Raw genomic sequence first — 51782 nt, 5'->3', positions numbered from 1 at the left:
GGCGGTCATCTCCTCCATGGCGGCCGAGGCTTCCTCCGAGGCCGCCGCCTGCTGCGTGGCGCCGGCCGAAAGGCGAACGGCGGTCTCGGCCGAGCGCGAGGAACCCGTGGCGACGCGCGCGGAGGAAACGCGCACCCCGTGCACGATCCGGCGGAACTCGCCGGTCATCGCGTTCACGGCACGCTGGAGGTCGGCGATCTCGTCGCTCCCGCGCACCTCGCCGATGTCGCTGAGGTCGCCGCCCGCGATGCGGCCGACGGTCTCGCGCAGCGATTTGAGCGGACGCAGCATCCAGCCGGATGCCAGAAGGGCGAGCGTCGCGACGACGAACAGCACCACGAGGTTCGTGATCGCCATCTGCACGACGAGCGTGTCGACGGCGGTGAGATAGGTGCTCTCCGGCATGCCGACGAAGAGGACGCCGATCGTGCGGTTGGCCGCGTCCTTGATCGGGTCGTAGGCGACGAGATGGCGCTGGCCGAGAATGTCGGCCTCGCCGCGATAAGGCTGCCCCTTGGCGAGAACCGCGTCGAGAACGGCGGGCGCGGTCAGCTTGGTGCCCACCGCCCGCGAGCCGTCCGGCTTCAGGACGTTGGTGGCGATGCGCGTGCCGTCGGCAAAGATCGTCGCGACGCCGCCGACCAGTTCCTTGATGCGGTCCACCGGCTCGGCGAAGTCGTTGAGCTTGCGAACGCCCAGGCTCAGCGTGCCGTCCACGAGGCGGAACTGGTTGCCGTACTTGCCCATCACCTCCCAGGCGGTGCGCATGTTGGCGTCCTGCTGCGCCATGCCCTTCTCGAGCGCGTCGGCGCGCATGGTCTGGCGGACCTGCCAGAGATTGACGGCCGAAAGGGCGACCAGACTGAACAGCGCCAGAAGCGTGATCTTGAGACGGAGCGACAGGCGCGGGCGCGGGAGCATGGCGTAAATCCCCTGGAGAACACGGCCGCAACTCGGGTCGTCGAAGCCGGCGGGCCGTTCGACCCGCGGGCGAAGTTTCGCCGTGCCGCCCTTGCTGATTGGTTCAGCCGGTTCCCTCGACGGGGGCGATTCGTCGGGAATGGTGAGTCCACCGTAAATCCGCGCGATCGCTTGGCGCCCGGGCCGGCGCGTCGTATGGAGCCCCGCATGGCGGTTGATGCCGCTTCTCCATGCGCCCGGATGGCCCGATGACAGATCCCTCCGCCGCCGAGGCGGCGCTGCGCCAGCGTCTCGTCGCGATCGAGACCTACCGGACCTATGTCGACGGGGAGCCCTTCGTGTCGGACTGGCTGACCGTCGACCAGCCGATGATCGACATGTTCGCAAGCGCCACGCGCGACCACCAGTTCATCCATGTCGACCCCGAGCGCGCCCGCGCGGAGACGCCCTTCGGCGGCACGATCGCGCACGGCTTCCTGACGCTCTCGCTCCTGTCGCCGCTCGCCTTCGACGCGCTGCCGGGCGTGGAGCGCACGCGCATGGGCATCAACTACGGCTTCGAGGAGGTTCGCTTCCTCACCCCCGTGCGCTCGGGGGCGCGCGTGCGGGGACGCTTCACGCTGCGGGGCATCACGGAGCGCGCCGTCAGCCTCCAGTCGAGCTGGGAGGCGGCGGTCGAGATCGAGGGCGCGCCCAAGCCGGCGCTCACCGCGCGCTGGATCACGCTCGCCGTGCTCGAGCCGCCCGCCGCCTGAAAGAAGGACAAGCCGACGCCCATGACCGACACCGCCGCGCCCGCCTGGCCCCGAGCCGTCCTCTTCGACCTCGACGGCACGCTGATCGACTCGCTGCCCGACATCCACGCCGCGCTGAACGAGACGCTGGCGAGCCTCGGCGAGCCGCCCTTCACACCCGAGGCCGTCGCGCGCATGGTGGGCGGGGGCGTCGAGGTGCTGATCCGCCGGGCCTTCGAGGCGCTGGACAAGGAGATCGACCCCGCCAGCGCCGGCAAGATCGCCGAGCGCTACCTCGCGATCTACTCAGCCCGCTCGACCGAGCTGACGACGCTCAACGCGGGGGCGAGCCTGACGGTGCGCGAACTCCAGGCGAGAGGGGTGCGGCTCGGCGTCGTCACCAACAAGCCGGAGGCCGAGACGCACGCCGTGCTCAGCCATTTCGGCCTGGACGGTCTGATGGACGTGGTGGTGGGCGGCGACGCCGGCCCGCGCAAGAAGCCCGAGCCCGATCTCCTGATCCTCGCCTGCACCCGGCTCGGTATGGAGCCGGGGGAGGCGCTGTTCGTGGGCGACTCAGAGAACGACGTCGAGGCGGCGCTTGCCGCTGCCATGCCGGTGGTGGCGGTGCGCGGCGGTTACTCGCGCGTGCCGGTCGACGCCATGGGCGCAGGCCACGTGATCGATCGCCTCGACCAGATCGGCGAGGCGATCGACGCATTGATGCCGGCGCGCTGAGGCCGGCGCCTCAGATCTCCTCGAAGTCGCCGCCGCCGGCGTCGTAGTCGTCGTAGGAGGCGTCCTGGACCCCGCCGTCCTCGTAGGCGGCACGGTCGTAGTCGCCGCCCGAATCCACGGCCGGCTCGGCGCCCTCGTTGTTCACCGTCTCGTTGACGGTCTCGTTGGTGATGTTCTCGGTCACCTGCTCGCCCCCGAACGGATGGCCGCCCGTGAAGAGGTTGCCGAGCATGGAGCCGAGCATCACGCCGCCCGCGACGCCGACGGCGGTCTGAGCGGCACCCGCCAGGAAGCCGCCGCCGCCACGCCCGCCCATCATGTCGCCGCCCATCGGGGCGCCGTATCCGCCGGGCGCCCCTCCGTAGGGCGCGGCCTGCTGCGCTCCGCCCCAGGGTCCGCCGCGCGGCGGCTGCCCGTAGCCGCCGCCCTGCGCGTAGCCGGGCTGCTGGTCGATGCCGCCTTGCGGCGGCCGTGCGGGCTCGCGCGACGAGGAGCCGCCGCCGAACAGGCCGCCGAGGAAGCCGCCCGGCGAGCCGGAGGGGCGCTCGCGCACCTGCGCTTCCAGCTGCTCGATGCGGGCGTTGGCGGCCTTCAGCGCCTCCTCCTGCACGATCATGGTCTGGGCCATGTAGTAGGGCGCGGCCGGCTGGGACTCGACGGCCCGGCGGATGAACTGCTCCGCCTCGGGATCGCGCGGGGGCGCACTGCGCTCGGCCTCGCCCAGGCGGCCGAACAGGCCGCGGATCATCTGCTGTTCGTTGGAGTCCATGACGGTTCCTTCCAGGACCTTCGCGTTGCCGTGCGCCGGCCGGAAGCTTGTGGCCTCGATTCCGGCGCGCCGTCCGGAGATGTGCGACCTCGGGTCGCCCCGTTCCAGCGGCGCGCCTTCGAAATCATCGTGAGGCCTCCCGCGTTCCCGCTCACGCGTGCGTGAGGGCGTCCATCAGTACTGGATCTTGCGCGGAACGTAGCCGCCGCGCCGCAGGATCGAGGCGATCGCGACCTGGTCGCGCAACGGCTTGGCGAGGATCGGAAGCACCAGGCGCTCGAAGATGTCGCGCTGGCGCGCGTCGAGAGCACCCTGGCCTTTGAGGGCGACAAGGCGGGCGACGTCGAGCTCGGGGGAGTTGGGCTTCAGGAGATCGGCCTCGATCACTTCGCCGATCAGGGCGCTGATCTCGGGATCCACAGGGGCAGTCATCGTCTCGGTGGCTTTCGGGTCTTCGCGGCGCGTGAGTTAGCGGGACAATGGGGCGGTGTCGAGAAGGGCGGGCGGGGAGGTGCGTCACTTATCCGGTCGCGGGATCGCATCGGCGCGACGCGCGTTTCACGAGCCCTTGAGAGACGATCCCGAAAAGGTTTCCCGCCCCATGTCCCAGACCGCGCTCAGCGACAAGGCCCTGTCGATCCTCACCTTCGCCGCCTACCACTCGCTCGTCAGCGGCGAGACCGTGACGCGCGTCGTGCTGGACGACGGCAAGGGCCACAAGGCCGACAGCCAGGGCGTGAGCGAGATGGAAGAGGCCGGTCTCCTGTCGCCCGACGGCGAGCGCGGCACGCTCACCGACGAGGGACTGGAGGCGCTGGGCAAGGTGATCGAGGCGATCCGCTCGGCCGCGCGCTGACGGATCGGAGCGGATCACCCCGCCAGGGCGGCGGTGATCCGGTCGGGGCGCAGCGGCAGGTCGCGGATGCGCGCGCCGCAGGCGTCCGCCACAGCGTTCGCGATCGCGGCGGCGGCCGGCCCCTGCGAGGCCTCGCCGGTTCCCAGGAACGGCTCGCCCGGCCGCTCCAGCACATGCACCGCGATCGAGCGCGGCGCCTGGCCGAATCGCAGGATCGGGTAGGTGGCCCAGTCCCGCGAGGCGAGCCCGCTCTCGCCGAAGCGGACCGACTCGAACAAGGTCCAGCTCGCCGACTGGACGATGCCGCCCTCGATCTGGTTGCGGATACCGTCCGGGTTCACCGGCTGGCCGGAATCCACCGCCGCCACGACCCGGCCGATCCGCACCACGCCGGTGTCGCGCTCGACCTCGACCTCCAACGCCACCGCGCAATAGGCTTCGAGCAGCTTGTAGCGCGCATAGGCGAAGCCGCGCCCCTTGGAAGGAGCGTCCGCCCGCCAGTCCGCCCAGCCGAACTCGGCCGCGGCCCGCTCCACCACGGCGCGCGCGCGCGGGTCGTCGAGATGGGCGAGGCGGAAGGCGACGGGATCGACCTTCGCCCGCAGCGCCAGCTCGTCCATGAAGCTCTCGGTCGAGAACACGTTGTGGAAGGCGCCGAGACCGCGCATCGCCGAGACGCGCAGCGGCATCTGCGGCACGAAATGCTTGACCACATGCATGTGGGGCACGGCGTAGCCGGGAATGGCGTTGCGGTCGCCGCCGCCCGTCGGTTGCGGGATGTTGGCCGGCGGCTCGGGCTCGCGCGGCGGCTCCATCAGCATGCCGGCCAGAAGGTTGCCGGCCCGGCCGGGGCGCGTGGAATGGGGCGTCGACCAGACGTCGTAGCGCCATTGCGTGATCCGGCCCTCGCCCGAAAGCCGCGCGCCGGCCTGGGTCACCATGGCCGAGCCGTAGGGCTCGAAGACGTGTTCGTCCTCGCGCATCCACTGCACGCGCACCGGCCGGCCGGGCAGGCGCGTCGCGATCAGCGCGGCGTCGCCGCCCGCGTCGTCCGCCCCGTTGTGCCCGTAGCAGCCCGAGCCTTCCTGATGAATGACGCGCACGCGCGCCGGGTCGAGGCCGACGAGCTCGGCGATGGCGTCGCGGTCGGGCGAGACGCCCTGCGTGTGGCTCCAGACGGTGAGCGAGCCGTTCTCCAGATGGGCGACGGCGCAGGAGGGGCCGATCGAGCCGTGCATCTGGTAGGGGCGGCGGAAGGTCGCCGCGATCCATTCGCCCTCCGGCGGCGTGGGACCGGTCTGGTCGCGGATTACCGAGACGTCGGCATCGGCTTGGCGCAGCCAGTCGTGGACGCCGCCGGGATCGGGAAGGCGCGGCGGCTCGCTCCAGCGCGCGTCGCGCATGAGCTGCTCGCGCCCGCGGATCGCCTCGTATTCGCCGCGCGCGACGACCGCCAGGAACGAGCCCTCGCGGATCACGGCCTCGATCCCCGGCAGCGCTTGCGTCGCGGCGGTGTCGACGCCGAGGAGGCGGCATCCCGGCTCCGGCGGGCGCACGAGGCGCGCGTGCAGCATGCCGGGCAGGCGCAGGTCCTGCACGTAGCTGGCGACGCCGGTGAGCTTGGCCGGCAGGTCGCGGCGCGGAATGCTTCGGCCCATCACGCGGAAGGCGGTGGGCTCGGTGAGCCGGGACCGGGGCGCCGCGTCGCTTGCCGTGTCCGCCTCGCCCGCGACCTCGCCATAACCGAGGCTCCGCCCGTCGGGCGCGAGCACGCGTCCGTTCTCGGCCCGAAGCGTGCCGGCGTCGAGCCCGAGGCGGCGCGCGGCGGCCGCCACCAGGAGCTCGCGCACCTGCGCGCCGGCATGGCGGATCGCGGTGCCGCTTTCCGTCATGGAATGGCTGCCTGCCGTATAGCCCTCGTCGGGCGTCAGGCCCGTGTCGGCGGTCTGGAGCGTGACGCTCGCGGGATCGGCGCGCAGCTCCTCCACCGCCACCTGCCAGAGCGCCGTGCGGATGCCCTGGCCGAGTTCGGCCTTGCCGGTGAAGACCGTGATCCGCCCGTCCGCCTCCACCTTGATCCAGCTGTCGAGGCGCGGGGTTTTGCTCAGGCTTCCCGGCAGGTCGCCGCCCGCCGCCTGGCCCTCGCCGCCGAGGCTCTCCTGCGCGCCCGCCCGGCGGGGCGCGATCGCGAAGGCGAAGAGGAGGGTGCCGCCCTTCAGGACCTCGCGGCGGCGCATCACGGCGTCTCCTCCAGGGCTGCGGTGCGCTCCGGGCGGCCGGCGGCGCGGCGGGCCGCACGCAGGATACGCTCGTGCGTGCCGCATCGGCACAGGTGAGGCTCCAGCGCCTCCCGGATCGCGGTCTCGCCCGGCGCGGGGTCGGCGCGCAACAGCGCCTCCACCGCCACGATCATGCCGGGAATGCAGTAGCCGCACTGGGCGGCCTGCTCCTCCAGGAAGGCCGCCTGGACGCGGCCGGGCGCCTCCGCCGTGCCGAGACCTTCGAGGGTCGTGACGTTGCGTCCCGCGATCGCGGCGATCGGCAGGAGGCAGGAAAAGACGCGGCGTCCCTCGACGAGCACGGCGCAGGAGCCGCACTGGCCGACGCCGCAGCCGTATTTCGCGCCGTTCAGCTCCAGCTCTCCGCGCAAGAAGTAGAGAAGCGGCATGGCCGGGTCCGCCTCGGTCTCGTGCGTGCGGCCGTTGACGGTGATGCGCAGCATGGGACGCTCCTTCTACGGCGCGCTGGCGCGGCGGGCCGCGCGCACGGCCTCGGCCGTGTCGGGAAAGGGCGGCAGGCCGGAATAGCGCGCCCGGACATAGGCGACGAGCGCTTCCGCCTGATCGTTGGTCAGGGCCGCCGCAAAGCCCGGCATATGGCTTCCGGCAGAGCCTGCCGCCGGCTGCCGGCCGTGGAAGAGGAAGTTGACAAGGTTGGTGGCGTCCTCGGCCTGGACCGCCGTGCTCCTGTCGAGCGTGACGCCCCGCGCGCCTCCGCTCGCCGCGCCGTCATGGCAGAACAGACAGGCGCCCTCGAAGAGCGCGATGGTGGCGGGGTCCGCGGCAGGATCTGCCAAGGGCGGCGGGAGCGCGGGACGCGGCTGCAGGACCGTCATCAGGTAGGCGGCCACGGCGCGCGCGTCCTCGCTCGGGGTGCGCGCGAGATTGACGCCGACCGGCTGCATCGGGCCCGCTCCCGCGCCGTGGTCGGGGTCGAACCCGTCGCTGAGGTAGGTCTCGAGCGAGGCTTGCGTCCAGGGCACCGCCGCCGCCGCCTCGCCGGCGATGGCCGGCGCCGTCCAGCCGGCCGAGACGCCGCCGCGAAGCGCCGCGTCGCGGCGCTCGGCCTGGATCAGGTTGCGCGGCGTGTGGCAGGCGCCGCAATGGCCGAGCCCCTCCACGAGGTAGCGGCCGTAGTCGACCTCGGCATCGGCGGCGGCGTCCGGCTCGAAACGCCCCTCGCGGAAGGCGAGGAGCTTCCAGCCGGCGAGCAGCGGGCGGAAACGCAAGGGGAAAGGCAGATCGTTCGCACGCGCCGCCTCGCGCACGGGCTCGCGCGTCATCAGGAAGGCGTAGAGCGCGGCGACGTCGCCGTCGGAGATCTTCGTGAAATGGTCGTAGGGGAAGGCGGGATAAAGGTGTCGCCCCTCGCGGTCGATGCCCTCTCGCATGGAGCGGTCGAACGCCTCGAGGCTCCATGCGCCGATGCCGGTCTCGGGCTCGGGCGTGATGTTGGTGCCGTAGATCGTGCCGAACGGCGTCTCGACGCCGTAGCCGCCGCTATAGGGCCGCCCGCCCTCCGCCGTGTGGCAGACGTTGCAGTTTCCCAGAAGCGCCAAGCGCTGCCCTCGCTCGATGGCGACCGGCGAGAAGCTCACGCGGGCGGGCGGCGCGATCGCCTCGATCTCGCGCGGCGAAAGCGCGTAGGCGAGGAAGCCGGCGACGAGGACAAGGGGAACGAGGATCGCGGCGAGGAGGAAACGCATGAAAGGCCGAACTAGAACTCTTGATCAGGCAACATGCCCTTTTGCAGCGGGAACGCCAGGGGAGCGCGGCTGCGACGGTTTCGGCCGCCGCCGGCTGCATAGTTCAAGGCATGATTAAAAAACGTTCAACCCGCTTTCGTGCTGAGCGTTTTCCGCCCGTTCTTTGCGTTCGAACCCTTTGCCAGCGCGGGTTTTCGAAACTGGCACGGAGCTTGCCATGACGGGAATGTGACGCCGTCAGGGGGACGGCCGAGCCTGCAGGGGAAACTCGTTCATGACAGCTGCCTCCCGGTTCCTTTCCGTGCTCGCCGCGTTCGGCATCGCCGGCGCCGCCGGTTCGGCCGCCTTCGCGCAAGCCGCGCCGCCGACCGGCGAGCCCATCAAGGTCGGCATCCTCCACTCGCTGTCGGGCACGATGGCGATCTCGGAGACGACCCTGAAGGACGCCATGCTCATGCTCATCGACGAGCAGAACAAGAAGGGCGGCCTCCTCGGCCGGCCGCTGGAGGCCGTGGTGGTGGACCCCGCTTCCGACTGGCCGCTCTTCGCCGAGCGTGCGCGCGGCCTCATCGCGCAGGACAAGGTCGCCGCCGTCTTCGGCTGCTGGACCTCCGTGTCGCGCAAGTCCGTGCTCCCGGTCTTCAAGGAGCTGAACTCGATCCTCTTCTACCCCGTGCAGTACGAGGGAGAGGAGTCCGAGCGCAACGTCTTCTACACCGGCGCCGCGCCCAACCAGCAGGCCATTCCCGCCGTCGACTACCTGATGAACGAGGGCGTCGAGCGCTGGGTGCTGGAGGGAACGGACTACGTCTACCCCCGCACAACCAACAAGATCCTCGAGGCCTACCTCAAGTCCAAGGGCGTCGCCGCCGAGGACATCAAGATCAACTACACGCCCTTCGGCTTCTCCGACTGGCAGACCGAGGTCGCCGCGATCAAGGAGTTCGGCTCGGGCGGCAAGAAGACGGCCGTGGTCTCCACCGTGAACGGCGACGCCAACGTGCCGTTCTACAAGGAGCTCGCCAACCAGGGCGTCTCGGCCGGCGACATCCCGGTCATGGCCTTTTCGGTGGGCGAGGAGGAGCTGGCCGGCATCGACACCGGGCCGCTCGTCGGGCACCTGGCCGCCTGGAACTACTTCCAGAGCGTCGACACGCCCGAGAACGCCGAGTTCATCAAGGCTTGGCACGCGTTCACCAAGAACGACAAGCGCGTCACCAACGACCCGATGGAAGCCCACTACATCGGCTTCAACATGTGGGTGAAGGCGGTGGAAGCCGCCGGCACGACCGACACCGACAAGGTGGTCGACGCCATGGTCGGCGTCGCGGTGCCGAACCTCACCGGCGGCGTCTCCTCGATGGGCCCCAACCACCACATCACCAAGCCCGTGCTGATCGGCGAGATCCAGGGCGACGGCCAGTTCGAGGTGGTCGACGAGACCCCCGGCCTCGTGCTCGGCGACGAGTGGTCCGATTATCTGCCGGAGTCGAAGCCCCTCATCTCCGACTGGCGCAAGCCGATGAACTGCGGAAACTTCAACACCGAAACCGGCAAGTGCGGCGGCGCGGGCCAGCAGGCCGCCGCGAACTGACGCTCGTCCCCGAAGCCGGCCGCTCTCCCGGGCCGGCTTCAAGGAGCCGGGACGGCACCTTCGCCGCCGTCCCGGCGACCCCTTCCTTCCGAGGATCCGACGCCCATGGCCCGACCGTTCGAACGGTTCGCCCTTCTCCTGTCGCTCGCGCTCGTCGCGGGTTTCCTCCTCGCAGGCCTCGCGCCGCGGCCGGCCGGGGCGCAGGAGCCGGTATCGGTGGCGTCGCTGATCCAGTCGCTGGGCGGCAAGCGCTCATTCGACGAGACCGAGGCGAGCGTGCGCGCGATCGGCGCGCTGGGCGATCCGTCCGCCGAGCCGGCGCTGCGGGCGCTGGCCGACGGCAACCTCTTCTACGGCAAGGCCGACGGTCGGGTCGTGATCGGATCCGCGCAGGGAGCCGAGATCGCGGCCGCCGATCCCGTGACCGGCGAGGCGCTCGGCGTCCTTCCGAAGGCGGCGCTGGAAAAGGTGCGCGTCAAGAATTCGATCCGCACGCTCGTTGCCGAGGCTCTCGGCGCGCTGACGCTCGGATCGAGCGACCCCGCGCAGCGGCTCAGCGCCGCGCGCGGCCTGTTCGAGCGCGCGGCGCCCGGCGACGCCGCGACGCTCAACGCCGCGCTGTCGCGCGAGAGCGAGGCCGGCGTGCGCGCCGCGCTGGAGGAGGCGCGCGCCGTCGCCACCTTGCGCGATCCCGCCGCCAGCGCTTCCTCCCGCCTCGAGGCCGTCGCGACCGTCGAGCGTCGGGCCGATCGCCCGGCCCTTAACGTCCTGTCCGCGCTCGAGGGCGACCGAGACCCGGCCGTGGCGACGGCGGCCGGACGGGCGGCGGATGCGATCCGCGCCGAGATCGCCTTCTGGGCGCAGCTCCAGAACGTCTGGTACGGCCTGTCGCTCGGCTCGGTCCTGCTTCTGGCCGCGATCGGCCTTGCGATCACCTTCGGCGTCATGGGCGTCATCAACATGGCGCATGGCGAGATGGTGATGATCGGCGCCTACACGACCTTCGTCGTGCAGCAGGCGCTGCGCGCCAGCGCGCCCTCTTTGAGCGACTGGTCGCTGGCGATCGCCCTGCCGCTCGCCTTTCTCGCGGCGGGCCTCGTCGGCTTCCTGATGGAGCGCTGCCTCATCCGCTTTCTCTACGGACGCCCGCTGGAAACGCTGCTCGCCACCTTCGGCGTCTCGCTCATGCTCCAGCAACTCGTGCGCACGATCTTCGGGCCGACCAACCGCGAGGTCGCCAACCCCTCCTGGATGTCGGGCTCCTTCGAGGTCGGGCTGATGGCGGTGACGTGGAACCGGCTCTGGATCATCGTCTTTGCCGTCGTGGTCTTCGCCGCGCTTCTGGTCGCGCTGAACCGCACGGCGGCCGGCCTCAAGATGCGCGCGGTCACCCAGAACCGGCGCATGGCGGCCGCCATGGGCATCCGCACCCCCATGGTGGACGCGCTGACCTTCGCGCTCGGCTCCGGCATCGCCGGCATGGCGGGCGTGGCGCTCAGCCAGATCGACAACGTGTCGCCGGACCTCGGCCAGGGCTACATCATCGACAGCTTCATGGTGGTCGTCTTCGGCGGGGTGGGCAACCTTTGGGGGACCCTCGTCGGCGCCGTCACGCTCGGCGTCCTCAACAAGTTCCTGGAGCCCTATGCCGGCGCCGTGCTCGGCAAGGTGGCCGTCCTCGTCCTCATCATCCTCTTCATCCAGAAGCGGCCGCGCGGTCTCTTCGCCCTCAAGGGACGCTTCGTCGACGCATGATCGCCGCTCGCCTCGGACATCGCGCGATCTGGCTGGCGGTCGCGCTCCTCCTCGCCGCCATCCTGGTTCCCGCGCTGAACCTCCTCGTCTCCGCAGGGGGCGCCTTCCACGTGCCGGACCATCTCGTGCCGCTCCTCGGCAAGTACCTCGCCTACGCGATGCTCGCCCTCGCGCTCGACCTCGTCTGGGGCTATTGCGGCATCCTCTCGCTCGGCCACGGCGCCTTCTTCGCGATCGGCGGCTATGCGATGGGCATGTACCTCATGCGCCAGATCGGCAGCCGGGGCGTCTACGGCCATCCCGTCCTGCCGGACTTCATGGTCTTCCTGCAGTATCGCGAGCTGCCCTGGTTCTGGCTGGGCTTCGACAGCTTTCCCTTCGCCATGCTGATCGCGTTCTTCGCGCCCGCGCTTCTCGCCTTCCTGTTCGGCTTCCTCGCCTTCCGCTCGCGCGTCACCGGCGTCTACCTCTCGATCATCACGCAGGCGCTCACCTACGCGCTGATGCTGGCCTTCTTCCGGAACGACATGGGGTTCGGCGGCAATAACGGCCTCACCGACTTCAAGGACATCCGCGGCTATCCCGTGCAGGCCGGCACGACGCGAGCGGCGCTGTTCGCGGCCACCGCGTTGCTCCTCGCGCTCTCGGTGCTGCTCGTCGGGTGGATCACCCGCTCCAAGCTCGGCCTTCTCATGGTGGCCGTACGCGACGCCGAGAGCCGCACGCGCTTCCTCGGCTGGCGACCGGAATACGTGAAGCTCTTCGCCTTCACGCTCTCGGCCATGATCGCAGGCGTCGCCGGCGCGCTCTACGTGCCGCAGGTCGGCATCATCAATCCCGGCGAGTTCGCGCCGCTCAACTCGATCGAGCTCGTGGTCTGGGCCGCGGTCGGCGGGCGCGGCACGATCCTCGGGCCGGTGGTCGGGGCCGTGCTCGTCAACGGGGCGAAAAGCGTCTTCACGGCCGCCGCGCCCGAGTTCTGGCTCTTCATCCTCGGCGGCCTCTTCGTCGGCGTCACGCTCTTCCTGCCGCGCGGGATCGTCGGCACGATCGACCATAACTGGCGGGCGCTGCGGGCGCGGCGTCGCTCGGCCGAGGCCGAGCGTGGCGTCGCCGTGCCGCTCGCGAACCCGGCGGAGTAGGGCGCATGGACAGCTTCGAAGCGCCCGGGCGCCCGCGCGTCTCGCCTCACCCCTACGCCACGCAGCGCGCGCTGGATGCCGCGAACCTCGGTCCCCGCGGCGGCGACACGCTTCTCTATCTCGATGGGGTCAACAAGAGCTTCGACGGCTTCCGGGCGATCAACGACCTGTCGCTGGTCGTCGCGCGCGGCGAGATGCGCGCGATCATCGGCCCGAACGGCGCCGGCAAGACCACGATGATGGACATCGTCACCGGCAAGACGCGGCCCGATTCCGGCGCCGTCTTCTTTCGCGGCGACATCGACCTGACGCGCCACGACGAGGCCGCGATCGCGCGGCTCGGCATCGGCCGCAAGTTCCAGAAGCCGACCGTCTTCGAGAGCCATATGGTGGAGGACAACCTGCGCCTTGCTCTCTCAGGCGCACGCGGCGTCTTTCGCGCGCTATTCGACCCGTTCGCGCCGTCCGAGCGCCGGCGCATCGACGAGGTCTTCGCGCTGACGCGGCTCGGCGACCATCGCGCGCGCCTCGCCGCCGACCTCAGCCACGGGCAGAAGCAGTGGCTGGAGATCGGCATGCTGATCGCGCAGGACCCCGAACTGCTTCTCGTCGACGAGCCGGTGGCCGGCATGACCGACGCCGAGACCGAGGAAACGGCGCTCCTGCTCAAGGAGATCGCCCGGACGCGCTCGGTGATCGTGGTCGAGCATGACATGCACTTCGTGCGCGCGCTCGGCGTGAAGGTCACTTGCCTGCACGAGGGCCACGTCCTGGCGGAGGGGCCGCTCGATCAGGTCTCGGCCGATCCGCGCGTCGTCGAAGTGTATCTGGGGCGCTGAACGATGCTGAAAGTCACCGACGTCGACCTGTTTTACGGTGCCGCGCAGGCGCTGCGCGGCGTGTCGCTGGAGGCCAAGGCCGGCGAGATCACCTGCGTCCTCGGGCGAAACGGCGTCGGCAAGACGAGCCTGATGCGCGCGGTGGTCGGCCAGCAGCCCGTGCGGCGCGGTCGGATCGCGTTGGAGGGGCGCGACCTCGGCGGCACCGCGCCCTACCGGCGCGCGCGCCTGGGGCTGGGCTTCGTGCCGCAGGGGCGCGAGGTGTTTCCGCTTCTCACCGTGCGCGAGAACCTCGAGACCGGCTACGCGCCGTTGAAGCGCTCCGAGCGCTCGGTGCCGCCGCATGTCTTCGAGCTCTTCCCGATCCTCCAATCGATGCTCGGACGGCGCGGCGGCGACCTGTCGGGCGGCCAGCAGCAGCAGCTCGCCATCGGCCGGGCGCTCGTGACGCGCCCCAAGCTTCTCGTGCTCGACGAGCCGACGGAGGGCATCCAGCCCTCGATCATCAAGGATATCGGCCGCGCCATCCGCTTCCTGCGGGGGGAGGGGATCGCGGTGCTCCTGGTCGAGCAGTATCTCGACTTCTGCCGCGAACTGGCCGACCGGGTCTATGTGATGGATCGCGGCCAGATCGTCTTTTCGGGCGTCGGCGCCGATCTCGACGACCCGGCCGTACGGGCGCACCTCACCGTCTGACGGCCCTCAACCGCCGACCGCGTAGTAGCGCCCGGCGATGCGTTCGCGCTCGATGCCGACGATCTCCTCGGCGAGCGCGGTGACGGTCAGGCCGAGTTCGGCCCCCTTCGCCCAGGCGATGCGCACGCGCGTGCGCCGCGCCTCCACCTCTTCGTAGAGAAACAGGTTTTCCGGCAGCATCGTCTCGACCGGTGCGAAGGCGCGGATGCGCGCGCCCGTCTCGGAGCGCTCCACCACGGCGCAGTCGCACAGGAACTGGCCGCCTTCCGTCAAGAGCTTGCCCGGCCGCAGCCGCGTGGAGCGCCGGGGCTCCTGACGTCGCTCGAAGATCACGCCCCGGGTCCTTTCGCTGACGCATGGCCACCTCGGCCATAGCGCGGAACGTGGCCGGGCGGCAAACCGGGACGTGGCCTTCACCAACCGGAAACCATGTTGAAAGGGAGCGCGCGGGCGTCTCCGCAAAAGCACGGTTTCCTTAACGCGCCGGGCCGACCATCGCGGGCGATCGCACAGTCGAACCCTCGCTCCCGGAGTTGACGACGCCCATGACCCTTGCTGTTTCAGACGACGACCTGCCGCCCGCGCCCGCCTTCTGGCGCCCCCGTACCGAGAACTGGTCAGGCGCCGACTGGGTCGTGGGCACGCTGTCCGTGATCCTCGCCATGGGCTCGCTCGGCTTCTTCACCGTGTCCTACGTCATCTCGGTGCGCTCGCCCGGCTACTTCCAGGAGGCGGCGCTCGCCTCCATGCCGCCCAAGCTCGACCCGACGCTGACGGGCTCGGTGGACACGGCCGGCGCCATGCCGGCGCAGACCGTGGTGCGCGTGCGCCAGCCGGTGCCGAGCGACTACCAGATCGTGATGGTGTTCGAGGGCGAGGCGCTGCTCGCCACGCGCGACGAGCTGGTTCGCGTGCGCGTCGGCACCGTCGTGCCGGGCCTGGGCGAGATCCTCTCCATCGAGGGAACCTCGACGGGCGGCACCGTCAAGGCCGCGGAGGCGACGCTGACCAGCGCCGCCACGGCCTCGAAATAGCGCTCAGGCCTTCTTGTTCTCCAGAAGGACCTGACCTTCACGCTGGATCTTGCCGGTGAGCTTGCCGGCGAGCGAGGCGAGGAAGCCTGGCAGGTCGAGCTCGACATGGACGTGGTCGTCCAGGATGTCGAGCCGCCCGACGATGGACTGGCCCATCATGCGGGCCCGGAAGTCGAGGTGATCGCCGGTCCAGTGGTCCTCGAACTTCAGCATGCCGCCGGTCGCGTCCGAGCGGATGCGGCCGAACCCCTCGTCGATTCGCTGGCGCGCCGCCTCGCGCGTCAGCTTGTGGGGAATGTCGATCCGCACGGTCTCGGCCATCGGGCTCGGGTCCTTTTCTCGAGTGTCGGCCGCGATATGGCGAGCCGGCCCAAGGATCGCAACCGCCGAACGCCCGCCGACCCGTCCGGAACGAAAAAGGGCGCCCCGTGGGCGCCCTCTCGTTTCGTATCAGCTGCTGGCCTGTCGCGACCGACCGCCGCCGCCATTGCCGCCGCGCCGCGCGCCGCCCGGGCGACCGCCGCCGCGATGCTCCTCGCGGGCGGGTGCGCCGGAGCCGCCGCCGGCCGGCTTGCCGCGACGCTCGCCGGGCTTGCCGCCGCGTGGGCTGTGCCGCGCACCCTCGGAGCGCCCGCCGCCGTTGCCGCCGGGACGCCCGCCGCGTCCCTGACGGGGACCGCGCGGCTCGCGAGCCGGCTCGTCGGCAAAGCCCGACGCGTCGGTGAACTCGGTGGTCTGCACGTCGAAGCGCAGGCCCGTGAGCTTCTCGACCTGGCGCAGCTTCGGCTTCTCGGACGGGTCGCACAGCGTCATGGCGACGCCGGACTTGCCGGCGCGCGCCGTGCGGCCGATGCGGTGGACATAGCTTTCCGGCTCTTCCGGCAGGTCGAAGTTCACGACATGGGTGATGTCGTCGACATGGATGCCGCGCGCCACGATGTCGGTGGCGACCAGCACCCGCAGCTTGCCGGAATGGAACTCGCCGAGCGCCTTCTGGCGCGCGCCCTGGGACTTGTTGCCGTGGATGGCGAGCGCCTCGATGCCGGCCTTGCCGAGATCTTCCGACAAACGGTTCGCGCCGTGCTTGGTGCGGGTGAAGATCACCGTCTTGTCGAAGCCCGGCAGGTGCTTGATCAGCCAGTGCTTCTTGGCCTTCTGCGGGACCAGGAAGACGCTCTGCTCGATCTTCTCGACCGTCACGACCTCGGGCGTCACCTCGACGCGCACGGGATCCTTGAGGATCTTGGCCGCGAGCGAGGCGATGTTCTGCGGCATGGTGGCCGAGAACAGGAGCGACTGGCGCTTCTCCGGCACCATCTTCACGATGCGGTTGATGTCGCGGATGAAGCCCATGTCGAGCATCCGGTCCGCCTCGTCGAGCACGAGGTGCTTGACGTCGGCGAGCGTCAGCGCGCGCTGCTCGATGAGATCGAGGAGACGGCCCGGCGTCGCGATCACGATGTCGACGCCGCGCTTGGCGCTCTCGATCTGCGGACGGATCGACACGCCGCCGAACACCGTCATGTGGCGGATCGGGGTGCCGGCGGTGAAGCCCTTCACGTTCTCGGCGATCTGCAGCGCGAGCTCGCGCGTGGGCGCCAGAACCAGGACGCGCGCCGAGCCGGACTTCGGGCGCTGGGGGTTCTCGAGAAGCTGGTGGAGGATGGGAAGCGAGAAGGCGGCGGTCTTGCCGGTGCCGGTCTGCGCGATGCCGAGAACGTCGCGGCCCGTCATGACGGGCTTGATGGCCTGGGCCTGGATCGGGGTCGGAATGCTGATGTCCATCGCGGACAGGGCGGCGAGAAGCGCGTCGGCAAGGCCGAGCGCCTGGAAAGTCGTCTGGGTCAAGGAGAACCTTGTGAACGGAACGGGCGTGGGAGCGCCCGAGGCGGCCGCGACGTCCTTGCGCGGGACGCCACCGGCACGGGCCGCGGCCGGACAAGGAAGTCCGGCGGGCGCTCGTCAGATCTCCGGCAAAGGTGCGGGACAAAAAGCGGGCGCAGCGCAGTCGCGGCGTGACCCCCCTTGTATGGGCGTTCTTGTGCGGTGCGTCAAGGCGAGGCGGGCCAGTACCCGCCTCCACCCTTGCGCTGAGGTCATGGCTGAATGTTGGGCGCGGGCGGAGGCTCGGGCTGGGGGGCAGGGGGAACCGCGACGTTGTCGTCGGTGCCCACCGGCTGCGGGCTGACGGTGCCGTCGGCGGAGGCGACGCGCCACACCGTTCCCCCCGCGTCGTCCGCCACGAGCAGCGCGCCCGTGCCGTCGATCCCCACGCCCACGGGGCGCCCGTGCGCCTTGTCGCCCTCGATGAAGCCGGTCACGAAGTCCTGCGTCTTGCCCGAGGGCTTGCCGTTCCCAAACGGCACGAAGGCGACCTTGTAGCCGTTGAAGGCCGTGCGGTTCCAGGAGCCGTGCTCGCCGATGAAGGCGCCGTTGCGAAACGCCTGGGGCAGCGCCGAGCCGTTGCCGAAGGTGAGGCCGAGGGCCGCCACATGGCTCGACAGCGCGTAGTCGGGCGCGATCGCCTTTTCGGCCATGTCGGGCCGGGGCGGGTGAACGCGGGCGTCCACATGGTTGCCGTAGTAGCTCCACGGCCAGCCGTAGAAGGCGCCTTCCTGCACCGAGGTCATGTAGTCGGGCACGAGGTTGGGGCCGAGCTCGTCGCGCTCGTTGGCGACCGCCCAGAGCATGCCGGTCTCGGGATGGAAGGTGAGGCCGTTCGGGTTGCGCAGGCCCGTGGCGTAGAGCTTCGAGGCGCCGGTCTGACGGTCGATCTGCCAGATCGCGGCGCGGTCCTTCTCGGCCTCGAGCCCGTTCTCAGTGATGTTGGAGTTGGAGCCGACCGAGGCGTAGAGGAAGCGCTTGTCGGGGCTGAGCGCGAGATCCTTGGTCCAGTGGTGGTTGATCGGGCCGCCCGGCAACTCGGTGACGACGCGCGGGGCCGTCGTGATCGCCTCGGTGGAGCCCAGCTTGTAGGGATAGGCCAGCACGGCGTCGGTCGCCGCGACGTAGAGCGTGTCGTCCGCCCAGGCGACGCCGAAGGGCGAGGCGAGCCCGGTCAGGATGTCGTGCCGCTCGTCCACCACGCCGTCGCGGTTGGTGTCGCGCAGAAGCGTGATGAGGTTGCTGGGCTTGCCCGAGCCCCCGCCACTGCCGTGCGCGATCGCCATGATCCAGCCGCGAATCGCGTCCTTGGGCCGGGTCAGCGGCTCGGTGTTCGGGCCGGTGGACTGGATCACCAGCACGTCGCCGTTGGGCAGGGTGTGGACCGTGCGCGGGTTGGCGAGATCCTTGGCATAGGCCGTGATCTTCAGGCCGTCCGGCACGGTGGGCGTCTGGTTGTCGCCCCAGCCGATCACCTCGGCGACCTTCAGGTCGGGAACGAGCTTCGGGTTCGGGTCGGGCAGCACGGGGTTGGGCCCGATCTGGGAGGAGACGTCGAAGTCGCTCCCGGAATCGCTGCAGCCGCCAAGGGCCATCAGAAGCGCGGAGGCACCGAGCAGCAGGAGGGAACGGGTCTTACGCATAGCGGCTCACTCCCGGACGAAGGGTGCCCGGCCGGTCGAAGACCGGCACGATCATAAGAACGACGACCGTGAGGGCGGAGAGCGCCAGGCCCCAGGGCACCACCGCCGTCCAGCCGTCGCCGGCGTGAACGAAGCTGTTCAGGACGGCGAGCAGCATCGCCACGAGGCCGAGGATCACGGGTATCCAGCGGACGGGCTCGCGGCCGCGCCGGCGCATGAAGCGGCCGACCACGGCGAACAGGATCGCGAGGCCCCCGAACACGAGGCCGGCGAACAGCAGCCAGGCCGAGAAGTTCTGCCACAGGATGTTGCCGCCCGACCGCCAGTAGGCGACGTCCGTGAACAGCGCCAGCGTGAAGCACACGGCCGGGAAGGGCGTGAACAGCGAGTGGAGCGGACGACCCCGCCGCACCGGATACAGAGGGCTGTCGTCGTCGACCGACGGATAGGCGGCTGCCATGGGCGCAACTCCTGCTGTCCGATCCGAAAGGCGGACTGATCAAGGGAACGTGTAGCGCCGCTTCAGGCTTGCAAGACGCTCCGCCGCCCGGCCGCACGTCTTCTCCGGTTCCAGCCAAAGAGAAAGGGCGCGAAACCGTCCGGTTTCGCGCCCTCGCGTTCGTCTGTCGCTGCGGGCCTTGCCGCGTCAGGCGACCTTGCGGCTCTTCTCGAAGCGCTTGCGCTCGTTGGAGTCGAGATAGAGCTTGCGCAGACGGATGGTCTTCGGCGTCACCTCGACCAGCTCGTCGTCCTGGATCCAGGAGAGCGCCCGGTCGAGCGTCATGCGGATCGGAGGCGTGAGCTTCACGGCCTCGTCCTTGCCCGACGCGCGCATGTTGGTCAGCTTCTTGCCCTTGAGGACGTTCACCTCGAGGTCGTTGTCGCGGCTGTGGATGCCGATGATCATGCCCGCATAGACCTTCACGCCGGGATCGATGATCATCGGCCCGCGGTCTTCCAGGTTGAACATGGCGTAGGCCACCGACTCGCCGTCCTCCATCGAAATGAGGACGCCGTTGGTGCGGCCCGCCAGCTGTCCCTTGAACGGCTGGTAGGAGTGGAACAGGCGGTTCATGATCGCCGTGCCGCGCGTGTCGGTGAGGAGCTCCGACTGGTAGCCGATCAGGCCGCGCGTCGGGGCGTGGAAGACGAGGCGCTGGCGACCGCCGCCCGACGGGCGCAGCTCGACCATCTCGCCCTTGCGCTCGCTCATCTTCTGCACGACGACGCCCGAGTGCTCCTCGTCGACGTCGATCACGACCTCCTCGATGGGCTCCAGCGTGTTGCCCTCGTCATCCTTCGTCATCACAACGCGCGGGCGCGAGACGCCGATCTCGAAGCCCTCGCGGCGCATGGTCTCGATGAGCACGGCAAGCTGCAGTTCGCCGCGGCCCGAGACGTAATAGGAGTCCTTGTCCTCGGACTCCTCGATCTTCAGCGCGACGTTGCCCTCGGCCTCCTTCAGGAGACGGTCGCGGATCACGCGGCTCGTCACCTTGTCGCCCTCGGTGCCCGCGAGCGGGCTATCGTTGACGATGAAGCTCATGGTGACGGTGGGCGGGTCGATCGGCTGCGCCTTGAGGGGCTCGCTCACGGCCGGGTCGCAGAACGTGTCGGCGACCGTGCCCTTCTGGAGGCCGGCGATGGCGACGATGTCGCCCGCTTCCGCGTAGTCGATCGGCGTGCGCTCCAGGCCCCGGAAGGCGAGGATCTTGCTGATGCGCCCGGTCTCGAGCTGCTGGCCGTCGGCGTTCAGCACCTTGACCGTCTGGTTCGGGCGCACCGAACCCGACTGGATGCGGCCGGTGATGAGGCGGCCGAGGAAGGGGTTCGCCTCGAGGATCGTGCCGATCATCTTGAAGGGCTCGTCCTTGCTGGCCGTGTCGGGCTCGGGAACGTGCTTCAGGATGAGGTCGAACAGCGGCTCCAGGCCCTTGTCCTGCGGGCCGTCCGGCGCTTCGGCCATCCAGCCGCCACGACCCGAGCCGTAGAGAACCGGAAAGTCGAGCTGCTCCTCGGTCGCGTCGAGGTTCACGAACAGGTCGAAGATCTCGTTGAGCACCTCCTGGTGGCGCTCGTCGGGACGGTCGATCTTGTTGATCGCGACGATGGGCTTGAGGCCGACCTTGAGCGCCTTGCCGAGCACGAACTTGGTCTGCGGCATCGGCCCTTCCGAGGCGTCGACGAGGATCACCGCGCCGTCCACCATGTTGAGGATGCGCTCCACCTCGCCGCCGAAGTCGGCGTGGCCGGGGGTGTCGACGATGTTGATGCGCGTGTCCTTCCACTCCACCGAGGTGGCCTTGGCGAGGATCGTGATGCCGCGCTCCTTTTCCAGGTCGTTGGAGTCCATCGCACGCTCCTCGGTGCGCTGGTTCTCGCGGAACGAGCCGGACTGCGCGAGCAGCTTGTCGACGAGGGTCGTCTTGCCATGGTCGACGTGCGCGATGATCGCGATGTTGCGGAGCTTCATGTCGTGTCACCGGAAGAGGAGGGAACGCAAAGGAAGGCACGCCCCGATCCAACGGGACGGCCTTCGATGGCATGCGGTCGTTCGCGCGCTATAGCGCAAGTTCCGCCGATGGGAAAGGCTCCAGCGCCCTCAGGCCGCCAGGCCCCGCTTGCGCATGAGCGCGTCGGGGTCCGGCGCGCGGCCCCGGAAACGCTCGTAGAGAAGCGCGGGATCGTCGGAGTTGCCGGCCGCGTAGACGTTGCGGCGCAGGCGCTCGGCCGTGTCTTGGTCGAACACGTCGCCGGTCTCCTCGAAGGCCTCGAAGGCGTCGGCGTCGAGCACCTCCGACCACATGTAGCTGTAGTAGCCCGAGGAATAGCCGTCGCCCGAGAAGATATGGGCGAAGTGCGGCGAGCGGTGGCGCATGACGATCTCGGCGGGCATGCCGATCTGCGCCAGGATCTCGCGCTCGCGTTCCATCGGGTCGGCCGGGGCCTCGCCGTCCGTGTGGAGAAGAAGGTCGACCAGCGCCGACGAGGTGAACTCCACCGTGTCGAAGCCGGCGTCGAAGGTCCGTGCGGCGTGGAGCTTGTCGGCCAGCGCCTGCGGCAGCGGCTCGCCGGTCTCGGCGTGGCGCGCGTGTGCGGCCAGGACGTCCGGCGTCATCAGCCAGTGCTCGTAGAGCTGGGAAGGCAGCTCCACGAAGTCGCGGCTGACGGCGGTCCCGGCGAGCGAGGGGTAGGTGACGTCCGACAGGAGGCCGTGCAGGGCGTGGCCGAACTCGTGGAAGAGCGTTCGCGCGTCGTCCACCGAGAGCAGCGCGGGCTGGCCCCTGGCGGGCTTGGCGAAGTTGCAGACGTTGTAGATCACCGGCCGTTCGCCGCCGTCGATGCCGCTCTGGGAGCGCAGCGCGCTCATCCAGGCGCCCGAGCGCTTGGAGGCACGGGCGAAATAATCGCCGAGGAAGGTGCCGCGCTCGGTGCCGTCCGGGTCGAGGACGCGCCAGGCGCGCACGTCCGGGTGCCAGGCCTGCGGATCGGGGATCGGCTCGAAGCGAAGGCCGAAGAGGCGGCCCGCCACGTCGAAGGCGGCCTCGATCATCGGCTCCAGCTGGAAGTAGCTCTTCAGCGCCGTCTCGTCGATCGCGAACTCGGCGCGTCGCCGCGCTTCCGCCCGGAAGCGCCAGTCCGCCGGGGCGAAGGGCGCGTTGTCGCCGTCCTCGCGCGCAAAGCGCGACAGGACGGCGGCGTCGGCCACGGCCCGCTCGCGCGCCCGCTCCCAGACCCGCGTGAGTAGCGCGCGCACGGCGTCCGGCGTCTTGGCCATCGTGTCGTCGAGCTTGTAGCTCGCGAAGTTCGGGTAGCCGAGAAAGCGCGCCTTCTCGGCGCGCAGCTGAAGGATCTCGGCGATCACGGGGCGGTTGTCGTGCGCGCCCTCGTTCTCGCCGCGCCGCGTCCAGGCGGCGAAGACCTCCGCGCGCAGCTCGCGCCTCGGGCTGTAGGTCAGGAAGGGCACGACGATCGAGCGCGACAACGTGACGACGTGGCCGGACAGGCCACGCTCGGTGGCCGCATCCTCCATGGCCGATACGAGGAAGGCCGGCAGGCCCACCATCTCGTCGGCCGTGACGGCGCGCGCATAGGCGCGCTCGTCGGCCAGAACGTTCTGCGAGAAGCGCGTGCCGAGCTCGGCAAGGCGCGCGTTGAGGTCGGCGAAGCGCTCGCGCGCCGCCCCTTCCAGCCGCGCGCCAGAGCGCAGGAAGCCGCGATGGAGCTTCTCCAGAAGCCGCAGCGCCTGCGGCTCGAGGTCGAGACCATGCCGATCCTCGTGAAGCGCGTCGATCCGTGCGAAGAGGCGCGGGTCGAGCGAGATCGCCGAGCCGTGGCGCGACAGGAGAGGGGAGACCTCGCGCTCCACGGCCTGCAGATCGTCGTTCGTATGGGCGCCCGACAGCGTGAAGAAGGCGGAGGCGACGTCGCCGAGAAGCCGGCCGGCGCGCTCCAGGGCGATGACTGTGTTCTCGAAGGTCGGCTCGGCCGGATCGGCGGTGATCGCGTCGATCTCGGCGCGGTGCTCCGCCATCGCCTCGGTAAAGGCCGGTCGGAAATCGGCCGGCGAAATCTCTGCGAAGCGCGGGAGGCGCGCCGGACCCGAGGGGGCGAACAGCTCGTTCCAAGATTGTATTTTCTTTGGATTCACGACAAACCTCGTTCCCTCGCTCTCGCTTCGGTGAGCGAACATGCGTTAAAGCTGGCACGCGATCGAATGGGAGCCGACCCCGCGCCATGACCGATGCCGTCCCCGGCATGGGTCACCGGATTTGGAACCCGATATCATTTCGGCCCTTTGAAGGGCCACGGTGTTTTAGGCGTGGAGCGTACGTGGCAGAACATTCGACCGGGAACATGTTCGGGTTCCTGCTGACCGACACGTCCCGTCTCTTTCGGCAGTTCTTCGAGCGCACCGTGCAGGAAAACGGCCTCGGCCTGACGCCCGGCGAGATCCGCACGCTCGGCTTCACGATCCGCTTCCGCGGATCGCGCCAGGCGGTGCTGGCCGAGCGCATGGGCGTCGAGCCGATGACGCTCTCGGCCTATCTCGACCGCCTGGAGGCGCGCGGCCTGATCGTTCGCACGGTGGATGCCGCCGACCGGCGCGCCAAGCTGATCGAGCCGACCGAGGAAGCGGCTCGCGTGATGCGCGAGCTCGACCCCCTGTTCGTCGATATCTACCGCCGCGCCACGCGCGGCATGAGCGACGACGAGGTTTCGCTCATGTCCGAGGCTCTGCAGAAGCTGCGCTCCAACCTGACCACCGAGCCGCCGATCAGCACGGCCAACGACTTCGGCATGGTGCCTCCGCCGGGCTCGGCCAGCGCCCTGGAGAAGGGCGCCGACTGAGCGCCTGCCTATTCGGCCGCCTCGCGACGCGTTTCGCCCAGCGAGGCCATCGCCCCGGCGGCGATCTCGAACGAGCGCAGCCGCGCCGCGTGATCGTGGATCTGGCCGGTCAGGATGACCTCGTCCGGCCGGTAGCGCGACACGAGCGCGGCCAATCCCTCGCGAACCTCCGTCGGATCGCCCGTCACCGAAACGCGCAGGGCTTCGTCGACCATGGCTCTGGCGCCAGCCGGCAGCACGGCATCGACGTCGTCGACCGCGCGCGGCAGCGGGCCGGGATGGCCGGTGCGCAGGTTCGCGAAGGCCTGTTCCATCGACGAGCGCAGGCGCACGGCCTCGCGATGGGTGTCCGCCGCGAACACGTTCGCCGCCAGCATGAAATAGGGCTCGGGCCAGCGCTCCGAGGGCCGGAAGGTCTGGCGGTAGACCTCCACTGCGTCGTCGAGGGCGCCGGGCGCGAAGTGCGAGGCGAAGGCGTAGGGCAGGCCGAGATGGGCCGCGAGCTGCGCTCCGTAGAGCGACGAGCCGAGGATCCAGACCGGCACGCGCGTGCCTTCGCCGGGCACCGCGCGCAGGCGCTGCTGGGGCGCCGCCGGCTCGAAGTAGCTCATGAGCTCGACGACGTCGGCGGGGAAGTTGTCGGAGTTCTCGAGGCTGCGGCGCAGCGCGCGCGCGGTCATCATGTCGGTGCCGGGCGCGCGCCCGAGGCCGAGGTCGATGCGATCGGGGTGGAGCGTCGCCAGCGTGCCGAAGGCCTCGGCGATCACGAGCGGGGCGTGGTTCGGCAGCATGATGCCGCCCGAGCCCACGCGGATGCGGCTGGTGCCGGCCACGACATGGGCGATCACCACCGGCGTCGCGGCCGAGGCGATGCCGGTCATGTTGTGGTGCTCGGCCAGCCAGTAGCGATTGTAGCCGAGCGCCTCGGCGTGGCGCGCGAGGTCCAGCGTGTTGCGAAGTGCGTCGGCGGCCGTGGACCCCTCGGGGATCGGCGACAGGTCGAGGACGGAATAGGGAATCATAAGGCAGCCCTTTCGATCGTCCTTCCCACATGGGAGCGGGCCGGCCCGGTTTGAAGGGCGGATCGTCCCTCAATCCTCGAACGGAGCGATCTCCCCGAAGGCGCGCGCGATCTCGCCCGGCCGCGTCAGCCAGATCTCGTCGCGCCGCGCGGCGATCTCGTGCAGCGCCTCGCGCAAGGGGCGCAGGCGGTGCGGCTGGCCGACGAGATAGGGATGGAGCGCGATGCTCATGACGAGCGGCGCCCGGCGCGAGGCCGCCAGCATCTCGTGGAACTGATCGCTCACCATGCGCGCGAAGTCCGGCCCCGATACGAGGCGGGTCGTGACCGCGGGAATGTCGTTGATCTCGTGGCTGTAGGGCACGGACAGGATGGGCTTGCCGCCGCGCGTCCGCATCCAGACGGGCTGGTCGTCGTGCATCCAGTCGAGAAGGTAGCCGTAGCCCTCCTCCGCCAGAAGGTCGGGCGTCGTCGCGCTTTCCGAGATCCAGGGGCCGAGCCAGCCGGCGGGGAGCGACCCCTCGTGCCGGCGGTAGAGGTCGCTCGCCTCGCGGATCAGCGCGCGCTCCGCCGCCTCGCCGAGCGTGCCCTGCCGCTCGGCATTGGTTCGGCCGTGGCCGACGATCTCGTCGCCGCGCGCGCGAAAGGCCTCGGCAAGCCCCGGACAGTCGCGGTAGGCGGCGGAGTTGAGGAGGACGGCGAGCGGCAGCTCCAGCTCGTCGGCGAGATCGCGCAGGCGCCAGACCCCGACGCGGTTGCCCCATTCGCGCCAGCTGGCGTTGAGGACGTCGGGCTCGCCGCCCTTGGGCGCGAGCTGCGCCCCGTCGCCCTCGCCGAAGGAGAAGCACTCGACGTTGAGCGCGACGTAGACCGCAAGGCGCTTGCCGTCCGGCCAGTCGAAGACCGGCCGGTCGGGCAGGGCGCTGTAGGGAAAGCGCCCGTGCGAGCGGGTCGGGTGGGCGGCGTCGGTCATCGCGGCGAGGGTCCGGAACGAGGAAGGGGAGCGGCGAAAATGTCGCCGCTCCCCTTCACGTCAATCGAGACGCGCCAGCCGCGGCACCTGGCGAGCGTTCGCGCCTGGCTAGCGCCCGCGCTTGGCGAGCGTGCGCAGGCGCAGGGCGTTGAGCTTGATGAAGCCGGCCGCGTCCTTCTGGTCGTAGGCGCCCTGGTCGTCCTCGAAGGTGACGAGCTTGTCGGAGTAGAGGGACTTCGGCGAGGAGCGGCCGGTCACCATCACGTTGCCCTTGTAGAGCTTCAGCGTGACCTCGCCCTCGACATGCTCCTGGCTCCGGTCGATCAGCGCCTGGAGCATCTCGCGCTCCGGCGAGAACCAGAAGCCGAAATAGATGAGCTCGGCATAGCGCGGCATCAGCTCGTCCTTGAGGTGCGCCGCGCCGCGATCCAGCGTGATGCTCTCGATCGCGCGGTGCGCGGCGAGCAGGATCGTGCCGCCCGGGGTCTCGTAGACGCCGCGCGACTTCATGCCGACGAAGCGGTTCTCGACGAGATCGAGGCGGCCGATGCCGTTGTCGCGTCCGTACTCGTTGAGCTTGGCCAGAAGGGTCGCCGGCGAGAGGCGCTCCCCGTTGATCGACACCGCGTCGCCGCGCTCGAAGCCGACCGTGATCGTGGTCGCCTTGTCGGGCGCGTCCTCGGGCGAGATCGTGCGCATGTGGACGTATTCGGGCGCGGGCACGCTCGGGTCCTCCAGCACCTTTCCCTCGGACGACGAATGCAGCAAGTTCGCGTCCACCGAGAAGGGCGCCTCGCCCTGCTTGTCCTTGGCGACCGGGATCTGGTTCTTCTCGGCGAAGTCGAGCAGGTCGGTGCGCGACTTGAAGCTCCAGTCGCGCCAGGGCGCGATGATCTTGATGTCGGGGTTCAGCGCGTAGGCCGAGAGCTCGAAGCGGACCTGGTCGTTGCCCTTGCCGGTGGCGCCGTGGGCGATCGCGTCGGCGCCGGTCCTTTTGGCGATCTCGATGAGGTGCTTGGAGATCAGCGGGCGGGCGATCGAGGTGCCGAGCAGATAGACGCCCTCGTAGACCGCGTTGGCGCGGAACATCGGAAACACGAAGTCGCGCACGAACTCCTCGCGCACATCCTCGATGAAGATCTCTTTGATGCCCAGCATCTCGGCCTTGCGGCGCGCGGGCTCGAGCTCCTCGCCCTGGCCAAGATCGGCCGTGAAGGTGACGACCTCCGCGCCGAGCTCGGTCTGGAGCCACTTCAGGATGATCGAGGTGTCGAGGCCGCCGGAATAGGCGAGGACGACCTTCTTGACGTCGCGCGGCAGGGCCATGGGTGCTTGCGATCCGGTCTGATGGGTTGATGACGCATTGCGTCATAGACCCAATCCGCGCGCAGGCAAGCGGCGTCGAGGCGAAAGTCGCCGCGCGCCGGCCCCTTAGGGCGGCGGCGCGCGGCGGAACCGGCTACTTGTTGGTGCGGGCGTGGACGTTCGGCATGACGCCGCCGTTGGCGTTGGTGCCGTTGTCGACGTCGCCCTCGAAGGTCGATGCGCCCTCGATATCCTCCGGGTCGGCGCCGGCCGCGGTCATGCCGCGCGACATGCCGATGCCCGGATTGCGCTCGAGATCGTCGGTGGGCTTGATGGCGCCGGGCGAGCCGGCCGCAAGATGCTTGCTCATGGAACGTGTCCCTGTTCGAGGTTCGAGGGGCCAATGCGCGGCGTCGCCGATCGGTTGCGCGGCACGGCCATCCTGTCGCAACCCTTGCCGCCGCCGGGCCTGCCGCGTTACGCAAGGGGACAACTCCCGCCCGAGGCTCGCCCTGCCATGGATTTCCTGCCCGACGCCCCCGCGATCCTCGCCTTCACGGTGGCGGCGGTGATCCTGACGATCACGCCGGGGCCGGACATGACGCTGTTTCTCGGCCGCACGCTGTCGCACGGGCGGGCGGCGGGCTTTGCCGCCTATGCCGGCGCCTGCACGGGCTCGCTCATCCACACGACGCTCGCAGCTCTCGGCCTGTCGGCGCTGCTGCATGCCTCGCCGGACGCCTTTCTCGCACTGAAGCTCGCGGGCGCGATCTATCTCGTCTGGCTCGCGATCGGCGCGATCCGGCACGGGTCGAGCTTTTCGGTCGAGCGCACGCAGGCCGCACCCATGCCGATGCGGCGCCACTGGATGACGGGGATCGGCATCAACCTCCTCAACCCGAAGATCATCCTGTTCTTCGTGACCTTCCTGCCGCAGTTCGTGGCGGCCGGCGACCCGCACGCCGCCGCGAAGCTCTTCTTCTTCGGCGTCTACTTCCTGGTCGTCGCGACGCCGATCACGATCGCGCTGATCCTGGCGGCGGACCGCATCGCGGCCGTTCTGAAGCGGCAGCCGCGCGTGATGCGGATGATCGACTACGTGTTTGCCAGCGTCTTCTCGGGCTTTGCCGCCCACATCCTTCTCTCGCGCGCCTGACATCCGATGGGCTGGCTCGGCTGGGCCCTCCTGTCGGCGAGCTTCGCGGCGCTCACCGCGATCTTCGGCAAGCTCGGCGTCGCCGGCATCCCGTCGGACTACGCGACCTTCCTGCGAACGATCGTCATCCTCGCCTTCGCGGGCGCGATCGTCGCGGCTACCGGCCAATGGCGCCCGCCCGGTTCGCTGCCGGGCCGCACGCTTCTGTTCCTGGGGCTCTCGGGCTTGGCGACGGGCGCGTCGTGGCTCTGCTACTACCGCGCCCTGCAGATCGGGCAGGCGGCCCAGGTGGCTCCGGTCGACAAGCTCTCGGTCGTCCTTGTCGCCCTGTTCGGCGTCCTGTTCCTGTCGGAGCGCCTCAGCGCGGCGAACTGGGCGGGCGTCGCCCTGATCGCGGCGGGCGCCGTGCTCGTCGCCTGGCGCTGACGGCTCAGGCGTAGGCGTAGGGCCCGCCGCGCTCGACCGCCCGGCGGTAGGCGGGGCGCGCATGGATGCGCGCCAGGAAGTCCGGGATGTGCGCTCGCAAGCCGACGCCGACACGCGACACGGCCGCCTCCACCGGAAAGCTCATCATGATGTCGGCCGCCGTGAACTCGGGTCCGGCGAACCAGCCGCTCTCGGCCAGCGAGGCGTCCCAGTAGTCGAAGTGCCGCTCAAGGCGTGGTTTCGTCAGGCGCTGGTCGACCGCCGCCATCGCCGCCCGCAGGACGGGTCGCACGAGGACCGGCGCGCCCTCCGGAATGCGCGAGAGCACGAGCTTCAGGAAGAGCGGGGGCATGGCCGAGCCTTCCGCGTAATGCAGGAAGTGCTGGTAGCGCCAGCCGTCCGGCGATCCGTCGGCCGGTACGAGCCGTCCGCGCCCGTGGGTCTGAAGGATGTAGGTGACGATCGCGCCTGTCTCGGCCAGCACCAGCCCGCCTTCCTCCAGCACGGGGGAGGTGCCGAGCGGATGGACGGCGCGAAGTTCGGGCGGGGCCGTCAGGTCGGGCCGGCGCTCGTAGCGCTTCACCTCGTAGGGCAGGCCCAGCTCCTCCAGGAGCCAGAGGACGCGCTGCGAGCGCGAGTTCTCGAGATGATGGATCGTCAGCATGGGCGCCAAGCTATGGCGCCACGCAGGCGCGGCGAGGGGCGCTCAAGCCTTGCCGGCCGCCCGTGCCAGCGCTTCGGCCATGCGGTCCTGCCAACCGGGACCCTCTTCCTGGAACCACTCGATCACGGCGGAATCGACGCGCAGGGTCACCTGCTCGCGCCGTCCCGGCACGGCAGGCGCCTCCTTCGCGCGCTCGGGCTTGGCGGTGGCTGCCTTGAACGCTGCCTCGGCGGCGTCGCGCGGGTTGGTGGGGCGCCGGGTCATGGCCGATCCTTCCGGGTTCGAACGGGTGCGCGAGGTGGTAGCGGGCGCCCCCTCGCTCCCGCAAGGGCGCCGCTCATTATTCTCGAAACCCCCGGGAACCGTATGCGGGCCTGAATGTTGTGGCCGGCACAGGGACATTTCGACACACGGACGTCACACAATGCGCAAGATGCTTCTTTCCGCGGCCGCCTTCGCCCTCATCGCCGGCGCCGCGCAGGCGCAGACCACGGTCGTCACGACGCAGCAGAAGCCGAGCGAGGGCGAGCAGGCCGCCGGCACGCTGGCGGGCACGGGCACGGGCGCCGTCGCCGGCGCGCTGGTCGGCGGTCCGGTGGGTGCCGTCGTCGGCGGCGTCGCCGGCACGGTGATCGGCGGCGCGGCGGCCAGCGCGCCCGAGGAGGTCCGCACCTACGTCACCCAGAACCCAACGACGCCGGTCGTCGTCCAGGGCGACATCGCGGACGGCTACACCGTTCCCGACACCGTCACGCTGACCCCGGTTCCGAGCGATCCGGAATACGCCTACTTCTACGCGGGCGACAACCGTCCGGTGATCGTCAGCAAGTCGAACCGCAAGGTCGTCTACATCGTCAAGGAATAGTCCCGCCGCATCTGCGACGCGACTGCCGCCCCGGCCTGCCATGTCAGGTCGGGGCGGCTTCGTTTCGAGACATCGCGCGGCGGCGCCACAGTCCCGCGCCGTGCCCGGCGACCAGCCAGTAGACGAGGCCGAAGGCAAGGCCCGCGACCACCAGCGCGGTCTCGACGCTGCTGGGCGCGCCGGCCGTCATTCGTCCCGCGACGACGCCGCCCAAGGCACCCAGGCCCGCATGAAGAAGCAGCGAGCGCCAGCCCGCGATCTCGCTCGCGACCATGAACAGGCCCCAGGGCACGAGCGCCGCCGTTCCGACCTGCGCGCATTGCGTCATGAAGCCGACCGTCAGCTGCGCGATCACGAACGGATCGCCCAGCGAGCCGGGTGGTAGGTCGAGGAAGGGCCAGAGCAGGGCGAAGCCCGCCGCGAAGCAGGCCGCCACGAAGCCGAGCGGAATCAGGAACAGAAAGCGGAAGACGGTGCGCATCGGCTGCGAGAGTAGGGCCGCGACCCTTCCTCGGCCAGCCGCCGCTTCACTCTGCGACGGCCGCTGCCAGCGCCAGTCGGTCGCCCTTCTTCATGCGCTCGGATTCCGACTTTAGCTGGCCGCAGGCCGCGAAGATGTCGCGGCCGCGCGGCGTGCGGATCGGCGAGGCATAGCCGGCCTGGTTCACGAGGTCGGCGAAGCGCTCGATCTGGTCCCAGTCCGAGCACTCGTAGGAACTGCCCGGCCAAGGGTTGAACGGGATCAGGTTGATCTTGGCCGGAATGCCGCGCAGGAGCTTTACGAGCTGGCGCGCGTCGTCGAGCGAGTCGTTGACACCCTTCAGCATCACGTATTCGAAGGTGATGCGACGCGCGTTGGACAGGCCGGGATAGTTGCGGCAGGCATCCATCAGCTCGGCGATGGGATACTTCTTGTTGATCGGCACCAGCACGTCGCGAAGCGCGTCGGTCACCGCATGGAGCGAGATGGCGAGCATGACGCCCATCTCCTCGCCTGTGCGCCCGATCATCGGCACGACGCCCGAGGTGGACAGCGTGATGCGGCGCTTCGAGAGGGCGAGGCCGTCGCCGTCCGACATCACCGCGATCGCCTCGGCGACGTTGTCGTAGTTGTAGAGAGGCTCGCCCATGCCCATCATCACGACGTTCGACACGAGGCGCCCCTCCGAGGGCACGATCGCGCCTTGCGGCGTCGCGGCGTCCGGGAAGTCGCCGAGCCGCTCGCGCGCCGTCAACAGCTGTCCGACGATCTCGCCCGGCTCGAGGTTGCGCACGAGGCGCTGCGTGCCGGTGTGGCAGAAGGTGCAGGTCAGCGTGCAGCCCACCTGCGAGGAGACGCAGAGCGTGCCGCGCCCTTCCTCGGGGATGTAGACGGTCTCGATCTCGACGGGGCGCCCCGCGCCGCGCGCGGGAAAGCGGAACAGCCACTTGCGCGTGCCGTCCACCGAGATCTGCTCCTCGACGATCTCGGGCCGCTCGATCTCGAAATGCTCGGCGAGCAGCGCGCGCAGGTCCTTGGACACGTTGCGCATCTCGGAGAAGTCCTTGACGCCGCGCACGTAGAGCCAGTGCCAGAGCTGCTGGACGCGCATCTTGGCTTGGGCGGTCGGCACGCCCGCCTCGACCAGCGCCGCGGCCATCGCCTCGCGCGACAGGCCGAGCAGCGACCGGCGCGCGCCGGCCTGAGGGGCGAGGGGCGGGCGGGGGGAAAGGGCGGCGTGGTCGATCGCGGCGCTCATCGGGATGACCTTCGGGCGGGCGGCGCGAGGGCTCGCGCGGCATGAAAACGTCGGAAAAGGCTCAAGGATCGCTGACACATGAGCCCAAAGCCCCGAAATCGCAAGCGCCGCGCATGAAAAAGGGCGCCGGTGGGTTTCCACCGACGCCCCCTTCGGCCTCTGCGGCCGCGCTTTACTTGCAGGCGGCGATCGATTTCAGCGCCGCCGACACGCCTGCCAGCGAATAGGTGTAGTTGGTGGCCGTGCCGCGCTGCGAGGTCGCGTCCACCTTCATCGCCTTGCCCGCCTTGAGGGCGGAGACGAGCTGCGGCTCCTCGGCGGCGTTCTCCATCCACGCGCTCTCGCCGCGCGTAAACATGTTGAACTTCTTGCCGTCGATGTCGACCACGACCTTGGAGCCCTCGCGCAAGGGGTAGCCCATCACGACCTGCGGCTCGTAGGACGAGCGCGCGCCCGGCTTCTGCGAGACGAGGAAGAAGATGTCGCCGTGGTCCACCGAGGCGGGCTGCATGGTCTTGGGCGTCGTCAGGACGTAGCAGACCTTCGCGCCGTTCTGGTCGTAGGAGTAGCTGCCCCAGTCGTTGAACTGGCTCATGCGGGTGGGCGTCTGCGCCGCTCCCGCCGAGGCGCCGGACAGGGCGAGCATCGCAACCGCCATCATGAGGACCTGTTTCATGGGAGCTCGTCTCCTCCAGCTCGTGCGTCGATCGGGATCGTGCCCGCTCGCGCGACAAGGCGCGAACGCGGCGGGAATTCCGCCCGAAGCTTGGCCGAACAGCCCTTAAACCAGGGTAAACGGATCGGAAATTCGACGTCTCGAATGCAATCGGCCGTGGGGCGGTCGGGTTTCGAGGCGCATCGGCACCGGTCTCGTCGCCTGGGGCGGAGCCACGCAGAACCCAACAGCCTTGCCCGGACGGACAAGCGCGAGGAAGCGGAGGAATGGGGCGCGAGTGGGGCGGGGCGGGAACGAAGCTGTCCACCGCGCTCCCAGCGGATGTCAGACCGCGCGCGGCTCCTCGCCGACATTCTCCTCGAGCGTCCGGCGCGCCTTCTCGTAGTGCTCGGGCCGGATGTTGGAGCGCACCGCCGTGAAGGCCGCCATCAGGACGGCGGCGTCGTCCGCGAAGCCGATGCCGGCGAGAAAGTCCGGGATCGCGTCGAAGGGCAGAACGAAATAGGCGAGCGCGGCGAGCAGGATGCCCCGCGAGGCGGTCGGCGTGCGCGGGTCGAGCGCGCAATGGTAGGAGGCGACGACGTCCTCCATGAAGGGGATGTGGCGCAGCGCCCGCTTGAGGGTTCCCACGAAGCCGCGCCGGACGCGCGCCTCCTGGCGCCGCTGCTCGTGCTCGTCGCCCGGAAGCAGGATCTCGCCCGTCAGGCCCTCGCGCAGCGCGGGCCGGGCCTCGGATGCCGTGGATGCGCTCAACTCGCCGTCCGTCGTCATGCCGGTGCCTCCTTCTTCTCGCCGTCGACCCGCACCCATATGGGCGCGGGCTCCCCGGTGGTCAAAGGCGGATGCGTCAGGCCGGAACGCCGGCCATGAAAGCGGCCTCCGGCGCGGCGGCCGGCCGGTCCTCCAGCGAGAAGGCCTCCTCCATCACGTAGGGGCCGCCGCCGACCGAGTCTCGAGAGGAGAAGAGCACGAAGCGACCGACCGCGAAGGGCGGCGTGCGGAAGTCGCCGCGCGCGGCCAGGTAGCGCGCCACCTCCTCGCTTTTGGGGTTGCGCAGCCGCGCCAGCGTCACGTGCGGCGTGAAGCGTCGCGCGTCCGCCGGCAGGCCGAGCCGCTTGGCGATGCGGTCGATCTCGGCCGCGAGCAGTTCCAAGGGCTGCAGCGGCTCGGCGCCGGCATAGATGGCGTGCGGCTTGCGCGACCCGAAGGCGTCGAGGCCGCGCAGCGTCAGCTGAAAAGCGGGACGGCGCACGCGGTCGAGCGCGGCCACCAGCTCGTCGGCCGTGCGCGCGTCGATGTCGCCGAAGAAGCGCAGCGTCAGGTGGTAGTTCTCGGGCTCGATCCAGCGCGCCGAGGGCAGGCCGCCGCGCAGGAGGGACATGGACAGGGCGGCGTCGCGCGGAATCTCGAGGGCGGCGAAGAGGCGAGGCATGGAGACGGGTCCTTTCCCATGGAAGGGGGACGTCTCGCCCGTGCCGTGCGCTCTGGCCCGGCGCCGGGAGCGAGCGGCCGTGTGCCTGTGTTGAGTGGAGACTTTCATCACCACCCTGCGACTTCAAGGGGACGCATGGGTCCCATGCACAGAAACGCATGGACTGTTGTGCGCTGCACAACCACATAGGAGACGACGCGGGGAGGGCGTCCCGCTTCCCCGATTCAGGCTCGCCCCCGAAGTCATGTCCGCCGAACTCTCCTTCCACTCCGCATCGTCCGACCTCGACGCCTCGCCGGCCCATCAGCGCCGCCTCGCGCCCAAGGACGCGGCCCGCTTCGGAGACCACCTCCTGCGGCTCGACGCCGCCTCGCGGCGGCTGCGCTTCGGCGGCGCGGTGAACGAGGACTTCATCCGGGCCTACGCGGAGCGCGTTCTCGGCTCGGCGACCGTGATCGGCCTCTTCGTGGCGGGCGAGCTGCGCGGCGCGGCGGAACTTCACACCCTCGACGATGCGGGCGAGCGGGCCGAGGCGGCCTTCAGTCTGGAGGCGCCGTTGCGCGGCGCGGGTTTGGGGGGCGCGTTCTTCGCGAACCTGCGGCGCGTGGCCGAGCGCGCGGGCGTGCGCCGGCTCGTCTTCCAGTGCCTTGCCGAGAACCGGGCGATGCTGGCTGTCGGTCGCCGCAACGGGGCAGAGCTTCGCTTCGAGGGCGGCGAGGCCCATGCGAGCCTCGCGCTGACGCCGGCGCCCGTCCGGGCTCCGCGCGAGGCGCGGGCGACAAGCGCCGCCGCCCGGCGCGGCGTCGACCGCCTGCGCGGCGGCCTCCAGGTCGGCGAGGCCGCGCTCGGCTGAGGTTCGCCGTCAGCTCTGCGCGCCGGCCCGCCGGATCGCGGCCTGGACGTCGGGCAGGATGCGCTCGACGATCACCGCGACGCCCTGGCTGTTGGGATGCATCTTGTCGGCCTGGTTGAGGTTCGGCACCGCCGCCACCCCGTCGAGGAAGAACGGGTAGAGCGGCACGTCGTATTTGGCCGCCAGCTCCCGGTAGATCGGATCGAACACCCGGCCGTAGTCCATGCCCATGTTGGGCGGCGCGATCATGCCGGCGAGGATGACCTGCGTGCGCGGCCGGCTGGTGAGGCGCTGGAGGATCTGGTCGAGGTTGCCCCTCGTCACGGCCGGCGAGACGCCGCGCAGGGCATCGTTGGCGCCGAGCTCCACGATCACGACGTCGGCGCTCTGGGGCACCGACCAGTCGAGGCGGGCAAGGCCTCCCGAGGTCGTGTCGCCCGAGACGCCGGCATTCACGACGGTCGCGGGCGTGCCGGCCTTCTCGAGCGCCGCCTGGAGCTGTTCGGGGAAGGACTCGCCCGGCCCCACGCCGTAGCCGGCCGAGAGCGAGTCGCCGAAGGCCACGACCTCGGGCCGGTCCTGCGCCGCAGCCGGGCCGAGGCCGAGACACAGCGTCACGATCAGGAGAAGCGATTGGAAGCGCGGCATCGTCCACCCATATCCTGCAGTGCGAAAAGACGGGACGCCGTGGCGCCCCCTCGCCGATATAGGAGCGCGATCCCTTGGCTGAACCGGCGATCCGATTACGAAACGTTCATCTGACGTTGGGTCGCGGTCGCGGCGCGGTGCATGTGCTGAAAGGAATCGACCTCGACGTCGCGCGCGGCGAGTCGGTCGGCATCGTCGGGCCCTCCGGCTCGGGCAAGTCGACGCTTCTCATGGTGCTGGCGGGGCTTGAGCGGGCCGACGAGGGGCTGGTGGAGATCGCCGGCCAGGAACTCGGCCCGTTGAGCGAGGACCAGCTTGCCGCCTTCCGGGGACGGCATGTCGGCATCGTCTTCCAGAACTTCCACCTCATCCCCAACATGACGGCGTTGGAGAACGTCGCGGTGCCGCTGGAGCTGGCGGGCCATGTGGACGCCTTCGGCCGGGCGGAAGCCGAACTTCGCGCCGTCGGGCTCGGCGAGCGCGTCACCCACTATCCCGGCGAGCTGTCGGGCGGCGAGCAGCAGCGCGTGGCGCTGGCCCGCGCGCTGGCGCCAGAACCGGCCATCCTGATCGCCGACGAGCCGACCGGAAACCTCGACGGCGAGACCGGCCGGCAGGTCGCCGACCTCCTGTTCCGCGAGCAGGCCCGGCGCGCCATGACGCTGGTTCTCGTCACCCACGACCCGGCGCTCGCCAAGCGCTGCGGGCGCGAGGTGGCCGTGCGCTCGGGCGAGATCCGCAAGTCCGCCGCCGCCCCCGAGCGCGAGCTCGCCTCGTGACGGGGGTGGGCGCGCGCCGCGCGGGCGACCTCGGGCTCGCCTGGCGCTTCGCCCTTCGCGAGATGCGCGGCGGGCTGCGCGGCTTCGTGATCTTCCTTCTCTGCCTGACGCTCGGCGTCGCCTCGATCGCGGCCGTGAACTCGGTCTCGACCATGATGACCGATGGCATCACGCGCGAGGGGCGCACGATTCTGGGCGGCGACATGCGCTTTGGCCTCATTGGCCGCGAGGCGAGCGCCGAGGAGCAGGGCTTCCTCGCCCGCTTCGGCGAGGTCTCGCCGATCGGCTCGCTCCGTTCCATGGCGCGCCTGCCCGACGGCTCCAACCAGACGCTCGCCGAGGTCAAGGCGGTCGGGCCGCTCTACCCGCTCTTTGGCACGGTGGAGACTGACGGCGGCCAGCCGCTCGGCGACCTTCTGGCGGAGCGGAACGGGCGCTTCGGCGCGGTCGCCGCGCCCGAGTTCTTCGACCGGCTCGGAGTGGAGCCGGGCGCCACGGTGCGGGTCGGTTCGATCGAGCTCGAGCTGCGCGCGCGCCTCACACGCGAGCCCGACGTCCTGTCGGACGGCTTCAACTTCGCCCCGCGCCTCATGGTCTCCCTGCCGGCGCTGGCCGCCAGCCAGCTCGTCCAGCCGGGATCGCTCGTCGAATACGACTACAAGCTCCGCTTCGCCGATCCCGCGACGGTTCCCGCCACGGTCGAGGCCGAGGCGAACCGGCAGTTCCCGCAGGCCGGCTGGAGCATCCGCGACGCGAGCCGCGCGGCGCCCTCGCTCCAGCGCAACATCGAGCGCTTCTCGCAGTTCCTGACGCTGGTCGGCCTCACCGCGCTGATCGTCGGAGGCGTCGGCATCGCCAACGCGGTCGGGGCCTATCTCGACGGCAAGCGCACGGTGATCGCGACCTTCAAGAGTCTCGGCGCGGGCGGGCGCTTCGTGGTGGCGATCTACCTCTTCCAGATCCTCGTCCTGTCGACGGTCGGCGTCGCGCTGGGGCTGGTGCTGGGCGCGATCGCGCCGTTCGGCGCCGCGCGATTCCTGGAGGCGCAGATCCCGGTGGCGGCCGAGGCCGGCGTCTATCCCGGCGCGCTGCTTCTGGCCGCCGCCTTCGGCTACCTGACGGCCCTTTGCTTCGCGATCCTGCCGCTCGGGCGCACGCGCGACGTCGCCGCGACCGCCCTGTTCCGCTCGTCCGAGGAGCCGAGCCTCAGGCGCATCCGCTGGTCCTATGCGCTCGCGGCGCTGGTACTCGCCGCGCTGATTGCGGGGCTGGCCTTCGTCATGGCGAGCGACAAGACGGTGGCCGGCGTGTTCCTGGTCGCGACGGCCGTCGCCTTCGCGATCCTGCGGCTCGTGTCCGAAGCCATCCGCCGCATCGCCCGGCGCCTGCCGCGCGTGCGCTCGATGCCGCTGCGCCTTGCCATCGGCAACATCCACCGCCCCGGCGCGCTCACCGCCTCCGTGGTGCTCTCTCTCGGCCTCGGGCTGACGCTGCTCGTGGCGCTCGCCACCATCGACAACGGCCTGCGCCGCGAGATCGGCACGGGCCTTGCCGCCCGTGCGCCCGCCTTCTTCTTCGTCGACATCCAGAACAACGAGATCGACCCGTTCCGCCAGGAGATCGCCAAGCTCGCGCCGGGCGCGACGCTGGAGGCGGTGCCCATGCTGCGCGGGCGCATCACGCAGCTGAACGGCGTGCCGGTGGGGCAGGTGAACGTGCCGCCCGAGGGCGCCTGGGTGCTGCGCGGCGACCGGGGCGTGACCTATGCCGCGAGCGCGCCCGAGAACACCTCGCTGACCGAGGGCGAGTGGTGGCCGGCGGACTACGCGGGCGAGCCGCTCGTCTCGTTCGCCGCGCAGGAGGGGCGCGAACTCGGCCTGACGGTCGGGCAGACCGTCACGGTCAACGTTCTGGGGCGCGAGATCACGGCGCGCATCGCCAACTTCCGCGTGGTGGAATGGGAGTCGCTCTCCATCAACTTCGTGATGGTCTTCTCGCCCAACACCTTCGCGGGCGCCCCGCACGCCTGGCTCGCCACGCTCGACATACCCGATACGAACGCGGACACCGAGCGCACGATCCTGCGCGACGTCAGCAACACGTTCCCGGCCGTCACCACCGTGCGCGTCAAGGACGCGCTGGATGCGGTCAACGCGCTGGTGGCGCAGCTGGCGCTCGCGATCCGCGCGGCGGCGGCCGTCGCGCTCGTCGCTTCCGTCCTCGTCCTGTCGGGGGCGCTTGCCGCCGGCAACCGGGCGCGCGTCCACGACGCGGTGGTGCTGAAAACGCTGGGCGCCACGCGCGCCACGCTGATCCGCGCCTATGTCACCGAGTACATGGCGCTCGGCACGGCGACGGCGGGCTTCGCGATCGCGGCCGGCGCGCTCGCGGCCTGGTACGTCGTCGCGCGCATCATGCGCCTGCCCTTCAGCTTCGACGCGCCGCTCGCGGTCTCGACGCTTCTCGTGGCGCTGGTCCTGACGGTCGGATTCGGGCTGGCGGGCACATGGCGGGTTCTGGGCCAGCGAGCCGCGCCCGTGCTCCGCGAGTTGTGAGAGGCGCGTGCGAAACGTGGTAAACACCGGTTCGATAACGCAAATTTAATTGGGAAAGCGGGGTGCGGAGCGCCTGCCGAGGCCGTTCTGGGCTTGTGGCGGTGCGAGAGCCTCCGCATATTTCCGCCTAAGGCTTGCTGTGCGTCCCGCCAGCGGCGCCTCGACCGGCGGACCCGCGAGACGGGACGCCGGATGCGACACCCGACGGGACACGAGAAAGGGTACTTTCATGGCTGACAAATGGAACGCCGGGCTTCGGAGCGTTCCCGTTGCGGGAAGCCGGACCGACGCGTCGATCGACCAGGGCCTGCGGTCCTACATGCTCAAGGTCTACAACCTGATGGCCATCGGGTTGCTGATCACGGGCGTGGCCGCCTACGGCCTGTTCAACCTCGCCACCACGACCGATCCTTCGCTGGCCGCCGGCCAGTACCGTGACGTCATGCTCACCCAGCTCGGCGTCGCGGTCTTCGTGTCGCCGCTGAAGTGGGTCCTGATGCTGGCGCCTCTCGCGCTGGTGATGTTCCTGAGCTTCCGCATCCACCGCATGAGCACCTCGGCCGCGCAGGCGACCTTCTGGTCCTATGCCGCGCTGGTGGGCCTGTCGCTGTCGACGATCTTCCTCGTCTACACGCAAGAATCGATCGTTCAGGTCTTCTTCATCACCGCCGCCTCGTTCGGCGCGCTCTCGCTCTTCGGCTACACGACGCGTCGTGACCTGTCGGGCATGGGCTCGTTCCTGGTGATGGGCCTGTTCGGCGTCATCATCGCGATGCTGGTCAACATCTTCCTGCAGAGCTCGGCGCTCGGCTTCGCCATCTCGGTGATCGGCGTCCTCGTGTTCGCCGGCCTCACCGCCTACGACACGCAGCGCATCAAGGAGATGTACTGGGAAGGCGACGATACGCTGGTGGCCGGCCGCAAGGCGATCATGGGCGCGCTCTCGCTCTACCTGAACTTCATCAACATGTTCACCTTCCTCCTCTCGATCTTCGGCAACCGCAACTAAGCCGAGACGACGGGAACGACGAAACAGCGGGAAGGGGCGGTCCGACAAGGACCGCCCCTTTTTCGTGCGCGCGAGGTCGGCTAGAGCGGGAGCCGCGCGACGGGGCACCGGCGTGCCCGAGATCGCTTCCCGAGGTTCCCGCCCATGACCGCCTTCACCCTGCGCGACGCCCGCGAGGACGACGCTCCCGCGCTCCAGCGCATCTACGCCGACGCCGTGCTGCACGGGACCGCGACCTACGAGATCGTGCCGCCCGACGCGGCCGAGATGCTGAACCGGTGGCGCACGCTGACGTCGCAGGGCTACCCCTACATCGTCGCCTGCGACGCCTCGGGCGAGGTCGTGGCCTACGCCTATGCGGGACCCTTCCGGGCGCGGCCCGCCTATCGCTGGTCGGTGGAGGACTCGATCTACATCGATCCCGCCGCCAAGGGGCAGGGGCTCGGCCGCATGCTTCTGGAGCGCCTCGTCGAACTCAGCCAGGAGCTCGGCTTCCGCCAGATGATCGCGGTGATCGGCGGAGCCGACCACCAGCCCTCGATCCGCGTCCACGCGCGCGCCGGCTTCCGCCACATCGGCATCTTCGAGGGGTCGGGCTTCAAGTTCGGCCGCTGGATCGACACGGTGTTCATGCAGCTCGAGCTGAACGGCGGCAAGTCGACCCTGCCGGACGAGACCCGCTACCCCGGAACACTCCTTTAGCGGTCGAGGGGGAAGGCGGAGGCCGTTTCCTCGCCCCCGTCAGTCCTCGACGAGCTTCAGCCGGCCGTCGAAGACGCGCAGGACCTGCGAGAGATCCTGCCCGCGCTTCATCACGAGCCCGCCGGCCGCGACCACGCTGTAGGCGCCCTGGCGCCGTGCCAGCTTCGGGTTCTTCTCGACGCGAAACAGCGGCATCTCGGAGGATCGCCGGAAGATCGAGAACACGGCGCGATCCTTCAGCATGTCGATCGCGTAGTCCCGCCATTCCCCGGCGGCCACCATGCGCCCGTAGACGCGCAGGATCTCGCCGAGTTCGGTGCGGTTGAAGCTGACCACGGGCAGCCCCGTTCCCCGCACGGCGCCAAGGTCGATCAGCGCGGCGGAGCTCTCGGTCGCATCGGTCACAGGCACGTGTCCCTCTTCGCGCCGTGCGGGGTCGCGCCTTGCGGGAGGCGCGCGACCTCACGTCACGGCTCTGTCATCCTGTCACGGAAATGGTCGGGCGCGAAGCGGGTTGCAACGCCCTCGATCTCAGAAGTCGAGCACGGCTGCCGCGAGGATCGTCGATGGCTGGTCCTTCTCGTCGACGCTCTGGACGAGAACCGCGCAGCCGACGCCCTGCCTCGCCTCGAACAGCATGGCGAGCGGAACCGAAACCTCGAGCGGCTCGTCCTTGAGGCTGCCGACGACGCGCCAGTCCCGCACCGCCTGGCTGTCCACCATCTCGCGGCCGCGATTCTCGCCCTCCTCGACGCGCGTCACGGTCTGCGCCGCGTAGGTGACGAGCATCACCACAGGCGCACGGCCGGCCGGCGCGGCGGCGCCCGGCTCCGCCCGCAGCGTCAGGGTTTCGCCGTCGGTGACGAGATCGACGCGCGGACGATCGGCCGCGGCGGTTCGCAGGTCGTTTGCCTCCAATGCCCTGCGCAACGCCGGCCCGTCGCCGCCCGGCAGCGCCACGCTTCCGTTGACGACGGCCTGCGGCGTGGCGAGCGAGCCGCTCTTCAGCTGCCGGGCATAGTCGCGCTGGCGCTCGCCGTTGCGGTTCGAGCCCAGCGTGTCGCGCCAGCCGATATAGTCCCAGTAGTCGACGTGGTAGGCGACCACCACGAGGTCCGCATCCCGACGTAGGTCGCGGATCACGGCCTCGGCGGGCACGCAGTCGGCGCAGCCCTGGCTGGTGAAGACCTCCACGACGCCGCGCACTGTCTCGCTGGTGGCGCGGCGCTCGCCCGAAACGCCGACGCCCGGCCCGCAAAAGGCCGCCGCGAGGACGAGGGCGAGGAATTGAAGGGGCGAGGGGAACATGGGCGGGTCGCTTCGACGGAATCGATGACCCGGCCAACATATGGCAGGCTTGGCACTCACTCACCGTGCGGCCCGGTCAATCGTGGGTGACCGGAGGGTGATGAGGTCTCTCGAAACGACGAACGCCGCCCCGAAGGGCGGCGTTCGCATGTTGGTCCTGGACGGCTCGCCTCAGGCGGCGAGCTGGCGCAGGACGTAGGGCAGGATGCCGCCGGCGCGGAAGTATTCCAGTTCGTCCAGCGTATCGATACGGCACAGAAGCGGAACGTCCAGCACCTCGCCGTTGGCCCGCGTGATGCGCACGTTCACCGTCTGGCGCGGCTTGACGTCGGCCAGACCCTCGATCGTGACGGTCTCGTCGCCCTTGAGCTCCAGCGACTGCCAGCTCGTGCCTTCCTGGAAGACGAAGGGCACGACGCCCATGCCGACGAGATTCGAGCGGTGGATGCGCTCGAAGCTCTGCGCGATCACGGCGCGAACGCCGAGGAGCACGGTGCCCTTGGCCGCCCAGTCGCGCGAGGAGCCGGTACCGTACTCCTTGCCCGCGAAGACGACGGTCGGCACGCCCTCGTCCTGGTAGCGCATCGCCGCGTCGTAGATCGGCATCTGCTCCCCGTCGGGGAAGTGCTTGGTGATGCCACCCTCGATGCCCGGCACCATCTGGTTCTTGATGCGGATGTTGGCGAAGGTGCCGCGCATCATGACCTCGTGGTTGCCGCGACGCGCGCCGTAGCTGTTGAAGTCCACGGGACGCACCTGGTGCGAGACGAGGTAGTCGCCCGCCGGGCCGTTCTTCTTGATCGAGCCGGCCGGCGAGATGTGGTCGGTGGTGATCGAGTCGAGGAAGAGCGACAGGATGCGCGCGTTGTGGATGTCGGTGACGGGCTTGGGCGTCATCGTCATGCCCGTGAAGTAGGGCGGGTTCTGCACGTAGGTGGAGCGGTCGTCCCACTGGTAGGTCTGGCCGCCCGAGACCTCGATCTGCTGCCAGTGCCGGTCGCCCTTGAAGACGTCGGAATAGCGGGTCTCGAAAAGGTCGCGCGTCACCGTCCTGCGGACGATCTCGGCGATCTCCTGCGTGGTCGGCCAGATGTCCTTGAGGAAGATGTCGCGACCGTTCTGGTCCTGACCGAGCGGGTCCTTCGTGATGTCGACGAACATCGAGCCGGCGATGGCGTAGGCGACGACCAGCGGCGGCGAGGCGAGGTAGTTCGCCCGCACGTCGGGATTCACGCGGCCCTCGAAGTTGCGGTTGCCCGAGAGCACCGACACGGCGACGAGGTCGTTCTGGTTGATCGCCTCGGAGATCGCCTCCGGCAGCGGACCGGAATTGCCGATGCAGGTCGTGCAGCCGTAGCCGACGAGGTTGAAGCCCATGGCGTCGAGGTCGGTCTGGAGGCCGGCCTTCTCGAGATACTCGGTCACCACCTGGGATCCGGGCGCGAGCGAGGTCTTCACCCACGGCTTGACCTTCAGGCCGAGGGCATGGGCCTTGCGGGCCACGAGGCCGGCCGCCACCAGGACATTCGGGTTCGACGTGTTGGTGCAGGACGTGATCGCGGCGATCACGACGTCGCCGTCGGCGATGCCGTGCGTCGCGCCCTGCACGTTGTGGCGCACGGTCTCCGGCGTCTTGTGCGGGGGCACCGCGCCCTCGTCCATGAAGCGCGAGTCGCCGACCGAATCGGGCAGCTCGCTCTTCTTGCGGCCGCCCTGGAGCTCGACGAGCGCCTCGCGGAACTTCACGGAGGCCTCGGTCAGCGCGACGCGGTCCTGCGGGCGCTTGGGGCCGGCGAGCGAGGGAACGACGGTCGACAGGTCGAGCGAGAGCGTGTCGGTGAAGACCGGCTCGGCGGCGCCCGCCTCGTAGAACATGCCCTGCGCCTTGGCATAGGCCTCGACGAGCGCGATGCGATGCTTGTCGCGGCCCGTGGCGTCGAGATAGCCGAGCGTATCCTTGTCGATCGGGAAGAAGCCGCAGGTCGCGCCGTATTCCGGCGCCATGTTGGCGATCGTCGCCTGATCCTCGAGGGTCAGGTTGGCAAGGCCCGGGCCGTAGAACTCGACGAACTTGCCCACCACGCCCTTCTTGCGCAGCATCTGCGTGACGGTGAGCACGAGGTCGGTCGCGGTCGTGCCCTCGGGCAGGCGGCCGTCGACGCGGAAGCCGATCACTTCCGGGATCAGCATGGAAACGGGCTGGCCGAGCATGGCCGCCTCGGCCTCGATGCCACCGACGCCCCAACCGAGAACCGCCAGGCCGTTGACCATGGTCGTGTGCGAGTCGGTGCCCACCAGCGTGTCGGGATAGGCGACGGTCTCGCCGTTCTCTTCCTTCGTCCAGACGGTCTGGGCGAGGTATTCGAGGTTCACCTGGTGGCAGATGCCCGTGCCCGGAGGCACGACGCGGAAGTTGCGGAAGGCGCCCGAGCCCCAGCGCAGGAAGGTGTAGCGCTCGCCGTTGCGGTCGTACTCGACGTCGACGTTCTTCTGCGCGGCGTCGGGCTGCGCGAAGTAGTCCACCATCACCGAGTGGTCGATCACGAGGTCGACCGGCACGAGCGGGTTGATCTTGTCGGGGTCGGCGCCGAGGCTCTGGGTGGCGTCGCGCATGGCTGCCAGATCCACCACGGCCGGAACGCCCGTGAAGTCCTGCATGAGGACGCGCGCCGGGCGGTAGGCGATCTCGTGGCCGGCCGAGCCGCGATCGTCGAGCCAGCGCGCCATGGCGCGGATGTCGTCGGCCTTGACCGTGCGGTCGTCCTCGTTGCGCAGAAGGTTCTCGAGGATGACCTTGAGCGAGTAGGGCAGGCGCGAGGCGCCCGTGAGACCGTTGGCTTCCGCCGCCTTGAGATCGAAATAGACGTAGTCGCGTCCCTCGACGGTGAGGGTCCGGCGGCTCTTGAAGCTATCGGGATGGGCCATGAGGTCTCGTTCCTTATCGAACCATTGGATGTCCGAAAGGCGAACGACCGCCGCGCCCGCGAGGCGCGGGTGCGTTGGAAGATGCGGGTGCGACCATTTCCGCCCGTCCGCCTCGGGCCCCGCCGGGAATGCGGGCCGCGTGAGATCGGCGCTATGTGGCCCGCGCCGGTCGCTGGCGCGGTTGAGGGCCTTATAGGCAAGTTTGTAACGGCTATAAAGGGCGACAGGCGCGCCTTTGACGAAAATTGCCGCCGAGCCTTTCCGCAAGGTTTCCGCCGCGCGCCCTTGCCATCGCGCCATGGCGTCCGCACAAGGGCGGGCCGTCTCCCCGCAGCCTCGAGGCCGTTTCCGACCCTTGCCGACGCTCACGCTTCTCGATCTGACCTGGGGCCGGGAGGGGAGGGCGCTGGCGCCCGCCGTGACGCTGCGGCTTCCGGCCGGCGAGGCGCTGACGGTCACGGGACCGAACGGGGCGGGCAAGTCGACGCTGCTGCGCACGCTGGCCGGGCTCCTGCCGCCGGTCTCCGGCGCGGCGCGGATCGAGGGCTTTTGCGACGCGTCCGGCGAGGAGGAGGAACGGGTCGGCCGCGCCGCGCACTATCTCGGCCACCGCAACGCCCTGAAGCCGGCACGCCGTGTCTTCGCCGAGCTCGCCTTCTGGGGCGCGGCCGGCGGCCTCACGCCGCCGGAGGCGCTGGAGGCGGTCGCCCTGCCGCGCGTCCACGACCTGCCCTGCGCGGCGCTCTCGGCGGGGCAGGCGCGGCGCGTCGCCATCGCGCGTCTTCTGGTCGCGCCCCGGCCCGTATGGCTCCTCGACGAGCCGAGCGCCGCGCTCGACGCGGACGCCGCCGCGCTTCTCTCCGCGCTCTGCCGCTGCTTCCTCGGCGGGGGCGGGATCATCGTCGCGGCGACTCACCTGCCGCTCGGGCTCGACGCGCGCGAGCTGCGCCTGAGCGAGCCCACGCCCTTGTCCGTGTCGTCCGACGGCTGGAGCGAGTGGTGATGGGCCGCCTGTTTCGCCGCGACCTCGCGCTGCTGCTCACCGGCTCGGGCGGGGGGGTGACGGGCGTCCTCTTCTTTCTCGCCGTAGTCGCGACCATCCCGTTCGGCGTCGGGCCGGATCTTCAGCTCCTCGCGCGCATCGGCCCCGCGATCCTCTGGATCGGCGCGCTCCTCTCCGCGCTCCTGTCGCTCGACCGCCTGTTCCAGCCCGACCGCGAGGACGGCACGCTCGACCTCTACCTGATGGGCGGCCTGCCGCTGCCGCTGGTGGTTCTGGCCAAGTGCGCCGCGCTCTGGTGCGCGAGCTGTCTGCCGCTGGTGGTGGCGAGCCCGCTTCTGGGGCTGCTTCTGGGCGTCGAGCCCCCGGCGCTCCTCGCGAGCGCCCTGACGCTTCTCGTCGGCACGCCCGCGATCGTCCTGATCGGGGCGGTGGGCGCTGCGGTCGCAAGCGCGCTTCCGCGCGGCGGCGTCCTCGTCTCGGTGCTCACCCTGCCGCTCTGCGTGCCGGTGCTGATCTTCGGCGTGTCGTCCACCTTCGGGGCGGTGGATGCCGTCGCGCCCTTCCGCGCGCCCTTCCTGATCCTCTGCGCGCTGACGCTCCTCTACGGCGCGATCGGCCCGATCGCCGCCAGCACGGCCCTGCGCGCCGCCAACGACTGAGAACGCCATGACCTACACGTTCCATGCCGAGACGCCCTCGATCGACGATTATCGACGCCTGCGCGCGGTGAGCGGCCTCAGCGTGAAAAGCGAGGCGGCGGCGCGGCTCGGCCTGCCCAACACCTGCCATGCGGTCGTCGCGCGCTGCCAAGGGCGCGCGGTCGGCATGGGCCGGGTCATCGGCGACGGCGGCTGCCACTTCCAGATCGTCGACATGGCGGTGGAACCCGAACACCAGGGTCGCGGCATCGGCAAGCGCATCTTCACCGATCTCGTCGCCTGGCTGCGCGAGTCGGCGCCCGATACCGCCTATGTCAGCCTGATCGCCGACGGCGACGCGCGCCATCTCTACGCGAAAGAGGGCTTCGAGCCCGTGATGCCGGCCTCGATCGGCATGGCCATGTGGGTCCACGGATTTCCGGGTCGGGCCGACGGTTTGCGCGAGGCGTAGGACCGTTCTAAACCAGCGGCATGCCCCGGAGCCCGGACCCCAGACCCTCATGAGCCGCATCGACACCGTGCGCCCCTCGCGCTTCGCGCTTCTGGCCAACCCGACGCGCTTCCTCGAGATATCCGGGCGCGTGCTGCCCTATGCCTTTGGCGCGGCGGCGGCGCTTCTCCTCGCGGGTCTTGCGATGGCCCTGCGGGCGCCGGAGGACTACCAGCAGGGGATCACAGTCCGCATCCTCTTCGTCCACGTGCCGTTCGCCTGGCTGTCGATGATGACGTGGACCGTGATGAGCCTCTCGGCGCTCGGCCTTCTCGTCTGGCGGCACCCCATCGCCGAGGTCGCGATCCGCACCGCCGCGCCAATCGGCGCCGTGTTCACGTTCCTGTGCCTCTTCACCGGATCGGTCTGGGGACGGCCGATGTGGGGGACGTGGTGGGTCTGGGACGCGCGCCTCACCTCGGTTTTCGTCCTGTTCCTGATGTATCTCGGCCTGATCGCGCTGACGCGCGCCTTCGAGGAGCCGCAGCGGGCGGGCCGCATGAGCGCGGTCTTCGTGCTGGTTGGCTTTCTCGTCATCCCGATCATCAAGTTCTCGGTGGACTGGTGGAACACGCTGCACCAGCCCGCCAGCGTCCTGCGCATGGGCGGGCCGTCGATGGACGCGAGCTACCTGTGGCCGCTCTTCCTGTGCGCCGCCGGCTTCACGATGCTGTTCTTCGCCCTGCATCTGACGGCGATGCGCACCGAGCTGCGCCGCCGCCGCATCGCGAGCCTCGAGCGGCGCCGCGCGGGGACGGGCGCATGAGCGGCTCCTACGTCTGGTTCGTGGGCGCGGCCTACGGCATGTCGGCGCTGGCCATCGGCCTGCTCGGCGCCTGGATCGCCGTCGACGCCCTGCGAACGCGCCGGCGCCTCGCCAGCCTCGATGCCGAGCGGGGGCGGCGATGACCGCGCCCGGCGAGAGCGCGCCCTCGCGCCGCCGACGCGTCTCGGTCGCGCTCCTGCCGCTCCTCGTCTTCGCGGCGCTGGCGGGCCTCTTCCTCTACCAGCTTCGCTCGGGCCACGACCCGCAGTCGCTTCCCTCCGTCCTGATCGGTCGCGCCGCGCCCGAGACCGTCCTGCCGCCGCTGGAAGGGCTGCGAAGGGCGGACGGCGCTGCCGTGCCGGGCCTCGCGATCCGCGGCGGCGACGGGCGCCCGCGCCTCGTCAACGTCTTCGCCTCGTGGTGCGGACCCTGCCGCGAGGAGCATCCGCTCCTTCTCGCGCTCTCGCGCGACACGCGGCTGCGGGCGCTCGGCCTGCGCATCGAGGGCCTGAACTACAAGGACGCCCCCGACAACGCGCGCGGATTCCTCGGCGAGCTCGGCAACCCCTACGACGCGGTGGGCACGGATCAGGCGGGGCGTTCGACGATCGACTGGGGCGTCTACGGCGTGCCGGAAACCTTTCTTGTCGGGGCCGACGGCACGATCCTCTGGAAGCAGACGGGTCCGATGACGCCGGACGCCGTGCGGCGCGGCCTGCTGCCGGCCCTCGGCCTTCCCGCTTCCTGATCCAGGCCTAGAGGCAGAAGCCGAAGGCCATGCCGGTCCAGATGCGCGCGCCGGCAAGGCTCCAGAGGGCAAGTCCCGAGGCGCCCGCCAGCGCCAGAACCGCGATCGTCGTGAGGTCGCCCCGCGTCATGCCGTCGCCTCCCGCTCGATGCGCCGGTCCGGGATCGGCAGGTTGACGAGACCGGCCAGCACGCCGAGCGCGATCGAGATCGCCCACACGATGTCGTAGGAGCCGGTCATGCGATAGGCGAGGCCGGCCCCGAAGGCGCCGCAGAAGGCACCGATCTGGTGGCTCATGAAGACGATGCCGAACAAGGTCGACAGGTGGCGCACGCCGAAGATCTGCCCGACGAGGCCGCTCGTCAGAGGCACCGTGCCGAGCCACAGGAAGCCCATCGCACAGGCGAACAGCGTTGCCGACAGCGGCGTGAAGGGGAGCGCGAGGAACACCGCGAAGACCACCGCCCGGCCGAGATAGATCGCGGCCAGCACGTTGCGCTTGCGCAGGCGGTCGGCCGAAAGGCCGAAGACGTAGGACCCGATGATGTTGAACAGGCCCACCAGAGCCAGCGCCCGCGCGCCGACCGCCGGGTCGAGCCCCTGGTCTGCGAGGAAGGCGGGCAGGTGGGTGGACACGAAGGCGATGTGGAAGCCGCACACGAAGAAGCCGGCGTTGAGGAGCCAGTAGCCCGGATGGCGCGCGGCCTCGGCGAGGCCCTCGCGCAGGCTTCCGGCCCCCGCCGGCAGCGCACGCCCCATGCCGGACGCAGGCGGTGCGGCGCGGATTCCGAGCGCCAGCGGCACCATGAACGCCGCGAGCGCGGCGCCCGCCAGGAGCATGCCGCGCCAGCCCAGCGCCTCGATGCCGAGCTGGGTCGCGGGCACGAGCAGGAACTGGCCGAACGAGCCGCCCGCCGTCACGACGCCGAAAGCCATGCCGCGCCGCTCCGGCGGTACGAGCCGACCGACTGCGCCCAGCACCACGACGAAGGTGACGCCGGTCATGGCGAGACCCAGAAGGAAGCCGAGCGTCAGGTGAAGGCTGAGCGCGTTCGAGACGCCCGCCGAGAGGGCGAGCGCCGCGGCATAGACGAGGCCGCCGACGGCCGCGACGCGGCCCGCGCCCCAGCGGTCGGCCACCGCGCCCACGAACGGTTGGGCCAGGCCCAGCATCAGGTTCTGGATGGCGATCGCCAGACCGAAGGCCTCGCGGCCGACGCCAAGGTCGACCTCGATCGGTCGCAGGAGCAGCCCGAAGCCCTGGCGCAGGCCCATCGCGATCGTGACGATCGTCGCGCCGCACAGGAGCGCGACGACGGCTTGACGCGACAGGGCGGGCGGCGAGGGCATGGGCGTGCGACCGGGCTGCGGAACGGGAAGCGGAGCTTAGCGCTTCGCCGCCCGGTTGCCGAGTCAGGCGGGTTCGAGAAATTCGATGCGGTTGCCGAACGGGTCGTCGGCGTAGAAGCGCCGGAAGCCCGGCAGAGGTTCGTCGTCGCGCGTCGCGTGACCGGCCGCTTCCAGGCGGGCGCGCAGGGCGGCAAGGTTTGATACGCGCAACGCCGGATGCGCCTTGCGGGCCGGCCGGAAGTCCGGCTCGACGCCGAGATGCACCTCTGCCGCGCCGGACGCGAACCAGACGCCGCCGCGTCCACGCAGCGCCTCGGGCTTCGGCTGTTCCCTCATGCCCAAGACCTCGCCGTAGAAGCGGCGCGCCGCAGCCTCCTCCCCGGCGGGCATGGCGAGCTGGACGTGGTGGAGGGCTTCGATCGGCATGGCGGCTCCCGGCGGCGAGACGGTCATCATCGCATGGCGGACGGCTTGCCGCACGGGGACTCGCCGCCGCCCGTTCGCCGCCCATCTCACCGCACCATGAGCGATACCCTCCCGCCGTCCTTCTCCGTCCGCGTGCCCGAGGGCGACGGCCTGCCCCGCCGGGTCTGCGACCATTGCCGCTTCGTCGCCTACGAGAACCCGAAGATCGTGGTCGGCTCGGTGGTGCGCGCGGGCGACGAGGTGCTCCTGTGCCGGCGCGCGATCGAGCCGCGCCGGGGCTTCTGGACGATTCCGGCGGGCTACATGGAGCTGAACGAGACGCCGGAGGAGGGCGCGAGCCGCGAGGCGCGCGAGGAGGCCGGCGCCCGCATCGCGATCGAGCGCCTGCTCGCGGTCTATTCGGTGCCGCGCATCAGCCAGGTGCAGCTCATCTTCCGCGCCACGCTGGAGGACCGGGCCCTCGAGGCGGGCCCGGAAAGCCTGGAGCTGCGCCTGTTCCGCTGGGACGACATTCCCTGGGACGAGCTCGCCTTTCCTTCGGTCCACTGGGCGCTCCACCACGAGCGCGAGGCGGCGGCCGGCGCCAGCCCCGTGCCCTTCGGCAACCCGGCGGGCGAGGCCGGCACGCACATGCCGGACGGCCGCCCCCTGCCGGTCGGCGACTTCTAGCGCCCGCGCGCGTCGTCGGTCGTGCGGCGGATCTCGGCGACCAGCGCGGGGTCGAGGTCGAGGCGCGCGGCGAGCATGTCGAGATAGGCGCGCTCGGCCGGATGGTCGGGATCGATCGCGATCACCGAGGCCGTGTAGACCTCGACGGCGACCTCGTGGCTCGGCGTGCGGCGCACCAACTCGTCGATCGAGAGCGGGCGGCGAAGCTCGTCCATCAGCGCGCCCTTCTCTTCCGGCTCGAGGTCGAGGTCGTCGATGCGCCCGAAGATCGCCGCTTCCTCGTCGCGGTCGATGTAGCCGTCGGCCTTGGCCGCCGCGATCATGGCCGACAGGAGGAGGCGGGCCCGCTCCTCGGCCTCCTCGGCCAAGGGCTGGAAGGGGGTGGCTGCGGCGGAAGGAATGCTGGCCGGGCCAACGGGGCGGGGCAGGGGCGCGGCGCCGCCCTGCCCGGCGCGGGCGGCCCCCTGCTGGGCCTGATAGTTGGTCCACGCCTTATAGCCGAGGCCCGCCACCAGCGCGAGGCCGCCGAGCTTCAGGGCCGAGCCGCCGAGGCCCTTCGTCGCCTTGCCCTTCAGGAGTTGCGAGGCGAGGCCGCCGGCGAGCGCGCCGCCGATCGCCCGGCCCGCGAGACCGCCGCCGCCACCGCCCGGACGCGAGCCGGCGCCGCCGAGAACCTGGCCGACGAGCCCGCCG

General features: G+C 70.3%; 57 protein-coding genes. 25 read left to right on the top strand and 32 right to left on the bottom strand.

Going from position 1 to position 51782, the window contains the following annotated elements; genetic code table 11:
- Nucleotides 1–921 (bottom strand): methyl-accepting chemotaxis protein (locus tag AUL35_RS18700; RefSeq protein ID WP_156418071.1); only part of this gene is annotated, 921 nt, incomplete at its 3' end.
- A 248-nt stretch (nucleotides 922–1169) separates the two neighbouring features.
- Here AUL35_RS18700 and AUL35_RS18695 point away from each other — a divergent pair.
- Both AUL35_RS18695 and gph read left to right on the top strand, forming a co-directional pair.
- Nucleotides 1170–1676 carry a MaoC family dehydratase gene (locus AUL35_RS18695; protein ID WP_062017652.1) on the top strand — a complete coding sequence of 169 codons (507 nt, stop codon included), beginning with the start codon at nucleotides 1170–1172 and terminating at the stop codon, nucleotides 1674–1676.
- 21 nt (nucleotides 1677–1697) lie between these two features.
- A complete protein-coding gene (gene gph / locus AUL35_RS18690; protein ID WP_062017650.1) occupies nucleotides 1698–2393 on the top strand; it encodes a phosphoglycolate phosphatase in 696 nt (231 codons plus the stop codon).
- Between the two features lie 10 nt (nucleotides 2394–2403).
- Here gph and AUL35_RS18685 read toward each other — a convergent pair whose 3' ends face one another.
- Nucleotides 2404–3162, bottom strand: a complete 759-nt coding sequence (locus AUL35_RS18685) for a DUF2076 domain-containing protein (RefSeq protein WP_062017649.1) — start codon at nucleotides 3160–3162, stop codon at nucleotides 2404–2406.
- Nucleotides 3163–3336: 174 nt separating this feature from the next.
- Complete coding sequence (locus AUL35_RS18680) at nucleotides 3337–3594, bottom strand: hypothetical protein (protein ID WP_156418070.1); 258 nt, start codon at nucleotides 3592–3594, stop codon at nucleotides 3337–3339.
- A gap of 169 nt (nucleotides 3595–3763) precedes the next feature.
- Between AUL35_RS18680 and AUL35_RS18675 the strand changes: the two genes are divergently transcribed.
- Complete coding sequence (locus AUL35_RS18675) at nucleotides 3764–4018, top strand: hypothetical protein (protein ID WP_062017645.1); 255 nt, start codon at nucleotides 3764–3766, stop codon at nucleotides 4016–4018.
- Nucleotides 4019–4032: 14 nt separating this feature from the next.
- On the opposite strand, the gene AUL35_RS18670 is transcribed toward AUL35_RS18675, so the two are convergent.
- From AUL35_RS18670 to AUL35_RS18660, 3 genes are read right to left on the bottom strand one after another with little or no spacing between them, the layout of a single operon-like run.
- Entirely contained in the window at nucleotides 4033–6255 is a 2223-nt protein-coding gene (locus tag AUL35_RS18670) for a molybdopterin cofactor-binding domain-containing protein (protein WP_062017643.1), read from the bottom strand.
- Nucleotides 6255–6740, bottom strand: a complete 486-nt coding sequence (locus AUL35_RS18665; RefSeq protein WP_062017641.1) for a (2Fe-2S)-binding protein — start codon at nucleotides 6738–6740, stop codon at nucleotides 6255–6257. Before AUL35_RS18665 ends, AUL35_RS18670 begins: the two co-directional genes overlap by 1 nt.
- Before the next feature lie 12 nt (nucleotides 6741–6752).
- Nucleotides 6753–8003 (bottom strand): cytochrome c, encoded by a 1251-nt coding sequence (locus tag AUL35_RS18660; RefSeq protein WP_062017639.1) that lies wholly within the window; start codon nucleotides 8001–8003, stop codon nucleotides 6753–6755.
- A gap of 274 nt (nucleotides 8004–8277) precedes the next feature.
- On the opposite strand from AUL35_RS18660, the gene urtA reads away from it, so the two are divergent.
- From urtA to urtE, 5 genes are all read left to right on the top strand, one after another.
- The gene (urtA, locus tag AUL35_RS18655; protein ID WP_082666451.1) at nucleotides 8278–9597 is read left to right on the top strand and encodes an urea ABC transporter substrate-binding protein; all 1320 of its coding nucleotides are present in this window, start codon (nucleotides 8278–8280) and stop codon (nucleotides 9595–9597) included.
- Nucleotides 9598–9702: 105 nt separating this feature from the next.
- Nucleotides 9703–11352 carry an urea ABC transporter permease subunit UrtB gene (gene urtB, locus AUL35_RS18650; protein ID WP_062017637.1) on the top strand — a complete coding sequence of 550 codons (1650 nt, stop codon included), beginning with the start codon at nucleotides 9703–9705 and terminating at the stop codon, nucleotides 11350–11352.
- A complete protein-coding gene (urtC, locus tag AUL35_RS18645) occupies nucleotides 11349–12494 on the top strand; it encodes an urea ABC transporter permease subunit UrtC (RefSeq protein ID WP_062017635.1) in 1146 nt (381 codons plus the stop codon). Before urtB ends, urtC begins: the two co-directional genes overlap by 4 nt.
- A 5-nt stretch (nucleotides 12495–12499) precedes the next feature.
- Nucleotides 12500–13333, top strand: a complete 834-nt coding sequence (urtD, locus tag AUL35_RS18640) for an urea ABC transporter ATP-binding protein UrtD (protein ID WP_082666450.1) — start codon at nucleotides 12500–12502, stop codon at nucleotides 13331–13333.
- Nucleotides 13334–13336: 3 nt separating this feature from the next.
- Entirely contained in the window at nucleotides 13337–14029 is a 693-nt protein-coding gene (urtE, locus tag AUL35_RS18635) for an urea ABC transporter ATP-binding subunit UrtE (protein WP_062017633.1), read from the top strand.
- 6 nt (nucleotides 14030–14035) lie between these two features.
- Here the strand turns inward: urtE and AUL35_RS18630 are convergent, their stop codons facing one another.
- Nucleotides 14036–14362, bottom strand: a complete 327-nt coding sequence (locus tag AUL35_RS18630) for a hypothetical protein (protein ID WP_062017632.1) — start codon at nucleotides 14360–14362, stop codon at nucleotides 14036–14038.
- Between the two features lie 212 nt (nucleotides 14363–14574).
- Here AUL35_RS18630 and AUL35_RS18625 point away from each other — a divergent pair, with 212 nt between their 5' ends.
- A complete protein-coding gene (locus AUL35_RS18625) occupies nucleotides 14575–15063 on the top strand; it encodes a hypothetical protein (protein ID WP_062017630.1) in 489 nt (162 codons plus the stop codon).
- 3 nt (nucleotides 15064–15066) lie between these two features.
- On the opposite strand, the gene AUL35_RS18620 is transcribed toward AUL35_RS18625, so the two are convergent.
- From AUL35_RS18620 to AUL35_RS18595, 6 genes are all read right to left on the bottom strand, one after another.
- Nucleotides 15067–15384, bottom strand: a complete 318-nt coding sequence (locus AUL35_RS18620) for a polyhydroxyalkanoic acid system family protein (RefSeq protein ID WP_062017628.1) — start codon at nucleotides 15382–15384, stop codon at nucleotides 15067–15069.
- A 129-nt stretch (nucleotides 15385–15513) separates the two neighbouring features.
- Nucleotides 15514–16911 (bottom strand): DEAD/DEAH box helicase, encoded by a 1398-nt coding sequence (locus AUL35_RS23095; RefSeq protein ID WP_082666449.1) that lies wholly within the window; start codon nucleotides 16909–16911, stop codon nucleotides 15514–15516.
- Between the two features lie 248 nt (nucleotides 16912–17159).
- The gene (locus AUL35_RS18610) at nucleotides 17160–18590 is read right to left on the bottom strand and encodes a sorbosone dehydrogenase family protein (protein WP_082666448.1); all 1431 of its coding nucleotides are present in this window, start codon (nucleotides 18588–18590) and stop codon (nucleotides 17160–17162) included.
- Nucleotides 18583–19050: a DUF2231 domain-containing protein gene (locus AUL35_RS18605; RefSeq protein WP_062017626.1), complete on the bottom strand. Its 468-nt coding sequence runs from the start codon at nucleotides 19048–19050 to the stop codon at nucleotides 18583–18585. The genes AUL35_RS18610 and AUL35_RS18605 overlap by 8 nt, the downstream gene beginning before the upstream one ends.
- A 186-nt stretch (nucleotides 19051–19236) precedes the next feature.
- A complete protein-coding gene (typA, locus tag AUL35_RS18600) occupies nucleotides 19237–21063 on the bottom strand; it encodes a translational GTPase TypA (RefSeq protein WP_062017625.1) in 1827 nt (608 codons plus the stop codon).
- A gap of 129 nt (nucleotides 21064–21192) precedes the next feature.
- On the bottom strand, nucleotides 21193–23283 hold the full coding sequence (locus AUL35_RS18595) for a M3 family metallopeptidase (protein ID WP_082666447.1): 2091 nt from the start codon (nucleotides 23281–23283) through the stop codon (nucleotides 21193–21195).
- A 164-nt stretch (nucleotides 23284–23447) separates the two neighbouring features.
- On the opposite strand from AUL35_RS18595, the gene AUL35_RS18590 reads away from it, so the two are divergent.
- Nucleotides 23448–23942: a MarR family winged helix-turn-helix transcriptional regulator gene (locus AUL35_RS18590; protein ID WP_082666446.1), complete on the top strand. Its 495-nt coding sequence runs from the start codon at nucleotides 23448–23450 to the stop codon at nucleotides 23940–23942.
- A gap of 8 nt (nucleotides 23943–23950) precedes the next feature.
- On the opposite strand, the gene AUL35_RS18585 is transcribed toward AUL35_RS18590, so the two are convergent.
- The 4 genes from AUL35_RS18585 to AUL35_RS18570 form a co-directional block, all read right to left on the bottom strand.
- Nucleotides 23951–24964, bottom strand: coding sequence for an LLM class flavin-dependent oxidoreductase (locus tag AUL35_RS18585; RefSeq protein ID WP_062017619.1), 1014 nt, complete (start codon nucleotides 24962–24964; stop codon nucleotides 23951–23953).
- A 69-nt stretch (nucleotides 24965–25033) separates the two neighbouring features.
- Entirely contained in the window at nucleotides 25034–25936 is a 903-nt protein-coding gene (locus AUL35_RS18580) for a polysaccharide deacetylase family protein (RefSeq protein WP_062017617.1), read from the bottom strand.
- 108 nt (nucleotides 25937–26044) lie between these two features.
- Entirely contained in the window at nucleotides 26045–27262 is a 1218-nt protein-coding gene (locus tag AUL35_RS18575; RefSeq protein WP_062017615.1) for an argininosuccinate synthase, read from the bottom strand.
- A gap of 133 nt (nucleotides 27263–27395) precedes the next feature.
- Entirely contained in the window at nucleotides 27396–27611 is a 216-nt protein-coding gene (locus AUL35_RS18570; protein ID WP_062017613.1) for a hypothetical protein, read from the bottom strand.
- A 147-nt stretch (nucleotides 27612–27758) separates the two neighbouring features.
- Between AUL35_RS18570 and AUL35_RS18565 the strand changes: the two genes are divergently transcribed.
- Entirely contained in the window at nucleotides 27759–28397 is a 639-nt protein-coding gene (locus tag AUL35_RS18565; RefSeq protein ID WP_062017611.1) for a LysE family translocator, read from the top strand.
- Between the two features lie 6 nt (nucleotides 28398–28403).
- Nucleotides 28404–28823: an EamA family transporter gene (locus AUL35_RS18560; protein WP_062017609.1), complete on the top strand. Its 420-nt coding sequence runs from the start codon at nucleotides 28404–28406 to the stop codon at nucleotides 28821–28823.
- 4 nt (nucleotides 28824–28827) lie between these two features.
- On the opposite strand, the gene AUL35_RS18555 is transcribed toward AUL35_RS18560, so the two are convergent.
- Both AUL35_RS18555 and AUL35_RS18550 read right to left on the bottom strand, forming a co-directional pair.
- Nucleotides 28828–29487 carry a glutathione S-transferase family protein gene (locus AUL35_RS18555; protein ID WP_062017664.1) on the bottom strand — a complete coding sequence of 220 codons (660 nt, stop codon included), beginning with the start codon at nucleotides 29485–29487 and terminating at the stop codon, nucleotides 28828–28830.
- Nucleotides 29488–29529: 42 nt separating this feature from the next.
- Complete coding sequence (locus AUL35_RS18550; protein ID WP_062017607.1) at nucleotides 29530–29751, bottom strand: BrnA antitoxin family protein; 222 nt, start codon at nucleotides 29749–29751, stop codon at nucleotides 29530–29532.
- Nucleotides 29752–29911: 160 nt separating this feature from the next.
- Here AUL35_RS18550 and AUL35_RS23090 point away from each other — a divergent pair, with 160 nt between their 5' ends.
- Nucleotides 29912–30352, top strand: coding sequence for a DUF1236 domain-containing protein (locus AUL35_RS23090; protein WP_062017605.1), 441 nt, complete (start codon nucleotides 29912–29914; stop codon nucleotides 30350–30352).
- A gap of 43 nt (nucleotides 30353–30395) precedes the next feature.
- On the opposite strand, the gene AUL35_RS18540 is transcribed toward AUL35_RS23090, so the two are convergent.
- The 5 genes from AUL35_RS18540 to thpR form a co-directional block, all read right to left on the bottom strand.
- The gene (locus tag AUL35_RS18540; RefSeq protein ID WP_062017603.1) at nucleotides 30396–30833 is read right to left on the bottom strand and encodes a hypothetical protein; all 438 of its coding nucleotides are present in this window, start codon (nucleotides 30831–30833) and stop codon (nucleotides 30396–30398) included.
- Nucleotides 30834–30879: 46 nt separating this feature from the next.
- Nucleotides 30880–32091: a 23S rRNA (adenine(2503)-C(2))-methyltransferase RlmN gene (gene rlmN, locus AUL35_RS18535; protein WP_062017602.1), complete on the bottom strand. Its 1212-nt coding sequence runs from the start codon at nucleotides 32089–32091 to the stop codon at nucleotides 30880–30882.
- 172 nt (nucleotides 32092–32263) lie between these two features.
- A complete protein-coding gene (locus AUL35_RS18530) occupies nucleotides 32264–32752 on the bottom strand; it encodes an invasion associated locus B family protein (RefSeq protein WP_374754503.1) in 489 nt (162 codons plus the stop codon).
- Between the two features lie 339 nt (nucleotides 32753–33091).
- Nucleotides 33092–33484, bottom strand: a complete 393-nt coding sequence (locus tag AUL35_RS18525; protein ID WP_062017660.1) for a YkvA family protein — start codon at nucleotides 33482–33484, stop codon at nucleotides 33092–33094.
- Between the two features lie 130 nt (nucleotides 33485–33614).
- Complete coding sequence (gene thpR, locus AUL35_RS18520) at nucleotides 33615–34199, bottom strand: RNA 2',3'-cyclic phosphodiesterase (RefSeq protein WP_062017600.1); 585 nt, start codon at nucleotides 34197–34199, stop codon at nucleotides 33615–33617.
- A 244-nt stretch (nucleotides 34200–34443) separates the two neighbouring features.
- On the opposite strand from thpR, the gene AUL35_RS18515 reads away from it, so the two are divergent.
- The gene (locus AUL35_RS18515; RefSeq protein ID WP_062017599.1) at nucleotides 34444–35052 is read left to right on the top strand and encodes a GNAT family N-acetyltransferase; all 609 of its coding nucleotides are present in this window, start codon (nucleotides 34444–34446) and stop codon (nucleotides 35050–35052) included.
- A gap of 9 nt (nucleotides 35053–35061) precedes the next feature.
- Here AUL35_RS18515 and AUL35_RS18510 read toward each other — a convergent pair whose 3' ends face one another.
- The gene (locus AUL35_RS18510) at nucleotides 35062–35700 is read right to left on the bottom strand and encodes an arylesterase (protein WP_062017597.1); all 639 of its coding nucleotides are present in this window, start codon (nucleotides 35698–35700) and stop codon (nucleotides 35062–35064) included.
- Nucleotides 35701–35774: 74 nt separating this feature from the next.
- On the opposite strand from AUL35_RS18510, the gene AUL35_RS18505 reads away from it, so the two are divergent.
- The 4 genes from AUL35_RS18505 (at nucleotide 35775) to AUL35_RS18490 (ending at nucleotide 40745) form a co-directional block, all read left to right on the top strand.
- The gene (locus tag AUL35_RS18505; RefSeq protein WP_062017595.1) at nucleotides 35775–36479 is read left to right on the top strand and encodes an ABC transporter ATP-binding protein; all 705 of its coding nucleotides are present in this window, start codon (nucleotides 35775–35777) and stop codon (nucleotides 36477–36479) included.
- 62 nt (nucleotides 36480–36541) lie between these two features.
- Nucleotides 36542–39034, top strand: coding sequence for an ABC transporter permease (locus AUL35_RS18500; RefSeq protein ID WP_082666454.1), 2493 nt, complete (start codon nucleotides 36542–36544; stop codon nucleotides 39032–39034).
- A 229-nt stretch (nucleotides 39035–39263) separates the two neighbouring features.
- Entirely contained in the window at nucleotides 39264–40043 is a 780-nt protein-coding gene (locus tag AUL35_RS18495) for a Bax inhibitor-1/YccA family protein (protein WP_062017591.1), read from the top strand.
- A gap of 144 nt (nucleotides 40044–40187) precedes the next feature.
- Entirely contained in the window at nucleotides 40188–40745 is a 558-nt protein-coding gene (locus tag AUL35_RS18490) for a GNAT family N-acetyltransferase (protein WP_062017589.1), read from the top strand.
- A 39-nt stretch (nucleotides 40746–40784) separates the two neighbouring features.
- On the opposite strand, the gene AUL35_RS18485 is transcribed toward AUL35_RS18490, so the two are convergent.
- From AUL35_RS18485 to acnA, 3 genes are all read right to left on the bottom strand, one after another.
- Nucleotides 40785–41120: a DUF2794 domain-containing protein gene (locus AUL35_RS18485; RefSeq protein WP_244493827.1), complete on the bottom strand. Its 336-nt coding sequence runs from the start codon at nucleotides 41118–41120 to the stop codon at nucleotides 40785–40787.
- 156 nt (nucleotides 41121–41276) lie between these two features.
- Nucleotides 41277–42053: a DUF1223 domain-containing protein gene (locus tag AUL35_RS18480; protein ID WP_062017585.1), complete on the bottom strand. Its 777-nt coding sequence runs from the start codon at nucleotides 42051–42053 to the stop codon at nucleotides 41277–41279.
- A gap of 171 nt (nucleotides 42054–42224) precedes the next feature.
- Entirely contained in the window at nucleotides 42225–44978 is a 2754-nt protein-coding gene (gene acnA / locus AUL35_RS18475; RefSeq protein ID WP_062017583.1) for an aconitate hydratase AcnA, read from the bottom strand.
- 355 nt (nucleotides 44979–45333) lie between these two features.
- Here acnA and ccmA point away from each other — a divergent pair, with 355 nt between their 5' ends.
- From ccmA to AUL35_RS18450, 6 genes are read left to right on the top strand one after another with little or no spacing between them, the layout of a single operon-like run.
- On the top strand, nucleotides 45334–45981 hold the full coding sequence (gene ccmA, locus AUL35_RS18470; protein ID WP_244493825.1) for a heme ABC exporter ATP-binding protein CcmA: 648 nt from the start codon (nucleotides 45334–45336) through the stop codon (nucleotides 45979–45981).
- Complete coding sequence (ccmB, locus tag AUL35_RS18465; RefSeq protein WP_062017581.1) at nucleotides 45981–46640, top strand: heme exporter protein CcmB; 660 nt, start codon at nucleotides 45981–45983, stop codon at nucleotides 46638–46640. The genes ccmA and ccmB overlap by 1 nt, the downstream gene beginning before the upstream one ends.
- Before the next feature lie 7 nt (nucleotides 46641–46647).
- Nucleotides 46648–47091 carry a GNAT family N-acetyltransferase gene (locus tag AUL35_RS18460; protein ID WP_062017579.1) on the top strand — a complete coding sequence of 148 codons (444 nt, stop codon included), beginning with the start codon at nucleotides 46648–46650 and terminating at the stop codon, nucleotides 47089–47091.
- Nucleotides 47092–47140: 49 nt separating this feature from the next.
- Nucleotides 47141–47896, top strand: a complete 756-nt coding sequence (locus AUL35_RS18455) for a heme ABC transporter permease (RefSeq protein WP_062017577.1) — start codon at nucleotides 47141–47143, stop codon at nucleotides 47894–47896.
- Nucleotides 47893–48039 (top strand): heme exporter protein CcmD, encoded by a 147-nt coding sequence (gene ccmD, locus AUL35_RS21715; RefSeq protein ID WP_082666442.1) that lies wholly within the window; start codon nucleotides 47893–47895, stop codon nucleotides 48037–48039. Before AUL35_RS18455 ends, ccmD begins: the two co-directional genes overlap by 4 nt.
- A complete protein-coding gene (locus AUL35_RS18450; protein ID WP_062017575.1) occupies nucleotides 48036–48644 on the top strand; it encodes a DsbE family thiol:disulfide interchange protein in 609 nt (202 codons plus the stop codon). Before ccmD ends, AUL35_RS18450 begins: the two co-directional genes overlap by 4 nt.
- A gap of 7 nt (nucleotides 48645–48651) precedes the next feature.
- Here AUL35_RS18450 and AUL35_RS23085 read toward each other — a convergent pair whose 3' ends face one another.
- From AUL35_RS23085 to AUL35_RS18440, 3 genes are all read right to left on the bottom strand, one after another.
- Entirely contained in the window at nucleotides 48652–48774 is a 123-nt protein-coding gene (locus tag AUL35_RS23085) for a hypothetical protein (RefSeq protein ID WP_280137356.1), read from the bottom strand.
- A complete protein-coding gene (locus AUL35_RS18445; RefSeq protein ID WP_062017573.1) occupies nucleotides 48771–49994 on the bottom strand; it encodes an MFS transporter in 1224 nt (407 codons plus the stop codon). Before AUL35_RS18445 ends, AUL35_RS23085 begins: the two co-directional genes overlap by 4 nt.
- Before the next feature lie 63 nt (nucleotides 49995–50057).
- Nucleotides 50058–50420 carry a VOC family protein gene (locus AUL35_RS18440; protein WP_062017656.1) on the bottom strand — a complete coding sequence of 121 codons (363 nt, stop codon included), beginning with the start codon at nucleotides 50418–50420 and terminating at the stop codon, nucleotides 50058–50060.
- A 96-nt stretch (nucleotides 50421–50516) separates the two neighbouring features.
- Here AUL35_RS18440 and AUL35_RS18435 point away from each other — a divergent pair, with 96 nt between their 5' ends.
- Nucleotides 50517–51089, top strand: a complete 573-nt coding sequence (locus tag AUL35_RS18435; RefSeq protein ID WP_062017654.1) for an NUDIX domain-containing protein — start codon at nucleotides 50517–50519, stop codon at nucleotides 51087–51089.
- Here the strand turns inward: AUL35_RS18435 and AUL35_RS18430 are convergent.
- Nucleotides 51086–51782 (bottom strand): tellurite resistance TerB family protein (locus AUL35_RS18430; protein ID WP_062017571.1); only part of this gene is annotated, 697 nt, incomplete at its 5' end. The two genes, AUL35_RS18435 and AUL35_RS18430, sit on opposite strands and share 4 nt — an antisense overlap.

The organism is Aureimonas sp. AU4 (genome assembly GCF_001463765.1).
In the GTDB taxonomy this organism is placed as follows: Bacteria; Pseudomonadota; Alphaproteobacteria; order Rhizobiales; family Rhizobiaceae; genus Aureimonas.
The sequence above is the reverse complement of the archived record's forward strand: the minus strand, read 5'-3'. Positions and strand labels throughout refer to the sequence as shown.

Coding starts and splice junctions, on each gene's coding strand:
- urtB (WP_062017637.1), top strand. CDS start 9,703: ATGGCCCGACCGTTCGAACGGTTCGCCCTTCTCCTGTCGCTCGCGCTC.
- AUL35_RS18555 (WP_062017664.1), bottom strand. CDS start 29,487: ATGCTGACGATCCATCATCTCGAGAACTCGCGCTCGCAGCGCGTCCTC.
- AUL35_RS23090 (WP_062017605.1), top strand. CDS start 29,912: ATGCGCAAGATGCTTCTTTCCGCGGCCGCCTTCGCCCTCATCGCCGGC.
- AUL35_RS18495 (WP_062017591.1), top strand. CDS start 39,264: ATGGCTGACAAATGGAACGCCGGGCTTCGGAGCGTTCCCGTTGCGGGA.
- AUL35_RS18680 (WP_156418070.1), bottom strand. CDS start 3,594: ATGACTGCCCCTGTGGATCCCGAGATCAGCGCCCTGATCGGCGAAGTG.
- AUL35_RS18435 (WP_062017654.1), top strand. CDS start 50,517: ATGAGCGATACCCTCCCGCCGTCCTTCTCCGTCCGCGTGCCCGAGGGC.
- AUL35_RS18490 (WP_062017589.1), top strand. CDS start 40,188: ATGACCGCCTTCACCCTGCGCGACGCCCGCGAGGACGACGCTCCCGCG.
- ccmB (WP_062017581.1), top strand. CDS start 45,981: ATGGGCCGCCTGTTTCGCCGCGACCTCGCGCTGCTGCTCACCGGCTCG.
- AUL35_RS18670 (WP_062017643.1), bottom strand. CDS start 6,255: ATGCGCCGCCGCGAGGTCCTGAAGGGCGGCACCCTCCTCTTCGCCTTC.
- AUL35_RS18530 (WP_374754503.1), bottom strand. CDS start 32,752: ATGATGGCGGTTGCGATGCTCGCCCTGTCCGGCGCCTCGGCGGGAGCG.
- AUL35_RS18565 (WP_062017611.1), top strand. CDS start 27,759: ATGGATTTCCTGCCCGACGCCCCCGCGATCCTCGCCTTCACGGTGGCG.
- AUL35_RS18450 (WP_062017575.1), top strand. CDS start 48,036: ATGACCGCGCCCGGCGAGAGCGCGCCCTCGCGCCGCCGACGCGTCTCG.
- AUL35_RS18540 (WP_062017603.1), bottom strand. CDS start 30,833: ATGCGCACCGTCTTCCGCTTTCTGTTCCTGATTCCGCTCGGCTTCGTG.
- AUL35_RS18660 (WP_062017639.1), bottom strand. CDS start 8,003: ATGCGTTTCCTCCTCGCCGCGATCCTCGTTCCCCTTGTCCTCGTCGCC.
- urtD (WP_082666450.1), top strand. CDS start 12,500: ATGGACAGCTTCGAAGCGCCCGGGCGCCCGCGCGTCTCGCCTCACCCC.
- AUL35_RS18460 (WP_062017579.1), top strand. CDS start 46,648: ATGACCTACACGTTCCATGCCGAGACGCCCTCGATCGACGATTATCGA.
- AUL35_RS18560 (WP_062017609.1), top strand. CDS start 28,404: ATGGGCTGGCTCGGCTGGGCCCTCCTGTCGGCGAGCTTCGCGGCGCTC.
- AUL35_RS18500 (WP_082666454.1), top strand. CDS start 36,542: ATGCGCGGCGGGCTGCGCGGCTTCGTGATCTTCCTTCTCTGCCTGACG.
- AUL35_RS18570 (WP_062017613.1), bottom strand. CDS start 27,611: ATGAGCAAGCATCTTGCGGCCGGCTCGCCCGGCGCCATCAAGCCCACC.
- typA (WP_062017625.1), bottom strand. CDS start 21,063: ATGAAGCTCCGCAACATCGCGATCATCGCGCACGTCGACCATGGCAAG.
- ccmD (WP_082666442.1), top strand. CDS start 47,893: ATGAGCGGCTCCTACGTCTGGTTCGTGGGCGCGGCCTACGGCATGTCG.
- acnA (WP_062017583.1), bottom strand. CDS start 44,978: ATGGCCCATCCCGATAGCTTCAAGAGCCGCCGGACCCTCACCGTCGAG.
- AUL35_RS18585 (WP_062017619.1), bottom strand. CDS start 24,964: ATGATTCCCTATTCCGTCCTCGACCTGTCGCCGATCCCCGAGGGGTCC.
- AUL35_RS18510 (WP_062017597.1), bottom strand. CDS start 35,700: ATGCCGCGCTTCCAATCGCTTCTCCTGATCGTGACGCTGTGTCTCGGC.
- AUL35_RS18605 (WP_062017626.1), bottom strand. CDS start 19,050: ATGGCAGCCGCCTATCCGTCGGTCGACGACGACAGCCCTCTGTATCCG.
- AUL35_RS18550 (WP_062017607.1), bottom strand. CDS start 29,751: ATGACCCGGCGCCCCACCAACCCGCGCGACGCCGCCGAGGCAGCGTTC.
- AUL35_RS18595 (WP_082666447.1), bottom strand. CDS start 23,283: ATGTTCGCTCACCGAAGCGAGAGCGAGGGAACGAGGTTTGTCGTGAAT.
- AUL35_RS18610 (WP_082666448.1), bottom strand. CDS start 18,590: ATGCGTAAGACCCGTTCCCTCCTGCTGCTCGGTGCCTCCGCGCTTCTG.
- thpR (WP_062017600.1), bottom strand. CDS start 34,199: ATGCCTCGCCTCTTCGCCGCCCTCGAGATTCCGCGCGACGCCGCCCTG.
- rlmN (WP_062017602.1), bottom strand. CDS start 32,091: ATGAGCGCCGCGATCGACCACGCCGCCCTTTCCCCCCGCCCGCCCCTC.
- urtA (WP_082666451.1), top strand. CDS start 8,278: ATGACAGCTGCCTCCCGGTTCCTTTCCGTGCTCGCCGCGTTCGGCATC.
- AUL35_RS18695 (WP_062017652.1), top strand. CDS start 1,170: ATGACAGATCCCTCCGCCGCCGAGGCGGCGCTGCGCCAGCGTCTCGTC.
- urtE (WP_062017633.1), top strand. CDS start 13,337: ATGCTGAAAGTCACCGACGTCGACCTGTTTTACGGTGCCGCGCAGGCG.
- AUL35_RS18590 (WP_082666446.1), top strand. CDS start 23,448: ATGTTCGGGTTCCTGCTGACCGACACGTCCCGTCTCTTTCGGCAGTTC.
- AUL35_RS18515 (WP_062017599.1), top strand. CDS start 34,444: ATGTCCGCCGAACTCTCCTTCCACTCCGCATCGTCCGACCTCGACGCC.
- AUL35_RS18455 (WP_062017577.1), top strand. CDS start 47,141: ATGAGCCGCATCGACACCGTGCGCCCCTCGCGCTTCGCGCTTCTGGCC.
- AUL35_RS18575 (WP_062017615.1), bottom strand. CDS start 27,262: ATGGCCCTGCCGCGCGACGTCAAGAAGGTCGTCCTCGCCTATTCCGGC.
- AUL35_RS18480 (WP_062017585.1), bottom strand. CDS start 42,053: ATGTTCCCCTCGCCCCTTCAATTCCTCGCCCTCGTCCTCGCGGCGGCC.
- AUL35_RS18580 (WP_062017617.1), bottom strand. CDS start 25,936: ATGACCGACGCCGCCCACCCGACCCGCTCGCACGGGCGCTTTCCCTAC.
- AUL35_RS18685 (WP_062017649.1), bottom strand. CDS start 3,162: ATGGACTCCAACGAACAGCAGATGATCCGCGGCCTGTTCGGCCGCCTG.
- AUL35_RS18665 (WP_062017641.1), bottom strand. CDS start 6,740: ATGCTGCGCATCACCGTCAACGGCCGCACGCACGAGACCGAGGCGGAC.
- gph (WP_062017650.1), top strand. CDS start 1,698: ATGACCGACACCGCCGCGCCCGCCTGGCCCCGAGCCGTCCTCTTCGAC.
- AUL35_RS18445 (WP_062017573.1), bottom strand. CDS start 49,994: ATGCCCTCGCCGCCCGCCCTGTCGCGTCAAGCCGTCGTCGCGCTCCTG.
- AUL35_RS18625 (WP_062017630.1), top strand. CDS start 14,575: ATGACCCTTGCTGTTTCAGACGACGACCTGCCGCCCGCGCCCGCCTTC.
- AUL35_RS23085 (WP_280137356.1), bottom strand. CDS start 48,774: ATGACGCGGGGCGACCTCACGACGATCGCGGTTCTGGCGCTGGCGGGC.
- urtC (WP_062017635.1), top strand. CDS start 11,349: ATGATCGCCGCTCGCCTCGGACATCGCGCGATCTGGCTGGCGGTCGCG.
- AUL35_RS18620 (WP_062017628.1), bottom strand. CDS start 15,384: ATGGCCGAGACCGTGCGGATCGACATTCCCCACAAGCTGACGCGCGAG.
- AUL35_RS18675 (WP_062017645.1), top strand. CDS start 3,764: ATGTCCCAGACCGCGCTCAGCGACAAGGCCCTGTCGATCCTCACCTTC.
- AUL35_RS18440 (WP_062017656.1), bottom strand. CDS start 50,420: ATGCCGATCGAAGCCCTCCACCACGTCCAGCTCGCCATGCCCGCCGGG.